This is a genomic window from Flavobacterium sp. (assembly GCF_024305175.1).
GTDB lineage: Bacteria > Bacteroidota > Bacteroidia > Flavobacteriales > Flavobacteriaceae > Flavobacterium.
Genome location: NZ_JAMWYY010000003.1, coordinates 1 through 57671, shown reverse-complemented (window position 1 = coordinate 57671; position 57671 = coordinate 1). Strand labels below are relative to the sequence as shown.

The 57671-nt window shown below is 42.1% G+C and carries 36 protein-coding genes, 3 tRNA genes and 1 riboswitch; of the genes, 6 read left to right on the top strand and 33 right to left on the bottom strand.

Annotated features, from left to right (window positions below; all coding sequences use genetic code 11):
* Positions 1 to 92: 92 nt before the first annotated feature.
* Positions 93 to 203, bottom strand: a riboswitch (SAM riboswitch).
* 104 nt (positions 204 to 307) lie between these two features.
* Entirely contained in the window at positions 308 to 1162 is an 855-nt protein-coding gene (locus Q0K96_RS01375) for a DMT family transporter (RefSeq protein WP_297332216.1), read from the bottom strand.
* Between the two features lie 133 nt (positions 1163 to 1295).
* Between Q0K96_RS01375 and Q0K96_RS01370 the strand changes: the two genes are divergently transcribed.
* Positions 1296 to 2903, top strand: coding sequence for a S8 family serine peptidase (locus Q0K96_RS01370; protein ID WP_297332215.1), 1608 nt, complete (start codon positions 1296 to 1298; stop codon positions 2901 to 2903).
* 8 nt (positions 2904 to 2911) lie between these two features.
* The gene (locus Q0K96_RS01365; RefSeq protein ID WP_297332214.1) at positions 2912 to 3856 is read left to right on the top strand and encodes a nitronate monooxygenase; all 945 of its coding nucleotides are present in this window, start codon (positions 2912 to 2914) and stop codon (positions 3854 to 3856) included.
* A gap of 376 nt (positions 3857 to 4232) precedes the next feature.
* Here the strand turns inward: Q0K96_RS01365 and Q0K96_RS01360 are convergent, their stop codons facing one another.
* The 3 genes from Q0K96_RS01360 to Q0K96_RS01350 form a co-directional block, all read right to left on the bottom strand.
* Positions 4233 to 4862, bottom strand: coding sequence for a YiiX family permuted papain-like enzyme (locus Q0K96_RS01360; protein ID WP_297332213.1), 630 nt, complete (start codon positions 4860 to 4862; stop codon positions 4233 to 4235).
* Between the two features lie 108 nt (positions 4863 to 4970).
* Positions 4971 to 6389, bottom strand: coding sequence for an alkaline phosphatase (locus Q0K96_RS01355; RefSeq protein WP_297332212.1), 1419 nt, complete (start codon positions 6387 to 6389; stop codon positions 4971 to 4973).
* Positions 6390 to 6471: 82 nt separating this feature from the next.
* On the bottom strand, positions 6472 to 7014 hold the full coding sequence (locus Q0K96_RS01350) for a hypothetical protein (RefSeq protein WP_297332211.1): 543 nt from the start codon (positions 7012 to 7014) through the stop codon (positions 6472 to 6474).
* 36 nt (positions 7015 to 7050) lie between these two features.
* Between Q0K96_RS01350 and Q0K96_RS01345 the strand changes: the two genes are divergently transcribed.
* Positions 7051 to 7548, top strand: a complete 498-nt coding sequence (locus tag Q0K96_RS01345; protein WP_297332210.1) for a hypothetical protein — start codon at positions 7051 to 7053, stop codon at positions 7546 to 7548.
* A gap of 31 nt (positions 7549 to 7579) precedes the next feature.
* Here Q0K96_RS01345 and Q0K96_RS01340 read toward each other — a convergent pair whose 3' ends face one another.
* From Q0K96_RS01340 to Q0K96_RS01325, 4 genes are all read right to left on the bottom strand, one after another.
* Entirely contained in the window at positions 7580 to 8407 is an 828-nt protein-coding gene (locus tag Q0K96_RS01340; protein ID WP_297332209.1) for an HAEPLYID family protein, read from the bottom strand.
* A gap of 59 nt (positions 8408 to 8466) precedes the next feature.
* A complete protein-coding gene (locus Q0K96_RS01335; RefSeq protein ID WP_297332208.1) occupies positions 8467 to 8853 on the bottom strand; it encodes a hypothetical protein in 387 nt (128 codons plus the stop codon).
* 87 nt (positions 8854 to 8940) lie between these two features.
* Complete coding sequence (gene lysA, locus Q0K96_RS01330) at positions 8941 to 10170, bottom strand: diaminopimelate decarboxylase (RefSeq protein ID WP_297332207.1); 1230 nt, start codon at positions 10168 to 10170, stop codon at positions 8941 to 8943.
* Between the two features lie 104 nt (positions 10171 to 10274).
* Positions 10275 to 10697, bottom strand: coding sequence for a hypothetical protein (locus tag Q0K96_RS01325; protein WP_297332206.1), 423 nt, complete (start codon positions 10695 to 10697; stop codon positions 10275 to 10277).
* 162 nt (positions 10698 to 10859) lie between these two features.
* Between Q0K96_RS01325 and sucC the strand changes: the two genes are divergently transcribed.
* Complete coding sequence (gene sucC, locus Q0K96_RS01320) at positions 10860 to 12053, top strand: ADP-forming succinate--CoA ligase subunit beta (RefSeq protein ID WP_297332205.1); 1194 nt, start codon at positions 10860 to 10862, stop codon at positions 12051 to 12053.
* A 179-nt stretch (positions 12054 to 12232) separates the two neighbouring features.
* Here sucC and Q0K96_RS01315 read toward each other — a convergent pair whose 3' ends face one another.
* From Q0K96_RS01315 to Q0K96_RS01300, 4 genes are all read right to left on the bottom strand, one after another.
* Entirely contained in the window at positions 12233 to 14419 is a 2187-nt protein-coding gene (locus Q0K96_RS01315; RefSeq protein ID WP_297332204.1) for a bifunctional alpha,alpha-trehalose-phosphate synthase (UDP-forming)/trehalose-phosphatase, read from the bottom strand.
* Between the two features lie 129 nt (positions 14420 to 14548).
* Positions 14549 to 15091: a DUF4269 domain-containing protein gene (locus Q0K96_RS01310; protein WP_297332203.1), complete on the bottom strand. Its 543-nt coding sequence runs from the start codon at positions 15089 to 15091 to the stop codon at positions 14549 to 14551.
* Between the two features lie 5 nt (positions 15092 to 15096).
* On the bottom strand, positions 15097 to 15516 hold the full coding sequence (locus tag Q0K96_RS01305) for a DUF1456 family protein (protein ID WP_297332202.1): 420 nt from the start codon (positions 15514 to 15516) through the stop codon (positions 15097 to 15099).
* 28 nt (positions 15517 to 15544) lie between these two features.
* Positions 15545 to 16339, bottom strand: a complete 795-nt coding sequence (locus Q0K96_RS01300; RefSeq protein WP_297332201.1) for an alpha/beta hydrolase-fold protein — start codon at positions 16337 to 16339, stop codon at positions 15545 to 15547.
* 58 nt (positions 16340 to 16397) lie between these two features.
* On the opposite strand from Q0K96_RS01300, the gene Q0K96_RS01295 reads away from it, so the two are divergent.
* Positions 16398 to 16799: a TerB family tellurite resistance protein gene (locus Q0K96_RS01295; RefSeq protein WP_297332200.1), complete on the top strand. Its 402-nt coding sequence runs from the start codon at positions 16398 to 16400 to the stop codon at positions 16797 to 16799.
* Here the strand turns inward: Q0K96_RS01295 and Q0K96_RS01290 are convergent.
* Positions 16796 to 17584, bottom strand: a complete 789-nt coding sequence (locus tag Q0K96_RS01290; protein WP_297332199.1) for an alpha/beta hydrolase-fold protein — start codon at positions 17582 to 17584, stop codon at positions 16796 to 16798. The two genes, Q0K96_RS01295 and Q0K96_RS01290, sit on opposite strands and share 4 nt — an antisense overlap.
* A gap of 62 nt (positions 17585 to 17646) precedes the next feature.
* Positions 17647 to 19515, bottom strand: coding sequence for a mechanosensitive ion channel family protein (locus tag Q0K96_RS01285; RefSeq protein ID WP_297332198.1), 1869 nt, complete (start codon positions 19513 to 19515; stop codon positions 17647 to 17649).
* Positions 19516 to 19750: 235 nt separating this feature from the next.
* On the opposite strand from Q0K96_RS01285, the gene Q0K96_RS01280 reads away from it, so the two are divergent.
* On the top strand, positions 19751 to 19900 hold the full coding sequence (locus Q0K96_RS01280; RefSeq protein WP_297332197.1) for a hypothetical protein: 150 nt from the start codon (positions 19751 to 19753) through the stop codon (positions 19898 to 19900).
* A gap of 70 nt (positions 19901 to 19970) precedes the next feature.
* On the opposite strand, the gene uvrB is transcribed toward Q0K96_RS01280, so the two are convergent.
* The 19 genes from uvrB to Q0K96_RS01185 all read right to left on the bottom strand — a co-directional run bounded on the left by uvrB (position 19971) and on the right by Q0K96_RS01185 (position 57667).
* Positions 19971 to 21956, bottom strand: a complete 1986-nt coding sequence (uvrB, locus tag Q0K96_RS01275; RefSeq protein ID WP_297332196.1) for an excinuclease ABC subunit UvrB — start codon at positions 21954 to 21956, stop codon at positions 19971 to 19973.
* Positions 21957 to 22093: 137 nt separating this feature from the next.
* Entirely contained in the window at positions 22094 to 22756 is a 663-nt protein-coding gene (locus Q0K96_RS01270; RefSeq protein ID WP_297332195.1) for a thiamine diphosphokinase, read from the bottom strand.
* Between the two features lie 31 nt (positions 22757 to 22787).
* A complete protein-coding gene (locus Q0K96_RS01265) occupies positions 22788 to 23612 on the bottom strand; it encodes a DUF4249 domain-containing protein (RefSeq protein ID WP_297332194.1) in 825 nt (274 codons plus the stop codon).
* A 38-nt stretch (positions 23613 to 23650) separates the two neighbouring features.
* Positions 23651 to 24475, bottom strand: a complete 825-nt coding sequence (locus Q0K96_RS01260; RefSeq protein WP_297332193.1) for a DUF4249 domain-containing protein — start codon at positions 24473 to 24475, stop codon at positions 23651 to 23653.
* A 20-nt stretch (positions 24476 to 24495) separates the two neighbouring features.
* On the bottom strand, positions 24496 to 26871 hold the full coding sequence (locus tag Q0K96_RS01255; RefSeq protein ID WP_297332192.1) for a TonB-dependent receptor: 2376 nt from the start codon (positions 26869 to 26871) through the stop codon (positions 24496 to 24498).
* Positions 26872 to 27104: 233 nt separating this feature from the next.
* Positions 27105 to 29327: an NADP-dependent isocitrate dehydrogenase gene (locus Q0K96_RS01250; RefSeq protein ID WP_297332191.1), complete on the bottom strand. Its 2223-nt coding sequence runs from the start codon at positions 29325 to 29327 to the stop codon at positions 27105 to 27107.
* Positions 29328 to 29638: 311 nt separating this feature from the next.
* Positions 29639 to 35800 carry a lamin tail domain-containing protein gene (locus tag Q0K96_RS01245; RefSeq protein WP_297332190.1) on the bottom strand — a complete coding sequence of 2054 codons (6162 nt, stop codon included), beginning with the start codon at positions 35798 to 35800 and terminating at the stop codon, positions 29639 to 29641.
* Positions 35801 to 36018: 218 nt separating this feature from the next.
* On the bottom strand, positions 36019 to 37047 hold the full coding sequence (locus tag Q0K96_RS01240; protein WP_297332189.1) for an endonuclease: 1029 nt from the start codon (positions 37045 to 37047) through the stop codon (positions 36019 to 36021).
* Between the two features lie 12 nt (positions 37048 to 37059).
* Positions 37060 to 43131, bottom strand: coding sequence for a T9SS type B sorting domain-containing protein (locus Q0K96_RS01235; protein WP_297332188.1), 6072 nt, complete (start codon positions 43129 to 43131; stop codon positions 37060 to 37062).
* Between the two features lie 177 nt (positions 43132 to 43308).
* The gene (locus Q0K96_RS01230; RefSeq protein ID WP_297332187.1) at positions 43309 to 48201 is read right to left on the bottom strand and encodes a gliding motility-associated C-terminal domain-containing protein; all 4893 of its coding nucleotides are present in this window, start codon (positions 48199 to 48201) and stop codon (positions 43309 to 43311) included.
* A 277-nt stretch (positions 48202 to 48478) separates the two neighbouring features.
* On the bottom strand, positions 48479 to 51547 hold the full coding sequence (locus Q0K96_RS01225; RefSeq protein WP_297332186.1) for a choice-of-anchor D domain-containing protein: 3069 nt from the start codon (positions 51545 to 51547) through the stop codon (positions 48479 to 48481).
* Between the two features lie 286 nt (positions 51548 to 51833).
* Positions 51834 to 53393 carry a T9SS type A sorting domain-containing protein gene (locus Q0K96_RS01220; protein WP_297332185.1) on the bottom strand — a complete coding sequence of 520 codons (1560 nt, stop codon included), beginning with the start codon at positions 53391 to 53393 and terminating at the stop codon, positions 51834 to 51836.
* Positions 53394 to 53642: 249 nt separating this feature from the next.
* Positions 53643 to 53716, bottom strand: a tRNA-Arg gene (locus Q0K96_RS01215).
* Between the two features lie 56 nt (positions 53717 to 53772).
* Positions 53773 to 53847: transfer RNA gene (locus Q0K96_RS01210), tRNA-Pro, on the bottom strand.
* Positions 53848 to 53854: 7 nt separating this feature from the next.
* A tRNA-Ser gene (locus Q0K96_RS01205) sits at positions 53855 to 53938 on the bottom strand.
* Between the two features lie 139 nt (positions 53939 to 54077).
* Positions 54078 to 54659 carry a hypothetical protein gene (locus Q0K96_RS01200; RefSeq protein WP_297332184.1) on the bottom strand — a complete coding sequence of 194 codons (582 nt, stop codon included), beginning with the start codon at positions 54657 to 54659 and terminating at the stop codon, positions 54078 to 54080.
* Between the two features lie 2 nt (positions 54660 to 54661).
* Positions 54662 to 55834 (bottom strand): class I SAM-dependent methyltransferase, encoded by a 1173-nt coding sequence (locus Q0K96_RS01195; protein WP_297332183.1) that lies wholly within the window; start codon positions 55832 to 55834, stop codon positions 54662 to 54664.
* A gap of 1 nt (position 55835) precedes the next feature.
* On the bottom strand, positions 55836 to 56927 hold the full coding sequence (locus tag Q0K96_RS01190; RefSeq protein ID WP_223052030.1) for an AI-2E family transporter: 1092 nt from the start codon (positions 56925 to 56927) through the stop codon (positions 55836 to 55838).
* A gap of 119 nt (positions 56928 to 57046) precedes the next feature.
* A complete protein-coding gene (locus Q0K96_RS01185; RefSeq protein WP_297332266.1) occupies positions 57047 to 57667 on the bottom strand; it encodes a DUF4159 domain-containing protein in 621 nt (206 codons plus the stop codon).
* Positions 57668 to 57671 lie beyond the last annotated feature (4 nt).

The window sequence follows — 57671 nt, the reverse complement described above, 5'->3', positions numbered from 1 at the left end:
AAATCCATTACCGGAAGGGCATAAAACAAAAATGCCTTTCCGATAAGTCAGAAAGGCACATAATATCTCGAGCTATTATCTACTGGTTTCTAAACTTATCTTTCCACGCTTGTGCGCGGTTGAAAGTGGCACCTTATCCGCCGTATGCGGACAGGTTGCCAAGACGTCACAGGGTCAACTCCCTCAGTCTTTCTGGATAAGAATAATTTTCTAAAAGAACTTGTGGCAAAGTTAGAGCAGAAACTTTTAATTTTCCAAATAAAATTTTTAAAAATTTATATAAAGCTGTAATTCAAGTATTTATTTTTTAATAAACCTGCGAAAGTGTTATGAAAAGTATTGCTGCAAGCGCAAGAAAGATACCTGCATAATTTAAAATTGACATCTTTTCCTTAAATATAAATACGCCTGCAACGCTGCCTAAAACAATTACACCAATATTCATACTTGCAAAAACAGTGGAAGGATTATCTGCAAATGCACGGTGCGCTTTGAGGTAAAAAAGGATATTACCAAAATTAAAAAGCCCTGTAATTATTCCGAAAATAATATTTCTGAAATTAAGTTTTGTATTGCAGGTAAGTATATCGTTAACCACCAGCAGTACCGACACAAATAACGCCCCGGCAAAAACAAGGAATAAGGATGTTGTGTAGGTTATGGTAGTATACAGTGCAATTTGTTTAAAAAGTATATCTACAACGCCAAAGCCCACAAGCACTACTGCCGGAAAAATCCATTTCCTGCTTTTTGCCCCGTCACTTTTCATTAAAATAAGCCATATAGCGGGAAACCCTATTATTAACCCCGTTATTTTTAAGATATTAAAATCTTCTCTGAAGATAAAGTAAGAAGCCAGTATAGGGATAATTAAAGAAAGCCGTTGCGCGGCGTCTGTTTTCACTATCCCCATGTGCCTTATAGATGCAGCAAGAAACAGAAATATAGAGGGTAGTAATATAGCCAACGCGCCATATATAACCCAGGGCGCATCTCCGCCGGCTTCTGCAACAGAAGGCTCAAAAACAAAATAACAAAGCAATAGCGCTGCCACATAATTCCACATTACTACCTGCATAACAGAGACAGGGAACTTTCTTATCACTTTAAAGATAATTCCCACAGTAACACTGCATATTATGCTCAGTATGAGGTATAGCATCGGCTAAAAAATTTCGCGCAAAAATAACACGTTTTGATGTAACAGCGGCAATTATATCGTTGTAATCTTTTGTATCTTTGGGTTTTTACACGTTAAGGTGTAAGAAATCCGTATGTTTATTTGCTATAACGCTATGAAAAAAATTATTATATACCTGCTGTTATTTACCGCAGTTGTTGCCCGCGCGCAGGAAGACGCTTGGATATATTTTACCGATAAGCCTGATGCGGATTTTTATCTGGCCAACCCTTTGCAGATGCTATCACAAAAAGCGCTTAACAGGCGTGCAGTACAGGGTATAGCCTTAGATGTTACCGATGTTCCGCTGCATGAACCATATGTAACTGCGGTAACAACTGCGCCCGGCATTACGGTAATGGCAAAATCAAAATGGCTCAATGCTTTGCACATTCGAGGTACAGAGGAAGCCATAAATGCTCTCACGGAATTAGAATTTGTTGAATCTGTAGATTTTGCCAATAAGCTGCTTAATACATCAGGGCGGCTGCTACAGCCGGAACAAATGCAAACCGTAAACAAATTTTTAGAAACCCAGGCCGATTTTGATTATGGCGCCGCACAAAACCAGATAGTTATGCTGAACGGGCACCTGCTGCACCAGCAGGATTATACAGGCACAGGCATTACCATAGCGGTTATGGATTCAGGGTTTCCCGGGGTAGATACAGCAACACCCTTTCAGCGGCTGTTTGATAATGGGCAGGTGCTGGGTACTTATGATTTTGTAACAGAGTCGGAAGATGTTTACTCGGTTACCGATACACACGGCACGCTGGTACTTTCTACTATGGGTGGCTACCTTGAGGGCGAGTATGCAGGTACAGCACCGGATGCACTTTACTATTTATTCAGGACAGAGGATGCCGAAAGTGAAAACCCGGTTGAAGAATCCTATTGGGTGGAGGCGGCCGAGGTTGCCGATAGCCTGGGGGTTGATATTATCAATACATCTTTGGGTTATTTTAAATATGATAACCCTGCTTATGATTATACCTATGAAGATTTAAACGGGCAAACTTCTTTTATATCGCGCGGTGCTAATATTGCCTTTTCGCGCGGAATGGTTTGTGTAACATCTGCAGGAAACTCAGGTAACAGCGAAGATCCTTATGCAGCAATGCCCGCAGAGGCAACTACCACACTGGCAGTTGGTGCTGTAAACGGAGAGGAGATACGCTCTCCCTTCAGCTCTATTGGCCCGACCTTTGACGGACGCATAAAGCCCGATGTTATGGCAAGGGGTGTTGCCTCGGCAGTGTCTAATACATCCGGGTCAATTGTTGCGGCAAGTGGCACCTCCTTTTCTGGTCCCATTACCTGCGGGCTTGTGGCATGCCTTTGGCAGGCGCTGCCTGAGCTTACCAATGCCGAAATTGTAGCGCTTGTAAAGCAATCTGCCGACCGCTTTAATAATCCTGATAACGAATATGGCTATGGAATACCCGATTTTGCCCTTGCCCTTGATACGGCATCGGCTCAGCAAATTGAGAAAAAATCATTAGTAATAAGCCCTAACCCTGCAACAGAATATGTTATGGTGTCAGGTTTAGAAAGCGATGCCGAAATTATAATTTATAACGGGCTTGGGCAGCAGGTGTATAAAGCCACAGTTACAAAAAACAAACCTGCTTTTTCGGTACAGACATTGCCGGGCGGTATCTATACATTTTTACTACAGTCGGCAAAAAGCACACAATCAGGAAAATTAGTGAAACGATAATAAATAGAATGAACAGAATTACAGAACTTTTTAATATACAATATCCTGTAATACAGGCGGGAATGATTTGGGCAAGTGGTTATAAACTGGCAAGCGCAGTAAGCAACGCAGGCGGGCTTGGCATTATTGGTGCCGGATCTATGTACCCCGAAGTTTTAAGGGAACACATACAAAAATGCAAAAAAGCTACTGATAAGCCTTTTGCGGTTAATGTACCCATGCTGTACCCGGATATTGAAAAGATAATGGATATTATAGTAGAGGAGGGGGTAAAAATAGTATTTACCTCTGCGGGAAACCCCAAAACATGGACAGCTTTCCTTAAAGAAAAAGGTATAACAGTTGTGCATGTGGTAAGCAGCGTTAAGTTTGCGCTGAAAGCCCAGGAAGCAGGTGTTGATGCCGTTGTAGCTGAAGGCTTTGAAGCAGGTGGGCATAACGGGCGTGAGGAAACCACCACCTTTACGCTGATACCTATGGTAAAAGAACAGTTGCAGGTGCCGCTTATAGCCGCAGGGGGTATAGCCACGGGGCGCGGAATGCTTGCCGCCATGATACTGGGAGCCGATGGCGTGCAGATTGGCAGCCGCTTTGCCGCTTCGGTAGAGTCTTCCTCACACGAAAATTTTAAACGCGCCATAGTAGCGGCTAAAGACGGCGATACCCATGTAACCCTGAAAGAGCTTGCACCCGTAAGGCTTATAAAGAATAAGTTCTTTAATGATGTTACAGCGCTTTACGCCAAGTCGCCAACAGTAGATGACCTTAAAGCACTTTTAGGCCGCGCACGCGCTAAAAAAGGCATGTTTGAAGGCGACCTTGAGGAGGGGGAGCTTGAAATAGGGCAGATAGCAGGGCTTATACATGACATTAAACCAGCCGCCCAGATACTACAGGAAATAATAGCTGATTTTGAACAGGCCAAAAGAGAGGCTTCAGCTTTGGCTTTTTAGTATATAATCCTTAATGTAATGGAAGAAAAGTAGGATTATAAAGTATGTTTGTCCTATCATAAAAATTATCGCACAAAAAATAATATTTGTGTGCTGTATATAATTTAGAAGCGATAATACAACTACTACAGGTAACGGAATAGAAAAAACTAAGTAAGGATAAAAGGAGATTGTTCTCCTTTTTCTTATATAAATGAAGTAACTGTAAACCCCGGTTATAAAGATCAGGCTGGTTGATAATATTAAAAGTAATTGACCATTACTCATAATCATCTGATGCCATCCAGGTATTACAGAAACTGCAAAATCATTAGTGCTTATAAAAAGCACTACCATTGTATAAATTATACTGTAAACAGCAATAAAGAGTATAACTTTAGTTTTCATAGACGGTATATAACAAACTACTATTAAAAATTGCAGCAGGTGAAATAACTTTTTCATTTAAAGGTATATTTTCACCAAAGCGTTCTTTTAGTTTTTGCTGTACAATACTATTTGAAAGGCTGAAATCTTTTAGTTGCTGTGTTTTGCCAATTTCCAGTCCTGTACCTTCTTTATAGATTTTCCATACCAATTCGCTGCAATATATTTTGTCATTATTCCATTCAAAATACAAGTCATAATCTTTGCCACTCATGGCTTTGCCTGTTTCTCTCATTCTTAAAAGTGCTTCATCTGTAAGTACATTGTCGGCGTTTATAAGTCGTTTTATAACATAATGGTTGTCTTTTCCCCTTTTAATCCATTCTTTGAGTAGAGTTTTTGTAACAGGTTGTATTGCCTCATAGACATAGTAACTGGTATCTTGTTTAAAAATAATACCACAATGCGAATAAGGCGAATTTGTTGCAAGCTGTATTGCTTTACTTTGTTCCGATTCTGACGTTTGGAAAATAATATCGCCTTCCTGTAAAAGTATGTTATCGCTTGTAATACTACCGTTAGTATCTGTTTTGCATGATGTAAATAATGTAATGCTGATGATAGCCAATAAAAATTTCATATGTTTTATGATGAAAAATTACCCTTAAAAATATAAAAAAAGAGGCTGTTTCAAAAGTCTTTACAAGAACAATCTGAAACAGCCCGATAGTATTATTTAAGCAGTAAATTAAAACTTATTCTCCACTTCCGCTGCCTGAAGCATCAGGTAATGCAGGTCGGTGTTCTTTACAAAAGGCTTAAGCAGGTCGCTGCCCGGGCCAAACATAGCCAACTCTACATAATCAGCGGAATGATCCATGCTTATCCAACCTACAGAGGTATATTCTTTCTGCATTTCGGCAAACGCTTTAAACGGGAGTTTTTTATAATTATAAAGCCCGTCTTCTTTGTCTAAATCACCGGTATAATGCCCTAAAATAAATTTAGCCTGCTCATCGGTAACGGTATGTGCGTTGGCATATTTAATTATTTCCTTTACTTTGGCAACTGTAAAATCAGGCTTTATTTCGTTAAGTACCCACTCGTTGGTTTGGGTAAAGTTTTGCAGGTTGTCAAAATTATCATTAGCCTCTTTGCCATAAATAATACCCGGGTTGGCGTTACCGTGGTCGGTGGTTATAATTACAAATGTCTCACCATCTTTTTCGGCAAAATCCATTGCAGTTTTTACAGCCTCGTCAAAAGCAAGCTGGTCATAGAGCAAAGCGCCTAAGTCATTAGCATGTGCACCCCAGTCCACTTTACCTGCCTCCACCTGAAGCACAAACCCGTTTTTATGGCCTTTCATCTGGTCTATGGCTTTTTTTGCCATTTCTGCCAGTGTAGGTACTTTCTTTTCTGTTTCGCTGTTGCTTTTCCTGTCAAGGCTGTAGGGCATGCCTTCATCAGCAAAAACACCCAGTATTTTTTTACCTTCGGCGGCCTGCATCATTTCGTTGCGGTTTCGCACCACCTGCCAGCCTTTTGCTTTATAAGCGGCATACAGGTCTTTTTTATCTTTACGTTTGGCAGCATCAAAGTAATTATTGCCGCCACCCATCATTACATCAAAACCAAGCTCAAGGTAATCTTCAGCAATTTGCGGCATTGCATTCCTGCTGTCGCTGTTTACGCAAAATCCGGCAGGTGTGGCATGGGTAATGGGCACTGTTGTAACGCAGCCTGCCATTTTACCTGCTTTTTTAAACTTTTGCCATATGGGCAGGTGCTTTTCGCCTTTAGGCCCCACGTTTAATGAGCCGTTGTTAACCCTTGCACCGCCACCCCACGAAGAACTTGCCGCTGCCGAATCGGTTACTACAGAGCTTGCCGAAGCAGTATCCATAAGGGCACGTGCCACCCTGTTATCGCGGTATAGCTGGAGCCAGTTAGAACCTTTACCGGTTTTACGGCTAAGGTACAAATCGGCCATGTTTAGCGTGCCGCTGCTCATACCGTCGCTCACAAGGAATATAATATTTTTGGCTTTTTTATTTTTCCCTGCAGTATCAAAATCTAATAGCCCTGTTGTTGTTTTAAAAGGCGCTGCAACGGTTGCCCCAAGTGTAAAAAGCGAGCCGTTCCTGAAAAACTTTCTCCTGTCCATTTTAAAGTTTCATTATTTGCCAAATATAATAAACTCTGCCAAGAAGGTTTTATTACGGATTGTTATTTCTTGGTTATGTATTTTATGCCTGCTTTTTCCGGAAATTAAAATATATAGCTATAATAAGCCCAACCAGTGCGCCCATGTAGCTGAAGTTATGAATACTGCCCACAATTACAAAGCTGTTGATATCTGTAACGCTTGCCGGTAAATACCAGCCAGCATACGTTTCAGGCTGATTTATCATAATTAAACTTCCATAAGTGTAGCCTGCTATACCACTGATAATAGCAACGGCTATAGTTATTAATATTGCCTTTACAGATGTTGTTATCATTGCTCTCAATGAGTTTTGCCTTAATGCCGGCATTGATAGGATAATACCAATAATAAACCCGACCCACCATGTAGCCATCCATCCTGTCACTGCCACCAAAAGGCGCAGATTTCGGATAGGTGTATCATTGCCTTCTAATAATCTGAACTGAATAAACTTGAATTTTGTATAATATTCAGGCGAAATGCTGTACGTTATCTGGTCGTGTAAGATTCCGTATATTCCTGCTACTATTGTACATATCAGGATAATAGAAACCACTGCAGCAATTTTTTTAGCAAGATTCATTATAAATTTTTTAAATTTGAAATAAAACATCCAAATATGAAGATTATTTTGAAAACCCGGGTATTACTCATTACCTTATTTTTATTATCATTTACAGGCAAAGCACAGGTAACGAGTAATATGCCATCGGGCGATAGCAACAGCGACTACTCCTATAAGTATATAAAATGCACCCCGGTATGCTGGAAAAACGCGTCAAATGAATTTAATGTTTATGTAGAAAGAGAGGGCAGTGTGCACCTGTATACATTTCTGAGTGAAAAAGAAATTGATTTAGGCCAGTTACCTGAGTTTGAAATCCTGTGTTATTCAAAATACTTTTTTGCGCTGCACAGTCCTTCGGATATAAATTATTACTTTACAGTTGGAAGCAAAGCTGAAAAAGAGTCAATAAATTTGGTAAGCAATATATATAAGCCTACCCATATTTATAGTGGCGCGGGTATAGCCCACCACACATGGCCAAAAGATAAAGAAGGTAAGCCAACGCTTGATATGCTAAAGGCAGCCAAAAGCATTTATGATGCTATGTAATAAAAATCCCGCTCACGGCGGGATTTTCTCGTTAGTGCTTAGGCTCATATATAAGCCTGAGAAATGAACTGAATCGTTCGTTTTCACGGTTAACAGGGATGCCGGTTACAATGCCAATCATTAAATTATCGGCAAAGCCAACACGCATCTGCGGCCTAATAGTCATATCGAAATCATTACCGTTTATTACTTTGTTAAACTCTATCCCTACAAAATTTCTTGTACCGGGAATCATATAGTGTATGTTAGAGTTTATCTCCCAGTCGGTAACCGTTTCATTATGCTTAAAATGATGTATTATCCTCGGGCCTGTATATATAAGCGAGTGCAGGTTGTAGGGCCAGCTTTTGGCAATCACTAAAAAAGGATTATATACATTACCTGTAACCAACTGTTCGCTGTCATAACTGCCAAAATCGGTTAGCTCAAATTCGTGTATGTATCCAATTGCCATAGATGTATTTATCTTATCCGATACAAAAAACGAATATTGTCCTGCAAATTTAAAGCTCTGTAAGCGGTTGCCAGGTGCATTTGTATCACTTCCGCTAACGGGATAGTGAAACGAGAATGGAAGCTCCACTTCGAGCCCCAGCCTGTCGGCGGGTGCCCATTCATATTCCACCAAAGCAGTATATTCGTCATAGGTTGTTTTGTCGGTAAGGCCGAGTCCAACATTCCATTCCCGTTCGCCTTTTCGTGCCCCAAGGTCACGGATTAGGTCGATATAAAGTGGCTCTGCGTGCAGCACTTTAGCCGGCAGCTTTTCTTCATTAGATATTATGGTATCGGTTTGTGCAAAGGTTTGCAGGGTGGCAAAGCACAACGCAACGCCACCAAAAAATGGTTTAAGATTCATGAGAGTTTCCTGATTTATAAATTAATGATTTTGCGCTTTAGCAGCGCAGGCTGAAAAATTTATATCAGGAAATCGGGAGGAGGAGAGGGAATTTCAAAGCAGCTTTCTGCTGTGTTTTCAATATAATGGTAAAACTTTTTAACTGTTACAAAATGGTACCGATTGTGTTGTTGAACAACAAGGGCAGGTATAAGATAAAAAGTATTGCTTTTCTCTTTTTTTAATGAGCTTTCCGTATCATCATCGTCATATTCAGGTATAGCGTTTTCAAAGTCAAGCACTTTTTCAACAATAATTTCTATAACACTTTCCTGGTCGTTTATGTTGAGGTTGTCTTTTACCGCATGAATATGTGCATCAGGAGCATCTACACTAAGGTTAAGGATGTATAGTGCCATAAAGAGGCTCATCCATCTTAACGTAAAATGTAGTGGCTTGTTCTGCATAGTTGCAAAGCTAACCAATAAATCCAAAAAAAGAAAACCCGCCTGTATGGTGGGTTTTCGTAAAGTAAATATATAACCTGATTGAATTTACTCTGCAAGTGCAGGGACAGCATCAAAATCGAGCACTACCTGCCTGCGTATAATATCATCAAACGTTTCCCTTTCGCGTATCAGGTGGCCTTTGCCGTTTAGCCAGAGCACCTCAGCAGGGCGGGTGCGCGAGTTGTAATTGCTTGCCATACTAAAGCAGTATGCCCCGGCATTACGAAAGCATAAAATATCACCTTCTTTAATTTCGGCAATGCGGCGGTTGTTGCCAAAGGTGTCAGTTTCACATATATAGCCTACTATGCTGTAAAAACGCTCTTTGCCTTTTGGGTTGCTCAGGTTCTCGATATGGTGGTATGAGCCATAGAGCATGGGGCGTATCAGGTGGTTAAAGCCACTGTCAATCCCAGCAAAAACAGTAGATGTAGTTTGTTTAACCACATTAACCTTTGCAAGGAAGTAACCGGCTTCACTTACAAGAAATTTACCCGGCTCAAAACAAAGGGTTAAATCGCGCCCGTATTCTTTACAGAAGCTGTTAAAACGCTTAGTCAGCTTTTTGCCCAACTCTTCTACATTGGTTTGTATATCATCTTTTTTGTAGGGTACTTTAAAGCCGCTTCCAAAGTCGATGAAATCCAGTTCTTTAAAGTTGGAAGCTGCTTTAAACAGTATTTCGGCGGCATATAAAAATACCTCTATATCCAGTATATCGCTGCCGGTATGCATATGAATACCGTTTATGTGCATACCTGTATTTTCTACAATGCGCAGCAGGTGCGGCATTTGGTGTATGGATATACCGAATTTACTGTCGATATGCCCTACAGATATGTTGCTGTTGCCCCCTGCCATTACATGCGGGTTAATACGTATGCAAACGGGCGTTGAAGGATGCTTTGTGCCAAACTGTTCCAGGATACTGAGGTTATCAATATTTATTTGGACATCAAGTGCGGCTACCTCCTCGATTTCTTCCATAGATACACCATTCGGTGTATATATAATCTTTTCGGGGGCATAACCTGCCATAAGCCCTAACTGTACTTCCTGTATGGAAACGGTATCAAGCCCGGAGCCTAACTGTTTCAGGAACTTAAGCACTGAAATGTTGCTGAGTGCCTTTACAGCATAATTGATACGAAGGCCGTTTACTTTGCTAAAAGCATTTGTAAGCCTGTTATACTGCGCTTCTATTTTTGCAGCATCATATATATAAAGCGGACTCCCGAATTCTTCGGCAAGCTGCAATAAATGTGTAGTTTCCATCATTAATAATTTGCAGCAAAATTAAACTGCAAATTCCTGCGGTACAAGATGCTGACAACTCTTTCACAAAATGTAACAAAATGTTATAAATGTAACAATAATATTTATATTCTTTCAAAAGTCAGTATGTAGCCATCAGCATAAGGCTGTGTAAAACGCATAGTGTTTCCTGTCACGTTTACACATCCAAAATCAATGTTGGAGATCTTTATAGTATTCTGGCAGGCTTCGGGAGAGTCTGTGTTCTCCACATATCCGTAAGTATAATTACCCGAGTCGAAGAAATCAGTCTTTGCCTCATCGGTATTAGTATTTACTACGGTTACCGTATTATCCGTATTAAAAGTCCATTTCACTGCACCAGCTTCAAAATCGTCATCAATACCGGCTATAGAGCCGCTAACGTTTACAAGCTGCCATGTTGCCGGCTCTAACGGCTCACCAGAGTAGGGTAGCCTTCTGTCATCATCAGAACAGGATATAAACAAAAGGGCAAACAGCACAACGGACAAAAGTTTTGTTTTCATGATTTAAGGTTTTTATTTATAAAGATGCAGCGCTTAAAGTTTGGTTGCGTTTAGTAATTGTTATCTATAGCTTTTTAGCAGTAAAATTTTTAAAAATACTTTCAGCCATTGGATGTATTTTGCTATTTTTGTTCCACTTTTAATAAGATAAACGCATTAATTATGAATTTACACGAATATCAGGGAAAAGAAATACTTGCCAGCCATGGCGTTCGCGTTCAGAAAGGTATTGTTGCCAACAATCCAGTTGAGGCCGTTGCCGCTGCAAAAGAACTTACAGCAGAAACAGGTACTCAGTGGCACGTTATTAAGGCACAGATACATGCCGGAGGACGCGGTAAAGGCGGTGGCGTTAAGCTTGCAAAAAACCTTCAGCAGGTAGAAGAGCTTGCCGAGCAGATTATAGGTATGGACCTTATCACGCCGCAAACTCCCCCTACAGGTAAAAAAGTACACAAAGTACTTATTGCCGAAGATGTTTACTATCCCGGAGAAAGTGAAACTTCAGAGTTTTATATGTCTATACTCCTTAACAGGGGTAAAGGCCGCAACATGATCATGTACTCTACCGAAGGCGGTATGGATATAGAAGAAGTTGCCGAAAAAACACCTCACCTGATATTTACAGAAGAAATAGACCCGGCCATAGGGTTACAGGGATTCCAGTCAAGGAGGATTGCGTTTAACCTTGGCCTTTCGGGCAACGCTTTTAAAGAAATGGTACAGTTTGTACACGCGCTTTACAAAGCTTACACAGAAAGCGATGCATCTCTTTTCGAGATAAACCCGGTTCTTAAAACTTCAGACAACAAGATACTTGCCGTAGATGCTAAAGTGGTGCTTGATGACAACGCTCTTTACAGGCAAAAGAAATATGCCGATATGCGCGATGTGCGTGAAGAAAACCCAATTGAGGTTGAGGCAAAAGAAGTAGGGCTTAACTATGTTGACCTTGATGGTACCGTAGGCTGTATGGTTAACGGTGCAGGTCTTGCAATGGCAACGATGGACCTTATTAAATATGCAGGCTTTGAGCCGGCTAACTTTCTTGACGTGGGTGGTACTGCCGATGCAAAAAGGGTTGAAACAGCTTTCCGTATCATCCTTCGTGACCCGAACGTAAAAGCCATACTTATCAACATTTTTGGTGGTATTGTTCGTTGCGACCGTGTTGCCCAGGGTGTGGTTGACGCTTACAAGAACATGGGCGACTCTATTAAAGTGCCGATTATTGTGCGTTTACAGGGTACAAATGCCGAGATAGCAAAAGAACTTATAGATAACTCCGGCATGCCTATCCTTTCAGCTACCTTATTCCAGGAAGCTGCAGACCAGGTAAAAGCGGCTTTGAGCTAATACAATAATATTCTAAAATACAAGAAAGCCCTCACAATTTTGCGAGGGCTTTTTCGTTTTTTATAATAATGGATTAATTAACTATGAAAAAGAAAATTTACCGAATATTTTTAAACTTCCTTGGCAGATGTTTCCGCTTCATTGTTCGGTTTCTGTTTGACATTATCGAACTTTCACCTTCACTTTTCAAATTCTAAACTCTTCTCCAGCTCTTTTAAAAAAGCCAATACTTCCTCAACACTCTCCAGCCTGTACCTGGCAGCAGTATTGCCTTTACCCACTTTTACAGAATATTCATTTTCGCCTGTAAGCAATTCAAAAAGGTCTTCGTCTGTTTTATCATCGCCAAAGGCAATTACAAAATCATGCTCACCGCACAAAACATTGTTCTTACAGGTAGTGCCTTTGTGCGCCATATAGTGTTTTACCTCTATTACCTTGTTTCCGTCAATAATCTGGGTTGGGGTGTTGTGCATATAATTTTTAAGCAGCATCAGCAGTTCACGGCTGGCGTTAAAGCCCTGCTTTTCATCTACATTGCGGTAATGCCATGCCACACCAAACTCTTTAACCTCTACAAAGCTTTCAACATTGGTATCTACATAATCCTGCATAATATCAATAACCTGCTCTTTCCATTCCGGCGTACCTGTAATAACAGGTTCCCATTCTGTATTTTTAATATAGCCGCCATGCTCGGCAATCATTCCAATGTTAAGGTGCCCCAAATGTTCCTGAAGAAATTCACGGTTACGCCCGCTTACTATCCATACCTCATTTTTAGTGTCTGCCGAAAGGTGTGCCAGCGTTTCCAGCACATCCTGACCCGGCACTGCCATTTCCGGCCTTGCCTGCAGGTTTACCAGTGTGCCGTCAAAATCGAGCAGCAGCAGCCTTTTTTCCGCATTTTCAAACTTTTGTAAAAATAGGTCACGTTCTTCGCCGTGTAATGCTTTTGCCTTGCTGTCGCGTTTGTGTATATCTTCCGTTTCTTCTAAAAATCGTGATGCCCACCTGAATACATCATGTTTTTGCAGGTAACGTTGCATGCGTTCCAGCCTGCGCGCCTGTTCTTCTTCTTCCATGTTAAGGGAGTAGTATAGCTTGTCAGCAATCATCTCGGCATCAAACGGGTTTATTGTGATAGCTTCCTTAAGTTCTTTGGCTGCACCTGCCATACTGCTTAAAATAAGCGCCCCACGCAGGTCTTTTCTTGATGCCACATACTCTTTTGCTACAAGGTTCATTCCGTCGCGCACAGGCGATATAAGTGCTACATCTGCACTTGTGTAAAGCGCTATGAGCTTATCAAAATCAACCGACTGGTACTGGTACACGATAGGTGTCCATTTATAGTTGCCCATATTACCGTTAATGCGGCCTATGTTAAGCTCTATCATACGTTTGCGTTCGCCGTACTTCTTTATTTCTTCCCTTGATGGCACCAACACCAGCAGGAATACTACTTTTTCTTTCCATTCAGGATATTTTTGCAGGAATTTCTCAAAAGCATTAAGCCTGTTGGTTATGCCTTTAGTATAATCGAGTCTGTCAACCGAAAAAATGATCTTTTTATCGCCATACAGCTCTTTAATTTCATCGCGAAGGGCAATAACCCTTTCTTTGTCGAAAGCATCGTAAAACTTATTAAAATCGATACTGATAGGGAAGGAGCCTGCTTTTGTGCGGTGCGAGTCCTGGCTGAAAAGGAAATTTTTATGCGGTATGCCCATTATCTTTTCTACACATTCTGTAAAATGGATGGTGTTATCCCAGGTATGGAAGCCTGCAACGTTACTGCCGAGTATTCCTTCAAGAATGTATTTTTTGGCTTTGTTGGGCAGTATCCTGAAAATCTCAAAATTAGGAAATGGTATGTGCAGGAAAAAACCGATTTTAGCATCAGGGTGGTATTCACGAACCAGCTTTGGCAGTCCTAAAAAGTGGTAGTCGTGAATCCATACAATATCGCCCGGTTCATAAATACTGTTTATTTTTTCGGCAACAATTTCGTTTGCAGCTTTGTATGCTTCAAACCCATAGTCGGTATACTCCACAAAAGACGGGAAGTAATGAAAAAGCGCCCACAGTACCGAATTACTGAAAACATTGTAAAATTGTCGGTTAAGCTGCTTATCTAAAAAAACAGGCTCTATTTCAAAATTCTTTTCATACCTGTCTTTGTTTTCTTCCCACGTGGTTTTGTCAAAATCGGCAACACCCACCCATGTAAGGTTTACATTGCTTTTCTCCGAATACGATAATATTGCTGTAGCAAGCCCGCCAGAGCTTTGTGTAATTTTTACTTTTTGCTTTTGTTTTTTTATTGATAGTGGCAGCCTGTAAGATACTGTAATGATTTTCATGTAAGGTGTTTTGCCGCTAAGGAAGTAGCGGAACGATTACCTTCAAAATTACAAAACCATGCCTTAACGCTTGTTTAACAAAGTGTTAGTTAACATTATTTTAGGAGGGTTTTATATATCTGTTAAAAACTAGTGCTGATTTTTATGTAACTCATAATCCAACAAAGCTTCATAAGGATTATTATTTTTTAGCCCGAGTAGTATGGCAAATGCAGGCTCGGTTTTATAGCCTTGTTTTTTGAGTTCGATGATACGGTCTTTAAAATCTTCTCCTTTTTGTTGCAGTATGTCATATTCAATTACCATATGGCGATAACCATATTGCCCGGTAACGGGAATATTTTGCCCGAAAATTTCAATTTCGAAATCTTCTATAACAAAGTTAGCGATGACAGAAGCGTGTCCGTTAATATCTGCTTCCCGCAAATTATAATTTTTAAATGATGAAAAATACTGACTGACAGTATCTTTAAATGTTTGTTTATCCTGCCAATAACAAACAATATCAAGGTCGCTGGTATCAATATTTATTTCTAAAGGAATAGTACCTGCAAGTACCGGGGTGAAATTTTGTAAATGATGTATAACTTTATAAACTGTCAATATCCTGTATGCTTCTTGCTGTACAGCATTACCAGATTTTAAATAGTTTATGTTATCCAGTTTATGCAACGGTTTTACGACTTTTTATTCTTACCATTATTAAACTTTACCTTTTCAATTACAGGCTCTTGTTTTTTAGGTTTAAAGTTTTTGTTCTTGGATGGTGTTTTACCTGTTGCCTGGCTTTTAGGCCCGGCTGGTTTTGCAGTGGGTGTTGTGTTTGTTTTTACACCTGCCTTATTTTTGGCTATTACTTCTTCAGGGTTTTTAGGGTTTTCTTTAGTGCCCCTTAAGTGTATGATGAGCCCGTTAAGAAAGTTGCGAAGTACCTGGTCGCCGCACTCCATGTAATTTGGGTGGTCTTGATTACGAAAAAAAGCGCCGAGTTCAGCTTTAGAAATACGGAAATCTACCAGTTGCAGTATCTCTACAATTTGGTCATCCCTAAGCTGTAGCGCAACGCGTAGCTTTTTAAAAATATCGTTGTTATTCATGTTACTCTTTTTGCAAAGGTAGCTAATATTATTCGCCCTGTATCAGCCATAGGTAAGCTTCTGCAAATTGTTTGCTCCATAGCGCTTCGTTGTGTTTCCCGCCCGGTATAATTTTCAGCTTTATGTTTTTACCTTTTACTTTCTGCTTCAGCAGGTTTATCATTCTTTCAACATCACTTACCATTTGCTCACTTTCGCTGTCGCCTGCCATGAAATATATTTTGGCGTCCATCTTTTTTGTGCTCTCTGTCAGGCGGTATATATCATCAGTAAACCAAAAAGAAGGCGAGAAGATACCTGCGCCTGCAAAAACTTCGGGATATTTTATCAGAGCATAATAAGATACCAGCCCCCCGAGTGAGCTGCCGAAGATATAGGTGTGCCTGCGGCCTTTTTTAACTCTGTAGGTATTATCAATATAAGGTTTTACTGTATGTACTAAAAAATCAAGATAAGCATCTGCATCGCCGCCGCCATATTCAGGGTTAGGGTAGGGCGTGAGTTCTTTTAACCGGGTTTCATTACCGTGCATAATGCCCACAACAATTACCTGTGCCTTCAGGCTGTCGAGTGTTTCATCTACCCGCCATTCTCCGGCGAAGGCTGTTTTGTCATCAAACAGGTTTTGTGCATCGTGCATATAGATTACAGGATATTTTTTATTGCTGCTGTGGTAATTATGCGGCAGGTAGATATAAATGCCCCTTTCTGCATTTAGCTGAGGCGACTGTAAGGTAACTTTAGTAATTGTACCCGTTGCTGAGGGTTGTGCTTTTAAAGCAGGGAAGGCAACACATGTTAATAACAAAATCAGAAGGCGCATATAAATAACTTTGATTTTTAACTTTAAAAAGATAAATTAGCTAAAAATACAAATTATCATGAGCACCTATGAAGAAAAATTAAGCCTGCTTTCAGAAATGATTGCGTTTGCCCAGATTGACGGGCAGGTGCATGAGCGGGAGCACCAGTTTCTTTGTATTGTGGCATCGCAGCTTAATGTTGATAAAAACGATTTTGAAAACCTGTTTGAAAACAAAGCTGAAAAAGTGATAATAAAATCAGAACACCAGCGTATTTTGCAGTTTTACAGGCTGGCACTTTTAATGCATGCCGACGGTGTATTGCATGCAAATGAACAGATAGCCATAAGGGAAATGGGTGTTAACATGGGACTAAGCCCTTTTGCCATGCGCAGCGTACTCGCAGAAATGCAAAAATCACCATCGGGATTAATAGATCCTGATATACTTTTAGCACTTTTCCGTGCGCAGCATAATTAGATATTTAATTCGTTGCTGTTACTGCCGGTTATCTCATTTTGCATGAGCCACAGGTAAGCATCGGCAAACTGTTTGCGCCAGGACTTTTCGTTGTGCCTGCCGTTGCGCACTATCTTTTTATGAATCTGACCTTTATCCTGCACACGCTCCAGTACAAGCTTTTCCATACGGTCAAGATCGGGCAGCATGTCTTTACTTTCATGGTCGCCTGCCATAAAGTAAATACGTCCGCTTATAGCATTAGTATCTTCTATCAGCTTATAAATTTCCTCGCTGAACCAAAATGACGGAGAGAAAACCCCTGCACTGCCAAATACTTCAGGGTGCTTTAAAAGCGCATAAAATGAAATGAGTCCGCCAACAGAGCTGCCGAAAATTGTAGTATGTTCTTTTTCGGGCATGGTGCGGTGAGTACTGTCAATATGCGGCTTCAGGATGTTGATTAAAAAATCAAGGTAGTCATCTGCATGGCCCCCGCCATAGGCTTCGTTTTTATAAGGAGTAAGCTCGTCTATACGGTGCACGCTGCCGCCATGCTCTATACCTACCACTATGGCTTCGCTGTGTAAATTATTTAGTTTTTCCTCTACGTGCCATTCGCGTTTATAGCTTTCAGCATGGTCAAAAACATTTTGCCCGTCATGCATGTAGATAACAGGGTAGTGCTTACCTGATTTATCATAGCCAAAGGGCAGGTACACCCATATTGTTTTGTCTGCATGCAGTTGTGGCGCATCAAGGTGCAGTTCTATTACTTTTCCTTTTTCGCAAGTTTGTGCCTTCATGCAATGAAATTAAACTTTTTGCAGGAAAATACAGCCCGTTTTAATAAGCATTTAACCTCTTGCTATTCATCCTTCTGCATCTTTACATTAAATGGTGGTGCTTTATAATCTTTATCAAGATAATCGGCAGGTATGGTTGTCATGTTACCATCGCGTGCGGCACGGTAGTGTGGCGAAAGTATTTCTATGCCTGCCTCATTACAGCAATCCTGTATGTTTTGGTGCAGGTCGCTGTATATTACAGCCTGCTTGTTGGCATCTTTGGTATAGGCGTTAAGCTGGTAGGACACATAAAAATCATCCAGGCTGGTTTGCAGCACAAACGGCTTCGGCTCTTTTAAAAGTAACGGAGTCCTGTCGGCTGCTGTGGTTAGCGCTTTATAAACATCCTGCCACGGAATATCATACCCCAGTGTTACGGTGGTGTGCAGTATAAGCCCGCGCTCGGCAGTATCGCTGCTGTAATTGATGGTGTGGCTGTTCATGACCGTTGAGTTTGGGATGCTGATAATCTCATTTTTTATGGTGCGCACCCGTGTAACCAGCAATGACTTTTCTATAACATCGCCCACTACATCGCCTATTTTAACCCTGTCGTTTATCTTGAAAAGCCGCATGTATGTTAATACCAATCCGGCAATTACATTTGATAACGACCCCATTGACCCAAATGTAAACAGGAACCCAAGAAACACAGATATACCCTGAAATATGGGCGAGTCGCTGCCGGGCAGGTAAGGGTATATAAGTACCAGCATAAAAGCTATAATCAGCACTCTTACTATCTGGAAAGTAGGGTTGGCCCAGTCGGGGTAAAAGCCGTTAATGGTAAGATCGCCGCTGGCAATTTCGTTTTTAAGGAAGCGTGCAAACTTAAGCACATACCTGAAAACAAATACAATGACAATTATGGTTATCAGGTTGGGCAGGTAGTTCCACAGCCCGAAGGCTATCTTTTTGACAGGCGACAGGATGTAGCTAAAAAGTGTTTCGGCAAAATTCTGCGTCCACGGGAAAATTCCGAAGAGTATAGGCAGCGCAATGTAAATAAGTAACAGAATAACAAACCACTTGATTACTGTATTCAGCATTAGCAGCAACTGTATTTGCCTGCCTGCATCAAACAGGTTATAATTCTTTATATTAATGCCTTTAATGCGCTTTCCTTCCTGACTGTATATCTTTAATGCAGTCCACCTGAAAAGTTTGTTACAAAGCCTTATAATGAGTACCAATAGCAATATAACCAGTATGGCAAGGCCAATTTCCTTTGCAAGGGTAATAAAGCTGGTCTCTTTTTTATAATGGGTTATGGCATCGCTTATAATTTTCCTGTAAGCCTGTGCCAGTGCTTCGGTTCCGGTATCATTCCAAAGGGCATCATTTTCAGAAACGCTCAGTAGTATCTTTTCGCCCGCCATAACGTCGAACGTATTTTCTGAAGGTACTATCTTAAGTGAATCGCCGCTAAAGAGGTAATCATCTCCCAATACCTGTATGCGCTCGGTAATGGCATTAGCCCTGTCGCGCGCCGAAAAGCTGCCCAGTTTACTGTATATGGTAAAGAGCGTATCTTTAAAGAAGCCGGTAACCGGATAGCCTTTAGCCGTGGCCCTGAGTGAATCAATACGCGCTTTTTTATCGGCAATGCGTTGTGCCTCGCGGCTGTTAAGGGCTTCAAGCTGCTGCTGTAGCTGTTCTTTTTTAAGGTTATCTGTAGTTTGTAACGATTGCAGTTGCTGCTGTAGCTGTACTTTTTTAACCGAATCGGCAAGGCGTTGCTGCTCCAGCGTTTCAAGCTGCAGTTTATAATTACGGATGCCGGCAGTGTTAACGGAATCAGCCTGCTTTATTGAGTCAGCCTGAGCGTACAGCACCTGCCCAACGGTTAGCACTACAGAAAATATAAAGAAGCGGAATAATCTTTTCATCCCGGGTTTGTTTTGTGGTTGTTTAAGCAAGATACAGGATTAATATTAATTTAATAAATTGTATATTGGTAAATTATTGTAAAATAGGTTAAAATTGTGTATATTTCCAAATAAAGATAGTCACGAAAATATATATGATTTGGATTGTCTAATTACGTTCATTGAGGATTGGCATTTGTTACACGTTTTGTTGGTGTTTTTGTCTTATTATATAACAACTTCAAAATTTGATTTTATGGAATTAGTTAAACATATTTTTATTCATTTATCTCTTTTCAAAGTATTAATTGTAACAGGGAAAATAATTTCTTGGGGTATTGGGTCTATTGGAATTGAAGGAGGATTACCTCCAACTGACAAATACTTTGATGCTGTTTTTCATTGAAACATATTAGATACTTGGTTCAATTCCAAGATCCTCCACATAAAAGCTGTCGAAAATCGACAGCTTTTTTTTAAACCTTCTCCTGTAACACTTTAATTTCATCCCTTAGCTTGGCAGCCTGTAAAAAGTCCAGTTCTTTGGCGGCTTTTTCCATGCTTTTGCGCTTTTCGCGTATAATTTTCTCAATATCCACTTTTGCCATATATGTGGTATCAGGTTCCGCAGCAATTTTAGGGGCATGTTCCAGCTTATACGCTTCGCTGCGACCTAATGTAGAATTCTCTATCTTTTTGTTCAGTGCCTGTGGCGTAATGCCATGCTGCACGTTATAATTGTGCTGCTTTTCGCGGCGGTAATTGGTTTCGTCTATGGTGCGCTGCATGCTGTCGGTAATCTTGTCGGCATACATAATAGCCTTACCGTTCACGTTACGCGCCGCACGGCCTACCGTTTGTATGAGTGAGCGGTTGCTTCGCAAAAAGCCTTCCTTGTCGGCGTCCAGTATCGCTACGAGTGATACTTCCGGCAGGTCGAGCCCCTCACGGAGCAGGTTAACACCTATCAGCACATCGAACAGGCCCTTGCGCAAATCCTGCATGATCTCTACGCGTTCCAGCGTGTCCACCTCACTGTGAATGTAACGGCAGCGTATAGATACTTTTGTCAGGTATTTGGCAAGCTCTTCTGCCATGCGTTTGGTAAGCGTGGTTACCAGTACACGCTCGTCAAGCTCTACGCGCTGCTGTATTTCTTCTATAAGGTCGTCTATCTGGTTCAGGCTCGGGCGTATTTCTATAACAGGGTCAAGCAGCCCGGTGGGGCGTATTACCTGCTCTACATAAACGCCGCCACTTTTTTGCATTTCATAATCGGCAGGGGTGGCACTTACATATACCACCTGGTTTTGCAATGCCTCAAATTCTTCAAACTTCAGCGGGCGGTTATCCATTGCTGCCGGCAGTCGGAATCCATACTCCACAAGGTTTTCCTTACGCGAACGGTCGCCGCCATACATAGCATGCACCTGGCTCACGGTAACGTGGCTTTCGTCTATCACCATCAGGTAGTCTTTAGGAAAGTAATCCAGCAGGCAGAACGGGCGCGTGCCGGGCAGCCTTCGGTCAAGGTAGCGTGAGTAGTTCTCGATACCGCTGCAATAGCCCAGTTCGCGAATCATTTCGAGGTCAAAGTTAGTACGTTCCTCAAGTCGCTTGGCTTCAAGATGTTTGCCTATTTCCTTAAAATAATCTACCTGCTTAACCAAATCCTGTTGTATTTCCCAAATCGCACCCTGAAGCACATCGGGGCTGGTAACAAACATATTGGCAGGATAAATGTTAAGGCGGTCATACTTTTCTAAAACCTGGCTTGTTTTGGCATCAAAAGCCTCAATCTCTTCAATTTCATCACCAAAAAAGTGGATTCGGAAAGGCTCATCGGCATAGCTGGGGAACACCTCTACCGTATCGCCTTTAATACGGAAAGTACCGGGTGTAAAATCGGCTTCTGTACGGCTGTAGAGGCTCTGTACCAGACGATGCAACAACTTGGTGCGGCTTATTACCTGGTCACGTTCTATAGATACCACATTTTTTTGGAACTCTACAGGGTTACCGATACCGTAAAGGCACGATACGGAAGCCACTACTAAAACATCGCGCCTGCCAGAGAGCAGGGAAGAGGTGGTGCTGAGACGCATTTTTTCAAGCTCCTCGTTAATAGAAAGGTCTTTTTCTATATAAAGCCCTGTTACGGGTATATAGGCTTCGGGCTGGTAGTAGTCGTAGTACGAAACAAAATACTCAACGGCATTATTCGGGAAAAACTGCTTGAATTCGCTGTATAGCTGTGCCGCCAGTGTTTTGTTGTGTGCCAGTACCAGCGTTGGCCGTTGCACCTCTTGTATAACATTGGCCATGGTAAACGTTTTACCGGAACCCGTTACACCTAAAAGTGTCTGGTACTTTTCACCCGACTTTAGACCTGCGCTTAGTTGTTTTATTGCCTGTGGCTGATCGCCCGTAGGTTTATAATCACTTACTACCTGAAATTTCATTTTCTTCGCTTTACTACAAAGATAATGAATACTTGGTGCCTATTAAAACAAAGTCGGAAGTGGGATGTCCGGAGTCCGAAATTAATTATGTCAGTTTTAAATTGGTCGTTTCCCCTTTGGGAGTTAGGGGGCTTAATCTAATCAAAACATTCCATTAGCAGAAGGTCGCCCGCGTGGTGTTCTATAACCACCATTCCATCATTAAGAGCTTCGTTGCTGCTGCCGGTGCGGTAGCCTATGGTAAGTTCATCATCCGCCAGTTCATATTTAAGGTTTTTGCTGTGTATGCCTGATACTTTGCCTATGGGTATCAGCGAAAGGGGAGTGCCTGCGGGGTACCACTTTTGGTATTTTTGCGGCAGCAGGAAAATTTTACTATGGTCGTCAAGCACCACTATTTTTAGCTTATCGCGAAAGCGCACAATATTGGTAATGTTGGTTATAGTATGATCGGCACGTTTACCGGTAGCCCATATAACATTTGCGGCAGGAAATCCACGGTTTATTAAATACTCAAAAGCTTTTTCAAGGTCGGTTTTATCCTGGTCAGGAGTGTGTACAATTTCCAACGGGTATTGCAGGCTCAAAAACTGCTCAGGGTTAAAATCCCTGTCAAAGTCGCCAAGCAGTACATCTACTTTAATGCCCAGCTCAACAACGCGGTGCATGGCGCTGTCCAGCACTATAACCAGCGGCGACCATTCCAGCAACTGGCCCATCAATTCGCGGCTGCACTCGGCTCCGTTGGAAATAATTAAGGCAGGCTCCTGGTCATCGCGTACTATGTGGTGTGAAGACATGTATATCTTTTAGCTGTAAAAATACAAAATACTATTGCACTATATATTCTAAAGATGATACTTCGGATAACCGGAAATAGCCATAAGCATAATTGTCGGGGTCAGTTTCATTGATGATATTTCCACGTAACTGTGCCGGCGCAACCTGAAACGGCCCTATATTACCTTCGGAAGTTGTAGTGAAAATTTTACTCATGTAGTCGAAGTATCTTTCTGAAATGCCGAAAAGCCTTATTGTCATTATTTCGCCCCTGCGGAGGTTATCAAATATTCGTACAGTATAAGTATTGTTGCCATCTGTAAAATTATCGTCAAAAACGGCATATTGAGGCCCCTTTTCCTCACGGAAAAAACCGTGCATATAATAATTCTCTATACCGGGAGGGTCATCAAAATATGCCCTTACTACCTGCTGGCCTTCTAAAAAACCATCATCTGTCTGTTCTGCGTACTGTAAATCAGGCACGGGCATAAGAGTTTCTGTAGCAGTATAGTGATTATCATCATAAATAATATGTAAAGTGTAAGTTTCACCAATTACAGGCTGAAAGTTTTCGCAAGCATAAAAGCCCGGGCTGTCGGGGCCTATTTCTGTAAACTCATAAAAGTTGCCGCTTTGTGAACGAATATACACATTGGCACCCTGCACCGCAGGTATTTCGGTGGCATAATAATTTGTAGATGTGGTAAGCTTTACAAGCTGCCAGTTACCCGAATCGCCTTTATGCCAATTGATGGAGGCATCAACCACAAGGCGCGGCTCAGAAGAAGGAAGGCCTACATCTACCACATCTTCGCATGCGGTAAACAGCAGGCCTGCCATAAGTATTATCAAAATAAAGTAGTTCTTTTTCATAGCAGTTGTTTGACTAACTGCCTCAAATACAATGCCGATTATTGTATGGTATAATTGGTTTCAACCACTTCAGAAAGGCGGAAGTAACCTAACGGATAATTATCCTCATTTGTAGTGTTGATAACATTCCCCCTCACGGTAACCGGAGGTGTCTGGAAAGGACCTCCGCCCGAGCCGCCTTCGGCAATGCTTATGAGAATATACATATAATTAAAATGCTTCTCAGAGATTCCGTATAGTTTGATACCAAGATTTTGTCCTGCTTCAAAGTCTTCATTCCATATAAAATCAAACATTTCATTTCCCTGAAAAAAATTATCATTTTGAACATCATAATCAGGATATGGAAGTACTTCAGTGTCAAAGCGTATCATGTAAAAATTGTCTTCAGCACCGTTATCCATCCATTTTATGCGGACTTCTATGTCTTCGCCAAAAAAACCTGCATCATTTTCCTGTACAATGTCTGTTATATCCGGCACTGCATAAAGCGTTTCTGTTGCTGTATATTGCTGCTCCTGCCACGTTATATTCAGCGTATAGGTTTCGCCTATTACAGGTTCAAAATTGGTACAGGTATATATGCCTGTGCCGGGTTCTTCCGTAAAATTAAAAATTGTACCCGTGCTGTTGGTTACCTGTACAACAGCGCCGCTTACCACAGGAATTTCCTCTTCATAGTAGCCTGTTGTAGTAGTAAGCTTTATGCTTTGTATTGTTCCATCGGTACCTTTAACCCAGTTAATAGAGGCATCTACCACCAGGCGTGGTGGCGCAGTATTTAAATCTACATCTACCACATCTTCGCAGGACGCGGCAAAAGCAGCTATTATTATAAGAAGTAAAAACTTTATATTTTTCATGATGATGTTAGAATTATGTGTTAAAACCTGAAGTTATAAGTTACACTCGGAATTATACCGAATATACTTAGCCTTACCGCCTCGTTGGCACCGGAGTCTTCATTTTGCCTGAAGGTGATAGAGGCCGCGTTCCTCCTGTTATAGAGGTTATAGATGCTAAACACCCATTCGCCCTGCCATCCTTTTTTCTTTTCGGGTTCGGGAGTATAGGTAGCCGATACGTCAAGGTGGTGGTAAGCCGGCAGTCGTTCTTCGTTACGTTGCCCAAAACTTGGAACAACAATATCTCCATATACATACTGCCCGTTAGGGTATGTTACCGGCTGTCCCGACTGTAATGCAAATATTGCCCCAAAAGACCATTTATTGTCAAGCTCATAAGAACTTGTAATGGATAGGTTGTGCAACTTGTCATAACCGGTTTTGTACCATTCGCCGTTGTTAATACCTGTTTCTGTAGATGTGCGGCCCGGTGTCTGCTGCTCAGAGCGCGAAAGAGTATAAGATATCCAGCCTGTAAGCTTGCCTTCGTTTTTACGGATAAGCATTTCAAGTCCGTAAGCACGGGCGCGCCCGTTAAGTATTACCTGCTCTATGGCATTATTGGCTATAAGGTCGGCACCATCAATATAATCTATCCTGTTTTGTATCTTTTTGTAGAACGATTCAACTTCAAGCGTATAAGCATCATTGCTGAAATTCCTGAAGTAACCCACTGCAACCTGGTCCAGCAACTGCGGCTTTATGTATTTGCCGCTGGGCGCCCAAACATCAAGAGGGGTAGGAGACGAGGTATTCGATATCAGGTGCAGGTACTGTGCCATGCGGTTGTAGCTTGCCTTTACCGACTGGTTATCATCTATTTTAAATGATATGGCTGCACGTGGCTCAAGGTTGTTAAAATCGGCAATGGTTTCGCCACTGCCATAACGCTGTGTGCCTATCGGGTCGGCCTTTTCGTAAATTTTCAGGTTCTCATCATAAGTAACCGGCTGGTTATTGGCATACAGGTTAAGGGTTTGAGAACCCAGCCTGTAAAACATACTGTACCTTAAGCCATAGCTTATCGAAACCGTTTCAGAAAGTTCGTGTTCTGCATCAATATACAAAGCAGGCTCAAAAGCATATTTTTTGTCGAGCTTTTCCGGATTAACAGATGAGCTTTCATCTGACGGTGTTACCTCTCCCGGATTAAAATCATAATACAGCGCATTTAAGCCGTAGCTAAGCTTAAATTTATCTGATATATAGTGCTTTAAATCGTACTTAAGATTAAAGTTCTTAATGCCTGAATCCCAGTTTAACCCTATAAAATCAAGTTCCAGGCCGTAGTAGTAATCGCTGTAAATCATAGACAGGTTGGCGAACAGCTTTTCGTTGAACAGGTGGTTCCACCTCAGGTTAACAAAAGAGTTACCGTATATGTTATTAAAGTTGTCGCTGATATTGAACAGGTCACGACCAAAATATCCCGACAGGTAGAGGCTGTTGTTCTCATTAAGCTTATAGCTTAGTTTGGTGTTAAGGTCATAAAAATAAGCTGAGTTCTCGTTATCAGCCAGCTTAAGGAAAAGGTGCGCATAAGAAGCGCGCCCACCCACAAGAAATGAACTTTTGCCTTTCACAATAGGGCCTTCGGCAAGAAGCCTGCTCGAAATAACACCGATTCCTCCATTCATGTGGAATTCGTTGCTGTTGCCCTCCTTCTGGTAAATATCAAGCACAGACGATACCCTGCCGCCATAACGTGCCGGTATGCCGCCTTTATAAAGCTTCAGGTCTTTAATTGCATCTGAATTAAACACAGAGAAAAACCCGAAAAGGTGGGAAGAGTTGAATATTGTGGCTTCGTCAAGCAATATAAGGTTTTGGTCGGCAGCGCCACCACGCACGTTAAACCCCGAAGAGCCTTCGCCCGCATTGGTAACACCCGGCAGTTGCAGGATAGACTTAAGTACATCTACTTCGCCAAGCACTACCGGCATTTTCTTAATTTCCTGTATAGAAAGCTTATTAACGCTCATTTCGGCTTTTTTAATATTTGCCCGGTTAACGTTTTCAGTAATAACCACTTCGTCAAGCTCCTCACCGGGTGTAAGCGAAAAGTTTTTCCTGATGTCCTGGTTAAGCTCTATGGTTTCCTGTAGTGTACCAAAGCTCACAAAGCTTACCTGTACTGTATAAGTACCTGCAGGTAATGAGATAGAGTAAAAGCCATATTCATTGGTAGCCACGGCAATATTGGCTTCAGGAATGTAGATAGATGCGCCTATAAGGGTTTCGTTACTTGAGACATCTGATATTGTGCCGCTTAAAGTAAATTTTTGTTGCGCGTTTGCAAAAGCAAACAGCAGCAAGAGCATTACCGTAAGGTAATTCCGCAAGGGTAAAATCATGATTGGAATGTGTTGGTTTTGATTTGATTGATGTTTGAACTAAATTATATTAAGCCACAAAAGCTTTATGGCACTTGTAAACGTATTTTAGACGATGCTTATTGTATCATGTTACAGTACTTAATGATTTTTTAACAAACTAATACTTACTTTTGATGTAAGTTATTGTTCTGCAAACTATATACGTAAATTCAGAGTAATAAAAAAGCTGCCTTTCAGGGCAGCTTTTGTTACTAATTTAATTGTGCGAGTATATTGTTAAACGTTTGGCTCGGCCTCATAGCAGCAAAGGTTTTTTCTTCATCCGGATGGTAATAACCACCTATGTGCTGAGGTTTACCCTGGGCATCTATAAGTTCCTGATTTATTTTAGCCTCATTTGCCGTAAGCGCTTCAGCTATTGGAGTGAAAACTTTTTTAAGTTCTGCATCCTTATCCTGGGCCGCAAGTGCCTGTGCCCAATACAGGGCAAGGTAAAAATGTGAACCGCGGTTATCTATACCACCTAGCTTTCGTGCAGGCGATTTATCATTTTGAAGGAATTTTTCGTTTGCTTCATCAAGCGTTTCAGAAAGCACGAGCGCCTTTTCATTACCTGATGTCTGACCCAAGTGTTCTAACGAAACGCCAAGCGCAAGAAATTCCCCTAAAGAGTCCCAGCGCAGGTAGCCTTCTTCAATAAACTGCTCGATATGCTTTGGCGCAGAGCCTCCTGCACCTGTTTCAAACAGTCCGCCACCATTCATTAACGGAACGATAGAAAGCATTTTAGCAGAAGTACCAAGTTCTAATATTGGGAAAAGGTCGGTAAGGTAATCCCTTAGCACGTTACCGGTAACCGATATCGTATCCTGTCCGTTCTTAATCCTCTCTAAAGTAAAGTTGGTAGCTTCAACAGGATTCATGATCCTTATGTCAACTCCTGTAAGGTCATACTCTTTAAGGTACTCATTTACTTTCGCGATTATTTCCCTGTCATGCGCCCTGTGCTCATCAAGCCAGAAAACAGCAGGGGTGTCGCTTAGCTTAGCCCTGTTAACGGCAAGCTTAACCCAGTCGCGGATTGGTGCATCTTTCGTTTGGCACATCCTGAAAATATCTCCTGCGCCAACTTTCTGCTCCATTACAGTTTCTCCGGCCTGGTTTACCACCCTAACCGTACCTTCGCTCTTTAACTGGAAAGTTTTATCATGAGAGCCGTATTCTTCAGCCTTCTGGGCCATAAGCCCCACATTTGGCACACTGCCCATAGTGGCAGGGTCAAAAGCGCCGTTTTCTTTACAAAAATCTATAGTTGCGGTATATAATCCTGCGTAGCACCTGTCCGGTATTACCGCAAGTGTATCCTGTTGTTTGCCCTGTGCATTCCACATCTGGCCTGATGTACGTATCATGGCAGGCATAGATGCATCTACAATAACATCTGACGGAACGTGCAGGTTGGTAATACCTTTATCAGAATTTACCATGGCTATGGCAGGGCCGTTTTGCATAGCGGCATCTAACGCGGCTTTAACCTCGGCTTCCTGAGGTGTACCCTCAATTTTTGCATATACATCGCCAAGCCCGTTGCGGGTATCTACACCCAGCTCACGGAAAAGCCCGTCATATTTTTCAAAAACATCTTTAAAGAATACTTCTACTATAGCGCCGAAGATAATAGGGTCTGAAATCTTCATCATCGTTGCTTTTAAGTGTACCGAGAAGAGGATACCCTGTTGTTTTGCTACTTCAACCTTTGTGGCAATAAACTCCTTAAGTGCGTTTATGCTCATTGCAGAGGTATCTATAACTTCTCCTGCTTTTAGCGGAGTGCTTTGTTTTAATACAGTTATGTTACCATTGTTGTCTGCAAACTCTATCCTTACATCGTCAGCACTCGGCATAGTAGCCGATTTTTCGCTGCCGTAAAAGTCGCCATGATCCATACTCGCTACATGGGTTTTAGACCCTGAAGACCATGCACCCATGCTATGCGGGTGTGCCTTTGCATAATTTTTAACGGCTTTTGGCGCCCTGCGGTCAGAGTTACCTTCACGCAATACAGGGTTTACAGCCGAACCAAGCACTTTTGCATAACGTGCCTTTATGTCTTTTTCTTCTTCATTTTTAGGCTCTTCAGGATAGTTGGGTATAGTATATCCCTGAGACTGTAATTCTTTTATAGCTTCTTTAAGCTGCGGTACAGATGCCGATATATTAGGCAGCTTTATAATGTTAGCTTCCGGTGTTTTGGCAAGCTCACCTAATTCGGCAAGCGCATCGCCAATTTTCTGCTCATCTGTAAGATGGTCAGGGAAGTTGGCAAGTATCCTGCCCGCAAGCGATATGTCGCGTGTTTCTACAGCAATTCCTGCAGGTGCGGTAAACGCTTTAATGATTGGGAGTAATGAATGGGTGGCCAGCATTGGGGCCTCATCAGTTATCGTGTAGATAATTTTTGATGCATCAAACATTTGTTAAAGGTTTTTATTGCGCCTGTATAATGCGCATAATTAACAGAAATAGTTGTTGTTTGTTCGGGTTGCTTAAAATATGTGGTGTAGGGGCAGTATTATTTAGATAAAAGCCTTTAAACCTGCATTAAAAGCAAGGTTCGCAAATATAGGAAAATATAACAAGAATGAGTGATGACAATTTGGCAAAAAAACGTTGTAGTTATTTTATAATTCATAATTTTTGGGGAATGTACTTAGCGGCTTGCAATGCATAAAAATAATAACCCCGGGACATTGCCCGGGGTTATTTAGTTGGATGTATGGATGATTTAGAAAACAGTTTTCTTAGTCACGTTACCTTTATCGGTAGCAATGCTTATTATTAGCATCTGGTCTTTAGCTTCTATCTCCGTTAATGAAACTTCTGTAGCGCTGTTACCTTCTTTGTTTAATAACACCCTGCCGTGAATATCATATACGGTTACCTTTTCTATAACTGTATTTATTGATGAAACGGTAAGCACATTTTTATTGTCATAAACTATAACATCTGTTGCTGTTTGCTCATGCTTATCAGTATCAAGTGCAGCAAACTGGTAGCTAACACTAAACCTTTCATTAAACTGTCCTGCATCTGTAGTAAAGGTATAATCACTTTCGGTAATATCTGTTACTACACCAGTGGTATTGTCGGTAAGGTAAATCTGCTGTCCTTCTGCAAATAATCCGTCTGTATTATTAAGTGCAAAGGTATAGGTACCTGCTGTGGCTGCATTATAGCCTAACGGCACTACATCTGTTGCTGTAAATACTTCACGTGCCTGAATGTTAAGCAGGTTTTCTCCGGCTGTAGAATATACATTCAGCGGCCCGTCGCCAATAAGGGCTTTACCATCCCAGCCGTAATCTATGCCGTTTGTTGTTACATTACTGTATGCTATAGCCATCTGGCTGAAAAGCCCGTTATCATCAGTCAGGTTTAACCAGAAGCGCGAAATATCCACACTGTTATTTTCCTGGTTTGTCCTGAAAAACTGGCCGTTGTTTACATCCCTTCTCATGCTGTTGTTAAACACTACCGAGCCGCCGGTTGCCTGCACAAAGAAGCCCTGTCCAACGTTGATTACCCAGTCTGAAGGGTCTCCCGTAAAGGTGTCAGAACCTGTATCGCCGCCCGGTGCCTGATTTGCTGTATAAGCTGCCATTGTTATGGTTGCATACGTACTTGTGGTTGCACTGGTATCGTTACGCTTGCGGAAGAAATACAGCGCAGATGATTCCTGTAGTGTAGTCTCGTTAGCAGCATAAAAATCATAAATGTTGATTGGCGAAGGGTAGGGGTTACCCACAAGGTTGTAACCATTTGCAGTAACCGACATTTCTACTGCATAATCGCCATTGTTAAGCGTACCTTCAAATGTACCTGTCCATTGCACGCCCGGTGTACCATCTACATAAGCAGGGTGGTTGTTCGGCATACGTATCAGGTAAGAAAGCCCCGGCTCAAAATCGTTCGTCATAGGGTCTATACCTGTATAAATGTCCAGCGTTTCGCTGTAATCGTAAAAACGTGTAGGAACTGTCATTGGTGAAAAATCGTGCAGGTTTTGCCCTTCTACCGGTGCCGACCATAATGTATAATCCAACCTGTACAGTGGAGAGCTTGCTTTTAGTGCCCTTATTTCGCCAATATTGGTAACATCATTTACCTGTATCACATTAGCATTATCTTCTATCATAAAGTTCTCAGCAGCGGCATTATTTACAATCTGGTTTACCACTGTTATAGATGTGCCTGTAGCTACTGTAAATGTACCGCTGTTAACGGTTATGCTTTCAGGAGCAAATTCTCCGTCAGTAGCAGTGTTGTAATCTGTTGCAATTACTACGCCTACTGTATTATCAATCTCTGTTGGTGTTACACCGTCAGCCTTAAATTCTGGTATCCACTTGGCTGTACCATCTACCATAGCCCATGTAACGTCCCCTGTATTAGTAACAGGTATCACATTAGAGTTTGCTGTAATACAGCCATCGGTGTACGCACGAACCCTGTAGTAATATGTTGTAAACTGCTCAAGTCCTGTTACATCAAATGAAGTAACATTATCCACGTCAAGGTTCTGATAACCGGCTACAAAATCGGGTACAAAACCGCCATCAAAATCATGCATACCCAGGTTACCAACATAATCCTGATCAAAAACATCCCACTCTGTTGTAAGTGTTGTAAAGGCATCAGCACCTGTACCTGTAGGGTTTTCTGTAATACCTCCAAAAACGTTGCTTCTTCTTACAAGTGTCCTTTCAGATGTACTGTAGCCGTTAGCCCCAGTCCATGCAGATCCAGGATCGTTTCCTATGCGGCCTATAATATCAACGTAAGAATCAGTAGAGATTTTGAAAAGCGCAACGGCATCATCCCCGTTATAGTTTGCTATGCTCGATGCAATAGCACTGCCTCCATATACAGCCGCACTCGCATTTTTATATACAATGGTAGCGCCATCCTCTAATGTACCTGAAAGCGTTACGTCACCAAAAGTATCATTTGGCGTACTACTACCATTAGAGAACAGCAGTAATTTGTAATCAGACAGGTTTACAGTACTACCTGTACCATTATAAATTTCCAGGTATTTATTATTGCTGCTGCCTTCTATATACTCCGATATAAAAAGGTCTGAGGCATATTCATATCCTCCAAAATCAGGATTTGTACTTACTTCAATAATATATCCGTCGGCATTTTCAACCGGTTCCCAAGTGGCTGTAAAGCCGGTTTTTGTTATTGCTTCACCCGCAGTGGCAACAGGAGCGCTTATTGCAGTTGTTGTAAATTGCTGCTGTGCGCTGTAAACAGTTACGTTATCGGCATTGATAGTATAAGCTTTGTAGTAATAAACCGTACATGGTGCCAAACCTGTTACTGATACACTAAAGTTACCTCCGGCATCTATACCATCTCCAATAATTTGTGTACCTGAACCATTACTGAAGTTATTAACTGTACTGTACTCTACACCATAAGAGGCTATAGCACTACATGCACCCTCGGTGATTTGCGCAGCAAGTGTTGCTGAAACCATTGTAATATCTGTAGCGGCTCCGGCTGTTGCTACCGCAGGTGTATTAATACCATTGGCTGTAGTATTAAGCTCTAAAAATGCAGCCTGATAAGGAGCTTCTCCGGTAATTGTAAGCACATCCGCATAAGCCTGAGCCAAAGCCGGGGTAAATTTTACGTAAACGGTAGTTTCTTCTCCGTTATAATTGGTAATCTGTAATGTTGTAGTATAAGATCCACCTTCTGTAAGCGAAAAGCTGTACCCTTCAAAAGCAGGAATGTTTAGCACTGCATTACTAATGTTGGAGCCGCTAAATGTAAAGTAGTCTTCGCCTTCGCCGTTTAAGCAAATGTCACCAAAATCAAGCATGGCATCAACAAGGGTAAGGTAGGCAAGTGTTTCTGTCTGTACGGTGTTCGAGTTTTCTGATGTACACGAGGCAACCGCCCTGACCCTGTAATAATATTGGGTTGCAGGTGTTAGCCCTGTTACTTCCTGAGATGTACCTGCCACTGCAAGGTTGCTGTACCCTTCTACTAACTGCGAGTGCGAAACTTTAAAGTTATCAAGCTGGTACCTTTGGTTATTGGCAGTAGGCGAGGTTGTTTGTATGCGTATTTTTGAGTTGGCGGTACCATTTGTTATGGTTACCGAATAGGTAACAAAATTATCTGTCAGGGTTATATTGCTGCCCACCTGTGTAAAAGATACACCGTTACTGGCATGCATTACCTGTAATACCGGTACATTACCATTATATACTTTAGCATCAAAAGTAAATGTAGCTACACCTCCGTTACCTGATATATCAATTGTAGGTGTGGTTATCTCTCCGGCACCGCTGCCGTTACTTAACCTTATCTGCCCATTCTCCCTGTAGATTCTTGAGCCTGACCATCCTGATACTGTTGTATAGTTGTTAAGCGTGTTGGTAGCTGCAAGGTCGCTGTCTGTTTCACCTCCTGTAGGAGCGCTAAATGCTGAAAAACTTTCTTCAAGTATAGTAGTTTCAAATTGAGGAGATGTGCCAACATCCAGCCTGTAACCTGTAGCGCCTGTTACAGCATTCCAGTTGGCAGTAAAGCCAGTTTCGGTAACATCTGTAGCTGCTGTTGCCAGCGGAGCGCTTATTACTTCAGTGCTAAACGTTTGCTCATTACCATAGTGTGTACCGGCATTATCTGTCGCATAAGCCCTGTAGTAGTATGTTGTACAGGCATCTAACCCGGTAATTTCCGCAGAATAGTCAGAGCCGGTAAGGTTGCTGCCTGCTACCTGTGTTCCTGTTCCTGTTGTAAATCCCTGTGTAGTACTGTACTCTATACCGTAAGCTGTAATTTCAGAGCAGGCTTCTGTTGCCTGTCCTGCAACCGTTGTTGTAAACTGGCCAACAGCTGTTGCTGTACCTGTAATAACTGTAGCAGGGGTATTAATTCCTGTTGCAGATGCTATATCAAATGTGATAAGCTCTGTAACTGTCCCGCCGTTATTATAGCTTATTAAAATATCTGTTGCACTGTAATCTGTAGCTGACGTTGGTGTAAAGTGTACTTCTATGGTAACTTCTGCACCACTAAAGCTGTTTAGCGTATAAACGCCGTTTGTAAAGCTGTCGCCGTTAAGGCCAAAGCTAAAGCCCTCTAATGGTAAATATCCGCCTGCGCCATCAGGCGTTGCAGAACTTATAGTAAGCGTTGTTGGTGTGTCAAAATTTTCTCCGCTAAATGTTATAAAGCCTGATGCATTTGTATCAGTAAGGCAAACTTCACCAAAAGTGAGGCTGCTGTTTAAAGGCACCAGGTAAGGCTCTGTGGCCTCGCTTGTTGTAGCCGTGGTTACAGGGCCAAAACCTGTTTGCACACCCGAACCGTTTTGTGCATTAACCGCAAAATCATAGCTTGTAGCAGGTGTAAGGCCGCCAACTGTAATGTTTGCCCAGTTAGCAGCGGTAGCCCAAACAGCAGTTGCAGATATGGTACCATCTGTATTCAAAAATCCTGATATTGCACCGCCGTTTATGCTTACGGCATATAAAGTAGCACCATTACCATTAACCGTTACCTGTAATGAAGATGTTGTTGCACCATTTACTGTTGGTGCCAAAGGTGTGGCTGCAAGGGTATAGAATGTAGCGTTGCTACCGTTTGCTGAGCCTCCGACAGCCCTGAAGTTGTATAGTGTGTTAACCGATAGCCCGGTTACTACAGCACTGATGTTTTGAGTTCCTGTAACCGAGGCAGGTGATGCAGAAATGGTTGAACCATATGAAGTTGTTAGACCGTATTGAAAAGAAGCAGCGGTTGCATTACCATTAGTGATACTACCGTTTAAGGTTGCCCCGGTCGAGTTTATAGCAGAGGCTGCGCTTGTTGTAACAGTAGTTGCAAGTCCTGTACCTGAAACGGCTACGTTTTGGGTTGCACTACCCGATGTTAGAGTAACGTTACCCGATTTAGCCCCTGCACTTTGAGGAGTGAAACGCACGTAAACAGGAACATTTGTTATAGTACCCGACCCAAAGCTTATAGCTACTGAAGAAGCGTAACCTGAAGACTGGCTTAAACTTACCTGGAAGTTGGTATTAGGTGCTGATACTGTAACATTAGAGGTAAGGCCGCTACCCGAAACAGTAAAGGAACTGCCTGTGCTGTTAGCACCAACCACTACAGAGCCAAAATTTGATGTAAAGCCAGTAGTATTTACCGACAGTGACTGACCACCCAGTTCAACATTATCTAAATAAACCCTCCTTGATGTAGAAGCGTTTGCAAAAGATTGATAAACACCAAAATAAGAAGATGTTGTATAAGAGTTATCTGTTAGCGTACCGCCGGCAATGGCAGGTGTTGACGCATAAGTAAATCCTGCAGAGGTATAAAGTTGCCATACGCCGCTTGAACTCCTTGTTATCCTGATATTAAGGCCGTTCATTAAAGCTCCTGTAGCATATACTGCTGTAGAAAAATCTCCCACTTTAGTACCTGTACCACTGCCGGTTTTTTTCCAAAGCTCAATTTTATCACCAGAACCATTTGTACCAAGCTTTAAGAAGTATCCGGTCCAGCTGCTGGTTATATTACCTGTTACTGCAGTGTTAGACATTAATATTACTCCGAAGTGATTAGTACTTGATGGATCAAAGTCTGGTGATGCAAGCGAAAACTTCCATTCGCTTACTTCAGTACTTGGTGTAGTTAGTGCAATGTTACCCTGACTTGAATTTGAAGCAAGATAATTACCATCGGTTGCTGCACTACCACCAGGTACTGGTGAAGTTGTTATAACCGAAAAGGCGGAGTCTCCAGACCAAGCCGGGTTTGCTGTAAAGTTTCCATCAGTGAAATCATCAGTCTGCCCCCATGAGACATACGACAGAAAAATGAGTAATACAGTGAAAATTTTTTGATGTAATCTTTTCATCATAAAGGTTTAAATTAATATTTGGATATTTGAGGAAGGTTGGTAATCAACCGGATACAAATATTAACTTCCTGTATTAACTGAGGGTGTTATTTATGTGAAAAGACCGTTACTATACTGTTAAGTAGTTTAATGTTAATAAATTAGATTAAACAATAATAAAATTTGTTAATCGGCAGAAGATTGTTTTATCAATCGCTTATTTTATAAACGATACTGCATCAGTTTAAAATAATTTTATGTGATTGTATAATTTTGCCATCACTAATATTCAATATATAAATACCTTTTGTGTTACCGCTAATGTTAACTGAATTTGCAGCAGTGCCTGATTTTACTTTTTGCCCTACCATATTATACACTTCATATTTATAACTACTGCCGGTTGCATCATCTATATATATAGTACCGTTTGTTACAGTAGGGTAAATAATCAGTTTTTCTTTATCAAATTTATCAGCGTGCAATGCCCACGGATTCTCTGCCTCGGGGCCACCCCATATCTGTGTGGCAAGGTGCGGGTTGTCGATAAACGGATTGCGGTTACCCTGCATTTCCTGTAGTACAGCATTGCGGTTTAGCTCATAAGCACTTACAGGATCTTCGGCATTCCACTCTAAAAATATATCGGGCATATCCATATTATAGGTAGCATCATCAAAACCAACCACAACTGCAAGGCAGCGCGACTGGTAGCGCACATACATATACATCATCATCCTGGCAATATCACCTTTCCATTCGTCGCCGGGGTAAAAATAACTCCCGTTTACCACTGCTGCATTACCGGAGCCTTCGGTAAAACGCTTGTTGCTCCTCATGTTGTTCATATAATAATCTATAGCCCTGAGGTGGTGTGCGTCAGACCCCGGCCCATCAAACTCAAGGTTCGGGTTACCGAGTGAACGCGGGTAAACATGTTCCCTTACCCAAAGGCCTTCGCAGCTCGTGGTGTGGCAGCTAAAGTCTTTATCGCGAGTCCTGTCGTTATCAGGGTCATCATCCGTATCATTATATCCGTAAATAAGAAATACATTTTCCGGATTTTCAGGGTCTAAGTCGGCTAATTTAAGTGCTGTCCACACTTCAGGAGTATATACCAGCTCATTGGTATGTGTATCTGTTATTAAACCTGCCAGTTCATTTTTCAGCGCATTGCCACTTAGTTCAAAGTTTACAGTATTGTAATATTCCGGTATTTGCGCAACTGCACAAAAAGGCAGCAGTAATAAAATAAAAATCCTTTTCATTAATTCCGTTATTTATCGAAGCAGCGAGAAGTGAGCTTTAAACTCCCTGTTACTGCCATCTGATGAAGTATATAATAGTTTAAACCAGTAGTCGGTTGCCGGAAGCTGTTCGCCGTTAAAGCTACCATCCCAGCCATTGGCTCCGGGCTTTACAACCGATACTACCTTGCCATACCTGTCAAAGATATAAATTATCGCATTGTCCTGACCGCTAAGCCCTTTAATGTTCCATGTATCACGAATACCGTCGCCATTCGGGCTAAAGAAACGGGGGTAATCAAGTGCATAAACTTCTAAGACTACCGGGTTACAGCCGTTCTTATCATTAACTATAATTGTATAAAACCCTTCAGTTATTCCTGTAAATACATTATCATCCTGGAAAGGCCCCCCGTTAAGGCTGTACTCATAATCGCCTGAGCCGCCTGTTACATCAACAGTAATCGTTTGCCTGAACTGGAAATCGGTTTCCACTATTGCAGTAGCTACCGCAGGCGATGAAACCCTAACGGTTGCAGCAGCGCTGGATGTACAGCCATTAGCATTGGTTACAGTTACTGTATAATCACCCGGTTCTATAACAATAAGTGTGTTTGTAGTGTTAGGCAATGTTTCGCCATCTTTATTCCATACAAATGTATTGGTGCCTAAAGGCAGTCCTGTGTTTAAGATTATTGCATTATTCTCACCGGTTTCTAAATCACGGCACAGGTAATAAATATCCTCAAGCTCAGGCTCAGGTAATGCAATTACATCTACTATAAATTCGGCTGAAGCAGTACATTCGGCTCCTACCGTATAGCTGATAATAACTGTACCATCTGTAATACTTGTAACAAGTCCGTTTTCATCTACTGTGGCTACATTGTCATTACTGCTTGTCCATATTCCGTCAATAACAAGGTTTTCAAGCTGGGTGGTATCGCCTGCACAGATAATACCATTGCCTGTAATTACACCCGGATCAGGTGCAGGTGCTGGAGGGTTATTAATGGTTATGGGTTCTGAGTCTTCAGTACACCCGGCAGCATTCCTTACGGTTATGATATATGTTCCGGGCACTACATCGGGGAATGTAGCATTAGCCTGATAGGTTAGTCCTGAATCAATACTATAGCTAAAGCCGGGGCCTCTTGGCGAGTTAACCTCAATTTTACCAAATGGGTTTTCACAATCTGGCTGTAATGCTGTAACTACTGGTGCGACAGGGAAAGCAGGCTGCGGTTGTACTGTTTTTGTTACCGGTAACGAAACACAGCCATCAGCATTCTGAACTCTTATAACATAAGAGCCGGGTGCAAGATTTGTGAATTGATTACTTGTTTGATAGGTGGCACCATTATCTATACTATACTGTAAGCTTGCACCTGTAGGTGATGTAACAGTAATACTGCCTGTAGTTGTTGTACAGTCGGGGTTTACTACATCTGCAACGGGTACTCCAGGTGTTTGTGGTGCCGGGTTTATGGTTACAGGTGTAGGATTTGCCGATATACAACCTGCTGCGTTACGCACATATACATTATAAGTTGCAGGAGCCAAACCTGTAAAGGTTGCAGATGATTGATAGTTGATACCGTTTATACTGTATTGTAATCCTGCATCGGTTGGCGACAGTACGGTTATACTGCCCGTACTGCTTCCGCAGGATGGTTGGTTAGCGAGCACTACTGCATCGCCAGGAATATTAGGTACGGTAGTTATAGTGACATTTACCGTTGCCGAAGTACAGCCCGACTGGTTGCGTACTACAAGTTGATATTGGCCTGGTGCAAGATTACTGAATGTGTTATTGTTACTGTAAGTATTGCCATTGTTTATACTGTATTCAAGCCCTGTGCCGACAGGAGAAGTAATAGTGATACTACCAAAAGGATTGGTACATGTAGGGTTGGTTTGCGTATAACCTGCCTGCTGTGGTACAGGCGGTGCGGCGTTAATGGTAGCTGTTGCAGGATTTTCTGATATGCACCCTGCGCTGTTCTTTACCAATACGGTATAGTTGCCGGGGGCAAGCCCGCTAAACACTGTACTGCTTTGGTAATTAATACCGTTTATACTGTAAGTTAAGCCCGTTCCCGTTGGTGCAGTTACCGTTAGGCTTCCAAATGGTGTAGTACAGGTAGGCTGTACAGCCGTTACAACAGCATCAGCAGGTATAGCAGGGGCAGGGGCAATGGTTACCGAGATCGGCTGTGATGTACATCCTTCAGCATTCTGAACCACTAAACCATAGGTATCAGGTGCTAAATCGGTAAATGACGGTTGGTTTTCAAATGTATTTCCACCGTCTATACTGTATAAAGTGCCTGTTCCTGTTGGTGAATTAAAAGTAATGGCTCCGGTTGTATCATCACATCCTAAAGCTGTAACAGAATAGGTTGGCTGTGCTATTCCCGGTGCCGGATTTACCGTAACGCTTAAAGGCGCAGATATACAGCCATCTGTATTTTGTACGGTAACTGAATATGTGTTAGGCGTAAGCCCGCTGAATACAGGTGAGGTTTGATATGCCCCACCGATGCTGTATTGAAGCCCCGTTCCGGTTGGCGATGAAATTGTAATAGTTCCCGTAGCTGTCGTACAGGTAGGCTGCGTTACTGTGGCAACGGCCTGAGCCGGAGTAGCAGGTGCAGGGTTTACCGTTATGCTAACAGGCGCAGAGATACAACCATCTGCATTTTGTACAATTACATTATACGTATTAGGTGTAAGCCCGCTGAATACAGGTGAAGTTTGATATGCCCCGCCGATACTGTATTGCAAGCCCGTTCCGGTTGGAGATGTGATGTTGATGGTTCCCGTAGCTGTCGTACAGGTTGGTTGCGTTACTGTGGCAACGGCCTGAGCCGGAGCAGCAGGCGCAGGGTTTACCGTAACGCTGACAGGCGCAGAGATACATCCGGCTGCATTTTGTACGGTAACGGAATATGTATTAGGCGCAAGCCCGCTGAATACAGGTGAAGTTTGATACGCACCGCCAATGCTGTATTGTAGTCCCGTTCCGGTTGGCGATGTTATGGTTATAGTTCCCGTAGCAGTAGTACAGGTTGGTTGCGTTACCGTAGTAACGGCCTGTGCCGGAGCAACAGGAGCAGGGTTTACTGTAACGCTGACAGGCGCAGAGATACAACCCTGCGCGTTTTGTACCATTACGTTATAAGTATTCGGCGTAAGCCCGCTGAATACAGGCGAAGTTTGATATGCACCGCCAATGCTGTATTGCAAGCCCGTTCCGGTTGGTGATGAAATTGTAATAGTTCCCGTAGCAGTAGTACAGGTTGGCTGCGTTACCGTGGCAACGGCCTGAGCCGGAGCAGCAGGAGCAGGGTTTACTGTAACGCTGACAGGCGCAGAGATACAACCTTGGGCATTTTGTACAGTTACAGAATACGTATTAGGTGCAAGTCCGCTGAATACAGGCGAGCTTTGATATGCCCCACCGATGCTGTATTGCAGTCCAGTTCCGGTTGGCGATGTAATGGTGATGGTTCCCGTAGCAGTAGTACAGGTAGGCTGCGTTACTGTGGCAACGGCCTGTGCCGGAGCAACAGGAGCAGGGTTTACTGTAACGCTGACAGGCGCAGAGATACAACCCTGCGCGTTTTGTACCATTACGTTATAAGTATTCGGCGTAAGCCCGCTGAATACAGGCGAAGTTTGATATGCACCGCCAATGCTGTATTGCAAGCCCGTTCCGGTTGGTGATGAAATTGTAATAGTTCCCGTAGCAGTAGTACAGGTTGGCTGCGTTACCGTGGCAACGGCCTGAGCCGGAGCAGCAGGAGCAGGGTTTACTGTAACGCTGACAGGCGCAGAGATACAACCTTGGGCATTTTGTACAGTTACAGAATACGTATTAGGTGCAAGTCCGCTGAATACAGGCGAGCTTTGATATGCCCCACCGATGCTGTATTGCAGTCCAGTTCCGGTTGGCGATGTAATGGTGATGGTTCCCGTAGCAGTAGTACAGGTAGGCTGCGTTACTGTGGCAACGGCCTGTGCCGGAGCGGCAGGCGCAGGGTTTACCGTAACACTTGCAGGAGTAGAGATACAGCCTTGGGCATTTTGTACAGTTACAGAATACGTATTAGGTGCAAGCCCGCTGAATACAGGCGAAGTTTGATACACCCCGCCGATGCTGTACTGAAGTCCCGTTCCCGTTGGCGATGTAATGGTGATGGTTCCCGTAGCAGTTGTACAGGTTGGCTGTGTAACTGTAGCAACGGCCTGAGCAGGTGTGGCACTATTTATTAATGTTACGTTTACAGGATCTGAAACGCAGCCTGAAAGGTTCTTAACAGTTACCGGATAGGTGCCGGGAGCTAAATTATTGAATGTTGTAGTAAACTGGTAGGTACTGCCATTGATGCTGTACGAAAGCCCAAATTCTAATGGTGATGTTACCGTGATACTTCCTGTAGCAGATGTACATCCCGGCTGTGTAACATTTACCTGTGCGGCATCGGGCGCTTCTGTAATATTAAGCTGCGCGGCATTGCTTATAAGCTCGCAGGTAGTTGAGGTCAGCACACAGTAATACTGGTTTCCGTTAAAGCTGAAAGGCGCGTCCAGCACATTAAGTGTTGCGGCTGTTGCTCCTGAATAGTTAGCGCCATTGGTAACATTTACCCAGTTGCCGGCGCTGTTAAGTACCCGCCATTGGTAGGTATATCCTGTACCCGGGGGCACAACCGTAAAGGATGCATCTTCGTTTTCGCAAATATATTCAGATGCAGGGCCTGTAAAATCAGGTGTTGGTGCACTTACAGGGTTCGCAGTATGCTGGTCAAGGTCTGTACAAAATTCTTCACCATATACAAACCAGTCATTTACATTAAACTGAGCTTTTGGCGCAATCGCATCCGGTTTCCGTATGAGTGTATAACCTCGTCCTGATAACTCACCTGAACCTAATGGTATTTCAACATTATCAATAAGAGTTCCATTTTTAAGCAGCTCAAATTCATCATTTGCATTTATACCATTGGTTAACGGAAAATCGGTAGGAATGCCCGGGCATGCTGTAGTTATCTGTATAGCAACTATAAAAGTGTCTCCCGGCGCTATTGTACCTGTTAGGCTCATATTATAGCTTGGTGGGCCTATGCTAATATCGCCATATCGCAGTAATGTATAACCGTTAAGATTAATGGGGTTTGATGTTGGGTTGTATAATTCTATGGCACCCGGTACTCCGTTATATGCATCATATATTTCTGAAATGTAAACATCGCTTTCACACTCAGACGCTAAAACTGTAAAACTGCCTGCCGTATCGTTACAACCGGAGCCATTAACCACTATCGTTCCTGTAGCAGCACCTTCGGGTACAAGGGCAATCAACTCTGTATCCGATAGTGCGGCAAATGTTGAGGTAATGCCGTCAAAAGTAACCGATGTAGCTTCATTAAATCCGGTTCCTGTTAAGGTAACCAATGTATTTTCGGGCCCAGAGGCAGGTGTGTATGAGGTAATATCAACAGGGCAGAGTGGAGAGGCGGCATTTGAAATAACACCGTTTAAAGTAAAGTCATCCAGCACAACATTACCACTACCCGTTGGGGAGTTATTAAAGCTTACAATTACTGTAACAGTACCTGTAAGGCCTGTTACAGGTGTACTAACAGGTGTATTTCCTGTAGATACCCCTGTTGTGGGTACTGACCCATTACCCACCTGTGTACCATTTATAAACATATTCCATGTTTGGGCTGCCGAAGGTGACCTTTTTCTCCAAAAACTGAAAGAAGTTATGTCTAGCTGCTTACCTGCTGCCACATTAAATGTTAGGGTAAGTTGGGTAGTTGGGGTAGTACCCGCATTTGGTGAAGTTACAGAAAGCGCTATACTGTTAGATGCCCCGTTTACGTTAAGCCAGTTTCCGGTATTGTTGGTCCACGAGGATCCGGAAAGGTTGGGGTTTAAAATATTTGGTGTGCCTGTATAGGGGTTATCGGTTATAACCGTATTGCCAAAGTTATGCTGGTAAACCTGTCCGTAAAAAGTAACAGGCAGCATAAAGGCAAAAAAAAACAAAGCGAATGTGCTTTTTAAAAGTAACGTATTGTTTTTCAATACCATTTTAGTTTGAGTTAAGACTTTATTAACAGGCCAAAATTAAAAGTTTTTGATAGCCGACTTATTATCAAAACATTATTTAACTATCGTTCAAATGTAAATAAATTATTAACTCAACATATATAAAAAGTAAAGCCGCTAAAATTTAGCGGCTTTACTTACATTATAGTTTTTATGTTCTTATTGTTGCCTGTTCACATATACCCATCCGGTTTTAGAATCACTCGCAGTTTCAACAACATAAAAATAAGTTCCTGTAGGCAGTTCATCACCATTGTCTGACTGGCCCATCCACTCATTTATATAATTGCTCCTGCTGTACACTTCTTTACCGTAACGGTTAAATATAGTTACTTTGGTAGCACCTAAACCTGTAAGGTCAAATGTATCGTTATCACCATCATTGTTAGGAGAGATACCTCTTGGTATCATACAGAATGTATGTTCAACACTAAAGGTATAAGTCGCTTCGCAGCCTGCTGCATTTATAACTGTAACAGTAAACTCAAGCGGATACTGTGAAGCATCGATGTTATTGTTAAGGGCATATGCGCTTGCATCAAAGGTTTCTTCGCTGCCAACAACATTATTACCTCTTCTCCAGGTGTAGCTAACTATATCAGAGGCACTGCCTGTAACAGTTGTTTCCAACAGGTAAGTAGTACCAAAAGTGGTTTCGGTACAGCCTTGTACTCCTGTTACTACCGGTGGGGTTGGTATTTCATCAATGATTATAATCTCAGTTTCAGATGTACAGCCATCAGGATTTTGTACTGTTATGGTGTAGCTGCCTGGTGCAAGGTTATCGAAAAAGCGTGTTGGCTGATAAGTTGTACCGCCATCAAGGCTGTAGCTGAATCCTGCTCCTGCAGGGGCAATCACTTCAATCATACCTGTTGTAATAGTACAGGTAGGTTGTGTTTCTAAATAAGTTGCCACTTCTGCGCCTGTAGGCTCGTCGATGATAACATCTGCAGTAGAAGTACATCCGTCAGCATTACGAACAGTTACGGTATAAATATCCGGTGCTAAACCCGTAAATAAAGTACCGCTCTGAAATGTTGTGCCATCTATACTATATGTAAACGAAGGGTCTATAGGTGCTGTAATTTCTATTGTTCCTGTTGCAACAGCACATGTAGGCTGTGTAACAGTTGTTACAGCAACGGCAGGACCGGCAGGAATATTATCTATTACAATATCTGAAGTTACAGACGTACACCCTCCTGCATTCTGCACGGTAACTGTATAAGTTTGTCCCGGTGTTAAGCCGGAGAAAGTAGTTGCCGACTGGAATGTAGTACCATCTATACTATAAGTAAGTCCTGCTCCTGTTGGTGCGGTAACTTCTATAATTCCGGCTGTTGTACAGGTAGGTTGTGTAACTGTTACGGCTGCCATATCCGGTGTTGTTGGTGCTGGCTCAACTACTATACCTGATGTTGATGCAGTACAGTTCATAGAGATCATAACAGTAACAGTGTAAGTACCCGGCGCTACATTAAATATATTGCTCAACTGGAAATCAGTACCATTAATACTGTACATTGTAGTTGCCCCAACAGGTGAGGTAACTTCTATTATTCCTGAAGTTTCGCCGCAGGCAGGGTTAGTAATGGTTACAACAGGTGCATCAGGCAAAACAGGAGCTTCGTTGATGATTATAGCATCTGTAACAGATGTACATCCGCCCGCGTTTTGTACAGTTATAGTATAGCTGCCTTCTGTAAGTCCGCTAAATGTGGTTCCTGTCTGGAAATCAGTTCCGTTAATGCTGTATTCCAGTCCTGCACCCAGTGGGGCTGTAACTTCTATTATACCCGCTGTAGTACATGTAGGCTGTGTAACAGTAGTTGTTGCAACAGCAGGTGCTGTTGGTGTGGCATCAATTGTTATGTTGGCAGTAACCGATGTACAACCGTCTACATTTTGTACGGTTACGGTATATGTTCCTTGGGTAAGTCCGCTAAATGTGGTTCCTGTCTGGAAATCAGTCCCGTTAATGCTGTACTCTAAGCCTGTTCCAAGTGGCGCGGTAACTTCTATAATACCTGCTGTAGTACAGGTTGGCTGCGTTACAGTAGTAGTAGCTACTGCCGGTGTGGCAGGAGCAGCATTAATTGTTATGTTGGCAGTAACCGATGTACAGCCCTCTGCATTTTGTACGGTTACGGTATATGTTCCCTGAGTAAGTCCGCTAAAGGTTGTCCCTGTCTGGAAATCGGTACCGTTTATGCTGTACTCTAAACCTGCTCCTAGTGGCGCAGTAACTTCTATAATACTTGCTGTAGTACAGGTTGGCTGCGTAACTGTAGTTGTGGCTACTGCAGGAGTGGAAACAGGAGTAAGTATTATATCTGTAGTTTCAGAAATACATCCGTCAGCATTCATCACTGTTACGGTATAAGTACCCGCTGCAAGTCCGCTAAAAGTAGTTCCCATCTGGAAATCTGTTCCGTTAATACTGTACTCAAGTCCTGCTCCCAGTGGCGCTGTTACCTGAATTGTACCTGTTGTTGTGGTACAGTTTGGCTGTGTCACGGTAGTTGTTGCTACTGCAGGCGCATTAGGCGCAGGGTCTATAACGATATCCGCAGTTTCAGATGTACATCCGTCTGGGTTCTGTACTGTTACGGTATATGTACCTGCTACAACATTATTAAATGTAGTTCCTGTCTGGAAATCGGTACCGTTAATGCTGTACTCCAAACCTGCCCCAAGTGGTGCGGTTACTGTTATGCTGCCTCCTGTAGTACAGGTAGCCTGTGTAACAGTAGTGGTAGCTACTGCCGGCCCTGCAGGTGCAGGATTAATAATTATGTCAGCCGTTTCAGATGTACAGCCATCTATATGGCTAACAATAATAGTATATGTACCCGGTGCAAGGCCTGAAAATGTTGTGGTAGCCTGAAAATCCATTCCGTCAACGCTATAAGTATATCCTGCTCCAACCGGGGCAGTAACTTCTATAATGCCAGATGTAGTACAGGTTGGCTGTGTTACAACGGTTGTGGCAACGTCAGGAATTACAGGAGCTTCATTAATAACTATTGGTGCTGTTACAGATATACATCCTAAAGCATTTTGTACAGTTACCGTATAAGTACCCTCGGTAAGATTTTCAAATAAAGGGCTTGCCTGGAAATCAGTACCGTTGATACTGTATTCAAGTCCTGTCTCTATTGGGGATGTTATTTCTATACTTCCTGATGCATCTGTACAGTTTGGCTGTATTATTGTAGTAACAGCTATATCCGGCGCAAGTGGCGATGGAGGCACTATAACAGGCATAGTAGATAAACATCCTGCTGAAGACTGAATGTATAGTGTATATGTACCGGGATTAAGTCCGGTAATTGTGGTATTAGCGCTAAAGTCTGTACCGTTAAGGCTAAAAGTTAGATCATCTCCTATAGAAGCTGTAATTTGAATGCTACCGCTGTTTGGTGTACAGGTTGGTGCGGTAGGTATAACTACTGCAACCGGTAGCGGAGAAACGGTTAATTGTGCCGCATCGCTTATAAGCCTACAAGAAGCCGATTCTATTTCGCAATAGTACTGGCTGCCGTTAAGCGACATCATTGCGTCTATTACAGTTAATGTATTTGTGGTAGCTCCTGAAAAGTCAGATCCATCAGTAACGTTAACCCAAACGCCTGATGCGTTAAGTGTTTTCCATTGGTAGGTAAAACCTGTAGGGTTGCTTATCTGAACAGTAAATACTGCCTCTTCGCCTTCGCAAACACTCTGGCTTTCCGGCTGCTGTACTATTACATTAGAAAGCTGAATATTATGTATTCCCAGGTTGGCACAGTCATTAGGCGTAAAAGTCCAGTCAGTGCCGCTATACACACTTGTAGGTGCTTCGGCAGTAGGTGTCCTTATCACAGTATAGCCAGTGTTGTTTGGTGCCCTTGCAATATCTATAACTACACCATTTTTACGAATCCTGAATTCATCATTTGCGTTAATACCTGTATTGATACTTGCCTGTGGCGTATTGGTACAACCCGGGCTATCACCAGTGTTGCTTATTACAAGGTAAGTAGAGAAAGGCGCTATAGAGCCCGGCAGCGTTAAAGTGTTAGAGGGCGCAACATCGCCAATGGTACCATATCTTTCCAGCACGTACTGCCCATTAAAAGTAATGGTGTTAGGAGTTGGGTTGTATAGCTCTATCATACCATAACTACCCGGAGTATGATCATATAATTCTGATATAAATACTTCTGTAGAATTGCCAAGATCAGGGCAGTCTGAAGCTAAGATAGTAAACGAAGAAGTATCTGCCTCGCAGCCATTAGTGGTAATCGTTATAGGGCCGGCAGTTGCATTGTGCGGAACTACAGCTTTTATTAATTCATTTGACACAACCGTAAAGCCCGCTGCAGTAATACCGTTAAAAGAAACGGCTGTTGTGCCTGTGCCTGTTGTAAAACCACTGCCGTTTATGGCTACCACTGTTTCTGCAGGGCCGCTTGCAGGGCTTATAGAGGTTACTGTTGGTGGCACGCACGCATCAGTTACAGTACCGCTAAGGGTAAAGTTATCTAAAGCGAAAGAACCGCTTCCTAAAGGATTTGTAAGCGTAAGCACAACAGTTACAGTGCCTGTAAGCCCTGTTACAGCATTTGTTACGGCTGTAGTGCCTATTGCAGCACCTGTAGAGGGTACAGTACCTGTACCAACTGCAATGCCATTAATGGCCATGCTCCAGTTTTGAGGTCCCACCGGAGAGCGTTGTCTCCAGAAGTTATATGATGCTATACTTAACTCTTTACCCGGTGCTACATCAAATGTAAGCGTCATTGTGGCTCCCGCAGTAGCAGCCGGATGCCCAAGGGCCTGACCTGACTGGCCTGTGTAACTTACCCAGATACCTAAATTATTTGTCCATGCAGAATTTGAGATATCCGGACTTGAAACTGTTGGCGCAACTGTATACGGATAGCTTGTTATTGGCGTGGCGCCAAAATCGTGCTGGTAAATTTGTGCAGTAGCGCTAAGGCACAACATGAGCATGAGTGCCTGCAACAATCCCGATAATTTTAGTCGCGATGTAGTTTTTTTCATAGATGATTCTTTTTTGTTTACTATTGCTGAAAATGCCGCGCAAGTTACAAGAACAAATTAATAAGTTTATTATGACAGTCTTATTTTATTGTTATGTATTTTGCGGAACCTATTATATTGGGGCTAAAGTACCACATTAAAAGCCAAAATTGTGATAAAGAAAACATTATGAAAGCATAAAGTTTTGTAAAAGACTATGTTAAGTATCTTAAAATCAAACAAATAAAAAACGGGAGGCATGCCTCCCGTTCCTTTTAGAATTTATGTTGTAAAGCAATTACTTTATAACTACTTTTTTAGTAACAACATTTTCACCAGATGTTATAACCACCATGTAAATACCCTGTACGGCATTTTCCATTTTAAGGCTTTCCCTTCCGGTAATTTTTTTAGAAAGTACCTGTTTGCCAAGTGCATCAAATACAGTTACATCAGCATTAGCTTCTGTAGACGGAAGCTCTACCATAAACTCACCATTGTTAGGGTTTGGATAAAGCATTACTTCTGAAGAACCTGCACTAAAGTTGTTTTCTTTGGCATCTTTAGTATCTTCTGCAGGAAGCATAGCCTGCCTTGCTGAAGAACCAGAGTAGCAATCCCACGCGATATCATCTATGATAGTCCTGTTGCCGCTGTTCTCTATCTCTATAGTAACATCACCTGTTACATTTATTACTTCAGAGAACTGGGTAGGAGTAGTGCTTGATACTGTAATATCGCCACCAAACTGAACACCATTTACAAATACTTTAAGTGTAGAGTTGTTGCTGAATACCCTTGCATAGTTAAATGTAAGTGTACCGATACCGCCTGATACAGGAGTTACGTTAGTTAAAGAACCAACCCTTACACAGATAGCATCATCTGTTAGGTTTTGATCCGTCCTTGCATCTGTAGCAGTCCAAACAACACCATTGTCACCAGTCCAGGTGCGTGTAGTATAGTTGCTCTGGTTTGTACCCATGTTGCTGAAAGATTCAGAACCACCAATACAAGGCGCTTCAGTAGTCTGGATTTCATCCTCAATGCTTGTTACAGAATATACCGGTCCGCCAAAGCAGTCAACAGAGTTGTAAGTATAGATGTAAATAGGGTAAGCAGTTGAAGCAGCAAGGTCAGCTACAGAGAAGCTTGCGCTGCTACCTGAATATACTACAGTAGCATCTCCAAGAGTACTTCCGGCAGTATAAGTAGTACCATCTACAGGAGTACCAACAGTTGTACCTGATATAAGTACTAAAGCAAGATATCCGTCAGCGGCAGAGTTACCTGTAACAGTTACATCAGCAGATGTATCAGTAACATTAGCATAGTCTACAGATCCGTCAGCATCTGGAGCAACACAGGCAACCTGTGCAGTAGCGTTAAGGTTAACAACACAGTTAGACTCGTCAGCATCGTCACTTACTATTGTAAGTGTAGCGGCATATACGGCAGCAGCAGCGCTGTTAAACCTTACAGTAACATCCTGAGTTCCCTGAGGGGCTATTACAAAAGTTGAGTCTATCGGGCTAACTACAGAATAAGTACTGTCGCTAACAATTAGGTCGCTAATAGTAAGGTCTAAAGCGCCCCTGTTTTGTATAGTAAAAGTACGCTCGTTATCTACACCTGCAAGTACGTTACCAAACTCCAGGTTAAAGCTGCCACACTGCTGTGCAGAAAGGTTGCTGTCAAGAAGTTGTATTTCCTGAGTAGTTGGTACCTGGTAGCAGTTCCATACCACGTCATCAATAATAGTCCTGTTACCGCTGTTTTCTATTTCTACAGTAACATCTCCGGCTACATCGACAACAACTGAATATTCAGAAGGTGTAGTTTCAGAAACTGTAACATCAGAACCGTACTGAACACCGTTTACGAATACTTTAAGTGTAGAGTTACCTGTAAATACCCTTGCATAGCTAAAAGTAAGCGTACCTATACCACCGGTTACAGGTGTAGTGTTAGTAAGAGAACCTGTCCTAATAGCAATAGCATCGCCGTTAAGTTCCTGGTCTGTCCTTGCATCAGTAGCTTCCCACTCAACGCCGTTGTCGCCTGTCCATGTCCTTACAGCATAGCTGCTAAGGTTGCTTCCCATGTTAGAGAACGTTTCGTTAGCGCCAATACATGGAGCAACAGGAGTAGTAAATCCGATTATTGCAGGGTTAGCAGCATAAAGCGGGCCACCTGTACAGTCAACATTGTTGAAAGGGAAAACAAACACATTGTAGTCGCTGTCCTCTTCAAGGCCAGATAGCGTAAATTCAGCAGCAGCACCCACATAAGCTACAACACCTCCACCAAGTGTATCGTTAACCGCATAGTTAACAGTATCTGAAGGGTTAGCAGTAAGAGAGCTGTTAAAGCTGATTACAGCAAGATAGTTATCGGCTACAGTACCTGTTACAGTAATATCAGCAGATGCAGCAGTAACGTTAGTTGCATCTATCTCGTCAGTTTCAGCAGGGGCAACACATGCACCAAGAGCTGTACCGGTAAGGTTAACTACACACTCAGCCTCGTTGGCATCATTGCTTGCAATTGTAAGCGTAGCCGGTTTTTGGCCTGCTGTAGTACCTTCAAAACGAACAAGTACTATAGAGGAATTGGATGGAGCAACAGAGAATGAACCTGTTGGAGAAACAACTGAATAGTTGATGGTATCACTTAGTGTAAGGCTGCTTACATTCAGGTTTTGTGTACCTGTGTTTTTGATGTAGAATATAGCATCACTGTAAGAGTTTACCGGGTGAGAACCAAAGTTTACAGTAAGGCTGTCGCAGTCAAAGTTATTGTTGCCTGCATCGGCTATCTGTAGTTCAGGTGCAGAGATAGCAGAGTAGCAGTTCCACTGTACGTTGTCAATCACAGTCCTGTTACCGCTGTTTTGAAGCTCTATAACAACATTGCCAGAAACATTTACTACCTGGGTAAAAGTAGTTGGAGTCTCTGAAGAAACAGTAATATTACCACCATACTGAACACCGTTTACAAAAAGTTTTAAAGTTGAGTTTCCTGAAAAAACCCTTTTATAGTCGAAACTGATAGTACCTACACCACCTGTAACTGTAGAGGTAGTTTTTACAGTACCTGTGCGCACTGCAATTGCCTTACCTGTAAGAGTCTGGTCGGTCCTTGCATCAGTAGCCTGCCATGCAACGCCGTTATCACCTGTCCAGGTGCGTGTAGCGTAGTTTGTTGCGGCAGTACCAATGTTAGTAAATGATTCTGAACCGCCACCTGTACATTCTACAATGGCAGAAGATGCCCCGAAAATTCCCGTTATGGTATTCAGGTTACCAAAAGAAAGCCCGGTAATACCAGCAAAGGCAAGGGCTATTAATAATCTTTTTTTAAACATAATAATTAAGATTAAAGAGTTGGATAAATAGTTGTTTTAAAGCATTTTATACCTGCAGGGTTTGTTGCTTTAGTATCCAAAATTAATCTTAAAGCCATTTACTAAAACGTTTTTTTAGCTAAGAATTTATTATGTTAATGTTACTAAAAAACTGATTATTAACTATTTAATAAATATTAATTAGCTTCTTAACTACTTTATTACGCCAGTATTAATAATTGTTAATTAAAAAAAGCAGCGACCAATATTTGAGGTCGCTGCTACTGTTTTTTATGTTTGTAAAAGTTTATTGCTTAATAAACTTTACGGCCTGTATATCATTTACTATAATAGTATAAATGCCTGAAGGCAATTCTTTTACAGATAAAGGTTCTCCCTGTGCTATTGTTACTGTTTTAACCATTTGCCCTAAAGCATTATAAATAGTGCCCTGAACATTATTAGTTCCTGTGCCCGCTAAGTAAATATTATCAGTCGCCGGATTAGGATATAAATACGCCATTTGCTTTTCAGGATTTTCTATGCCCATTGTTCCCGTAGCCATTTTAGCTAAAAAAGGATAGTACTGCCCGGTAACAGATGTGTGGGTTAAGCTCCCGAATGTTATATCGCCAAAAGCCATACCTGCTATATACAGGTCACCGTTATTGTTTACAGAAACTGCATCTGCGCGGTTAAACCCGTCTCCTGTTGCCGTAACGGCTCTAACTATGTCTCCGTCGGGGTTGTATTGCAGTACAATTACATCCCTTCCTGTAGTGCCGCTATTGGTAGTTATACCATTACCCCAATTAATATCCATAGCGGTAGAACCTGAAAAATAAACATTGCCCTGACTGTCTATATCCAGAAAATTTCTGTTTCCGGGTATCGCTATGCCACTGCCCGGCACTTCACGCACCCACACAAAGTTACCCTGTGCATCAAGCCTTGCAACAAAAAAGTCGTCAAAGCCCGATATTGGCCCTTCTGACTGTATATCATCAAACATTGTATTTGTGAACAGGTTACCGCTGAAATATACCTCGTCAGGCGATTTTGCCACTATCTGCATTGCGGGACAGGTAATATCTTCTAAGAACTTTACCCATTGGTAAACACCTGCGTTGGAATATTTGGCGATATAGGTATCATAAGCAAATCCTGAATCTTCAGTGACACCTGCAAAAGTAGCATTAAAGTTGCTGCAGGAGCCGGCGCTGTATATGTTGCCTTCGCTGTCAACACTTAAAGAAGTTATCCTGCCTACATTTAACTGCTCTATTGTGTAAAGGAAATTATTAAATTTTGAGTACACTGATATATAGGAATTCATGAAGTTGCCATATCCTATATATATGGTGTCGTTTTCATCAACTGCAATTGCACTGAATTCATTCACATCGCTGCCTTCTGTTTCGTTCAGCTCAATAGGTTCATACCATACTAAATCTCCTGACGCATTAAACTTAGCCAGCAGCCATTTTTCTCCGCTGGTTGCCGTCAGCGTTACATCATCTATCGTTATGGTTTCTATATAGCTCAATGCTATTATAGTATTGCCCTCAGAATCTGCCGCTATGCAGTGAGAAGCAGCCTTGCCTGTAATTTCTTTAATGAATGAAGGCTCGCCATCGGCAGTATATTTTATAAAATGGAGTTTGCCCATTATACTGTTATAAGGCACAGCATCATCTTTAAACCCTAGAAAATAAACATTGCCCTGTGCATCGGTAGTGGTAGAGTAGCCCACCATTTGAGAGTTCATATTGAAGTTAATCGTTGGGGCTTTTACCCAGGCTGCGTCCTGGCTATATACTGTTACCCCAGAAAGTAATATTAGTGCTAAAGAAGTAATGTTTTTCATGATACTATTTTACTTCAAAAGTATAACGGTATTGCTGATGATGTAGTAGCTCTTTATTATTTGCAACCTGATAATTAGTAAACAGGGATTGTGAATGAGTATTTGTTATGAGTAGGCAGGGTAATAAGTAAAAAAAAAGTAAAAAATTCAGTCAGAAACAGTCAGAAACTGACAGTAAATGTATAAAAAATTCCATTTGCGCGCCGCCATAAAATAGAAAAAGCCCTGTAAAACAGGGCTGTCAGGTAGTGATCGCGACAGGATTCGAACCTGTGACCGCCTGCTTAGAAGGCAGGTGCTCTATCCAGCTGAGCTACGCGACCCTAATACGTTACACGCATTAAAAATAAATCCCGCCTTAAGCGGGATATGCAACTTGTCGGGGTGGCAGGATTCGAACCTGCGACCTCCTGGTCCCAAACCAGGCGCGATGACCGGGCTACGCTACACCCCGAAAGAAGCGGAGAGACAGGGATTCGAACCCTGGCGACGATTGCTCGCCGACAGATTAGCAATCTGCTCCGTTACCACTCCGGCACCTCTCCTTAAGCATCAAGGCTTAGCCTTTTTGCGGTTGCAAATGTAACTTTTTTATTCTAATAAGTGCAACAATTATGGTAAGTTTTTTTAATTTTTTTGCAACGTAAATTTAAAGTGTTTAACACTCAATATACTACATATATTTTATTTTAAGCATTTCAGGAAGTTTTTAAAATACACTTCAGGAAAATATTCCTTTTTCGTTGTTTCGCTGTCAATTTCAGAGCGTACAGGGTAGTCAACCGTTTCTGTAGTATATTTAACTCTTATAAATGTAATGCTGGCCGACTCAAGATCTTCTATAGAGCCTTTTGTAAACAGGAAGGTACCCGACAGCACGCGGATGTTATTTTTTTCGGCAGCATCATATATCAGCCCTGCACAATTATTATCAATAGCGCTTATAAAAGTTACAACCTTACCGTTAGTTAGCTGCACATATATCTTTGAGTTTTTATCGAGGCAGTACAGTTTAGGGAAATCCTTACTTTTTGCAAGCAACTGAAAGTTAAGCAACGGTGTACCGCCACTGTTGGTAAGCGAAAAGAACATGAACTGTGCACTGCCGCCAAACACTTTTTCATACATCAGGTATTCGCGGGTGGTTTTAAGTTCTGTGCCGTCTTCAGTATTTTCTACAGTAAACTCGCAATCCTTGTTATCTGTCTGGGCAGTTGCGTTAATTGTATAAGTAATAAGCAGTAAAAGCAGTAGCAGTTTCTTCATTATTAAATTTTGCTGCAAAGTAACACAATTTTATCATTATTAAGATTAGTGGTAAAGAAAGCATACCTGTCGCCACCATCTTTAAGTTTCCATTTCTTTCGCAGTTCAGCCACTGCGACAGGAAAGTTCCGGGTAGTAATGTTGAGTTTTTGACCTTCAAGGCTCTTCATCTCTTTTTTACCATAGGGCAGCACTCCATCAATTATAAACCGCCTCCCGGGGAAATCAATTAACTTATCAGAGGTAAAAAGCTGGGTATGTTTATGCAGCTTATTAATCTCAAAATGTTTACCAACAGCATCAAAAGCCCCTGATTTCATAACGGCACTATTGGGCTCATAAAGATGTTGCTGTGGCAGGCTGTAACTGGCAATACCATCATCATTATGCATTACATTAAAAACTTCATTACCCTCTTTTCTAATATTGATGGTCTCGGCCATTATATTTCCGGCATAACCTTTTTCAAGTATCCAGAGTAATTCTTTTACTTCATTGTCAAGTGCAATAATATGTATTTGCTTTACGCTGTGCAGTTCGTTAAGCCCGGCAGTAATATCAAGCAGCGGTGCTGTTTTAATTATAATATTTTTGCTGTAGCTGAAATAAAAATCAAGCAACTCCGGCACGTTGGGCAGGCAGTCTTTCAGCAAAAAGACTTTACCTTTTATGTCATTCCTTCTTGATGGATCAATATAAATGTAATCCCACTGCTGGTTCAGCATTTTTAATGTTTCGGTACTGTCGCCGGGTATGCATTGTATATTATCGGCTCCCAGCATTTTAAAATTATGCTGTGCTATTGCAGAGAGCTCCAGGCTCATTTCGCAGTGTACAACTTTCTCAAAGTTTTTGGAAAAGTAAAAATCATCTATGCCGAACCCACCGGTTAAATCTATAAGGCTGTCGCCGCTTACAAGAGAGGCTTTATACTGTGCCGCCTTTTCTGAAGAGGTCTGCTCTACTGAAACTTTGGTCGGATATATGATATGGTCTGTATTGAACCAAAACGGCAGCTTGTCTTTTGCTTTTTGTCGTGCTGCAACCTGGTTGAGAACTTCTGCCCACTCTAAATAAGGGAATGGGTTCTTTTGCAGGGCAAGCACTGTTACATCTGAGGTTGTATTTTCTCTTATAAAACGTTGTACTTCCGGTTCGAGTAATTTCGGGTTCAAATTACAGGTCTTTAGTTAACATTTTCACGACACGGTTATGCGGAAAAAACTCTTTCGCAATAACTTTTAATACGGTATAAAGCGGTACGGCAACTATCATCCCCAATATACCGAAAACAAAACCGCTTGCCAGTATAACAAGGAATATTTCCAGCGGGTGCGAGTTTACACTGTTCGAGAAGATAAGCGGTGCGCTCACATTGTTATCTATTACCTGTGCTATGCTGTAACCTATAACTACATAAAGGGTCGTAGAGAGCATTTCGCCCTGCGTTTCGGGCCCCATAAGCCCAAGCATGGTTAATACTATTACCAGCGCGGTAGCAATAAGCGGCCCTACATAAGGTATAATATTAAGGAAGGCAGTTATAAATGCAATTATAAATGCATTTTCTACACCAAAAATAAGCAGCACTATAAGGTATAATACGAACAATATGCCCATTTGCAGTATAAGCCCAATAAAATAGCGGCTAAGCAAGTAGTCAATTTTGCGCAGTGAACTTAAAATCCTGTCGGCGTGATCCATGGGTAAAAGCTTTCTGAAGCCTTTATCCATCTGCTTGTAATCTTTAAGGAAGAAAAATGTGATAAAAAGTACAGAAGCAAAGCCGATACCAAACCCGCTTAATATGCCCAGAAGTGAGTTAATAAATTCAGGGATGAAATTAAAATTCAGCTTAGATGTAAGGTTAGAATCACTAATTATTTTTTGGGTATCAATGTCATATCCGGAAAAATAATCGTTAACCTGGTTTACAAGGTTAACTACATCCTGCTCAAGTTTTGCAGTATCTAATAAAGAAAGGTTTTCACTCTGAGAAATAATGAGCGGCACAAACAACATAATAAACCCTGCCATGAGCAGTATAAAAAATGCAAGCGTGGTTATAACAGCCGCAATATGCGGAAATTTAAGCTTCCGCTTAAGAAAGCCAACAATAGGGCTGGCAATCATGGTAACAATAAGTGCAATAAACAGGTATATTAGTACTGCTTTTATCTTAAATAAGAACATGAGCAGTATATAAACACCCAATGCTATGGCCAGCGCCCTTAGTATTCCGTTTGCAATAGTTTTAGAGGTTATCATGTAGTTGCATTTTGTACCGAATGTAAAAAAAATATTGCTAAAACGCAGGGCATTAATACAAGATTAAGAAAAGTAAAACCTGAAGAGCAGTTTTTTGGTTAAGCTAACCCTTTTGCAAATCAGTTATTAAAAGCGTAGTTGACAATATTAGCACCCATTTTTAAAGCTTTTTCGCGTACTTCTTTCGGGTCGTTGTGCACTTCCTGGTCTTCCCATCCGTCGCCAAGGTCGGTTTCGAGGGTGTAGAGCAATACCAGCCTGCCTTCAATAAAAATACCCCATGCCTGTGGTGTTTTGTTATCGTGCTCGTGTATTTTGGGTAACCCTTTCGGAAAGGAGAAAGGCCCCTTAAAAATTTCATGGCTTGCAGGAACCTGTACCAGTTCTTTATCGGGGAATATCTTTTTTATCTCGCGGCGAATGTACTGGTCCATACCGTAGTTATCATCAATATGTAGAAAACCACCCGAAGTAAGGTAATTCCGCAGGTTTACCACATCATTATCATTAAACACCACATTGCCATGCCCTGTCATGTGTACGAAAGGATAAGAGAACAGCTCAGGGCTGCCGGCTTCTACCGTTGCCGTGCGGCTGTTGAGCTTTGTATTTATATTCTGGTTGCAGAATTTTGCTAGGTTTGGCAGCGAGGTTGGGTTGCCATACCAGTCGCCCCCGCCGGAGTATTTGAGAACGGCAATTTCCTGAGCCATTGCAAACGCAGGTATCAGGATTAGTATATAG

Excerpts from the sequence above, each read along its gene's own strand:
- Q0K96_RS01375 (WP_297332216.1), bottom strand. The coding sequence starts at position 1,162 with ATGCTATACCTCATACTGAGCATAATATGCAGTGTTACTGTGGGAATT.
- Q0K96_RS01370 (WP_297332215.1), top strand. The coding sequence starts at position 1,296 with ATGAAAAAAATTATTATATACCTGCTGTTATTTACCGCAGTTGTTGCC.
- Q0K96_RS01365 (WP_297332214.1), top strand. The coding sequence starts at position 2,912 with ATGAACAGAATTACAGAACTTTTTAATATACAATATCCTGTAATACAG.
- Q0K96_RS01360 (WP_297332213.1), bottom strand. The coding sequence starts at position 4,862 with ATGAAATTTTTATTGGCTATCATCAGCATTACATTATTTACATCATGC.
- Q0K96_RS01355 (WP_297332212.1), bottom strand. The coding sequence starts at position 6,389 with ATGGACAGGAGAAAGTTTTTCAGGAACGGCTCGCTTTTTACACTTGGG.
- Q0K96_RS01350 (WP_297332211.1), bottom strand. The coding sequence starts at position 7,014 with ATGAATCTTGCTAAAAAAATTGCTGCAGTGGTTTCTATTATCCTGATA.
- Q0K96_RS01345 (WP_297332210.1), top strand. The coding sequence starts at position 7,051 with ATGAAGATTATTTTGAAAACCCGGGTATTACTCATTACCTTATTTTTA.
- Q0K96_RS01340 (WP_297332209.1), bottom strand. The coding sequence starts at position 8,407 with ATGAATCTTAAACCATTTTTTGGTGGCGTTGCGTTGTGCTTTGCCACC.
- Q0K96_RS01335 (WP_297332208.1), bottom strand. The coding sequence starts at position 8,853 with ATGCAGAACAAGCCACTACATTTTACGTTAAGATGGATGAGCCTCTTT.
- lysA (WP_297332207.1), bottom strand. The coding sequence starts at position 10,170 with ATGGAAACTACACATTTATTGCAGCTTGCCGAAGAATTCGGGAGTCCG.
- Q0K96_RS01325 (WP_297332206.1), bottom strand. The coding sequence starts at position 10,697 with ATGAAAACAAAACTTTTGTCCGTTGTGCTGTTTGCCCTTTTGTTTATA.
- sucC (WP_297332205.1), top strand. The coding sequence starts at position 10,860 with ATGAATTTACACGAATATCAGGGAAAAGAAATACTTGCCAGCCATGGC.
- Q0K96_RS01315 (WP_297332204.1), bottom strand. The coding sequence starts at position 14,419 with ATGAAAATCATTACAGTATCTTACAGGCTGCCACTATCAATAAAAAAA.
- Q0K96_RS01305 (WP_297332202.1), bottom strand. The coding sequence starts at position 15,516 with ATGAATAACAACGATATTTTTAAAAAGCTACGCGTTGCGCTACAGCTT.
- Q0K96_RS01300 (WP_297332201.1), bottom strand. The coding sequence starts at position 16,339 with ATGCGCCTTCTGATTTTGTTATTAACATGTGTTGCCTTCCCTGCTTTA.
- Q0K96_RS01295 (WP_297332200.1), top strand. The coding sequence starts at position 16,398 with ATGAGCACCTATGAAGAAAAATTAAGCCTGCTTTCAGAAATGATTGCG.
- Q0K96_RS01290 (WP_297332199.1), bottom strand. The coding sequence starts at position 17,584 with ATGAAGGCACAAACTTGCGAAAAAGGAAAAGTAATAGAACTGCACCTT.
- Q0K96_RS01285 (WP_297332198.1), bottom strand. The coding sequence starts at position 19,515 with ATGAAAAGATTATTCCGCTTCTTTATATTTTCTGTAGTGCTAACCGTT.
- Q0K96_RS01280 (WP_297332197.1), top strand. The coding sequence starts at position 19,751 with ATGGAATTAGTTAAACATATTTTTATTCATTTATCTCTTTTCAAAGTA.
- uvrB (WP_297332196.1), bottom strand. The coding sequence starts at position 21,956 with ATGAAATTTCAGGTAGTAAGTGATTATAAACCTACGGGCGATCAGCCA.
- Q0K96_RS01270 (WP_297332195.1), bottom strand. The coding sequence starts at position 22,756 with ATGTCTTCACACCACATAGTACGCGATGACCAGGAGCCTGCCTTAATT.
- Q0K96_RS01265 (WP_297332194.1), bottom strand. The coding sequence starts at position 23,612 with ATGAAAAAGAACTACTTTATTTTGATAATACTTATGGCAGGCCTGCTG.
- Q0K96_RS01260 (WP_297332193.1), bottom strand. The coding sequence starts at position 24,475 with ATGAAAAATATAAAGTTTTTACTTCTTATAATAATAGCTGCTTTTGCC.
- Q0K96_RS01255 (WP_297332192.1), bottom strand. The coding sequence starts at position 26,871 with ATGATTTTACCCTTGCGGAATTACCTTACGGTAATGCTCTTGCTGCTG.
- Q0K96_RS01250 (WP_297332191.1), bottom strand. The coding sequence starts at position 29,327 with ATGTTTGATGCATCAAAAATTATCTACACGATAACTGATGAGGCCCCA.
- Q0K96_RS01245 (WP_297332190.1), bottom strand. The coding sequence starts at position 35,800 with ATGATGAAAAGATTACATCAAAAAATTTTCACTGTATTACTCATTTTT.
- Q0K96_RS01240 (WP_297332189.1), bottom strand. The coding sequence starts at position 37,047 with ATGAAAAGGATTTTTATTTTATTACTGCTGCCTTTTTGTGCAGTTGCG.
- Q0K96_RS01235 (WP_297332188.1), bottom strand. The coding sequence starts at position 43,131 with ATGGTATTGAAAAACAATACGTTACTTTTAAAAAGCACATTCGCTTTG.
- Q0K96_RS01230 (WP_297332187.1), bottom strand. The coding sequence starts at position 48,201 with ATGAAAAAAACTACATCGCGACTAAAATTATCGGGATTGTTGCAGGCA.
- Q0K96_RS01225 (WP_297332186.1), bottom strand. The coding sequence starts at position 51,547 with ATGTTTAAAAAAAGATTATTAATAGCCCTTGCCTTTGCTGGTATTACC.
- Q0K96_RS01220 (WP_297332185.1), bottom strand. The coding sequence starts at position 53,393 with ATGAAAAACATTACTTCTTTAGCACTAATATTACTTTCTGGGGTAACA.
- Q0K96_RS01200 (WP_297332184.1), bottom strand. The coding sequence starts at position 54,659 with ATGAAGAAACTGCTACTGCTTTTACTGCTTATTACTTATACAATTAAC.
- Q0K96_RS01190 (WP_223052030.1), bottom strand. The coding sequence starts at position 56,927 with ATGATAACCTCTAAAACTATTGCAAACGGAATACTAAGGGCGCTGGCC.